Raw genomic sequence first — 54,448 nt, 5'->3', positions numbered from 1 at the left:
GGGCACGGGTGACGGACCAGCCATGGACCTCGGCGCCCGCGGCCGCCGCCCCGAGGGCCAGCGGGCTGCCGGGCGGGCAGGCCACCACGGGGCGCAGCCCGGACCCGGCCTGGGCCCTGACGAGATCGGTGACGACCCGGGCCACTCCGCCGTCCACGGGCTGAACCAAATGAAGGACCGTCAATTGGCTTTCTTCAGTACGACGCATGTGCAGCACGACGGCTCTCTTCGCTCAATCCGGTGAGTAAGCCCACCGGCGATTGGGGGGTCTAAGCCGAAGTGCACTTTGGCAGAGTTGTGGCGAAATCGTGCGCGTGACTCGCTCATACGATCACAGGGGGATGACGCGGGAAGGAGAGCCGTTCGGGTGGTCGCGCAGCAGATCGACGCCTGACCGTCGGCCCTTCACGGGCAGCAGGTGAAAGGGCTTACCGAGAGTCCTCGTACGGAACGGCGGAGGTGATCCGTACGTATCCCGACCTATCCGGCCGCTTATATCTTCAGCCGTTTTCCGGCATGCCGTACTGCGCCGATCGCCGCACCGGATGGCGGCACCATCTATCGGCCGGCCAGGCCGTTCTCGTGGTGGCGGACGCGGTGGCGAAAGAGACGGTCACGGCGCGCGCCACAATTTCCACCTCGTCGCCCAGAGCCCATTCGGCCACCCGTGACGCCATGGCCGCCGGCACCACGTCACTGATGTCCGGCGCGGCCGGGATGTCGTACGTGGCGTGGGCGTCATGGGGCAGGACGACCCGGTAGCCCAGCTCCAGGGCCCGGCGGGCGGTGGCGAGCACGCACATCTCCGACATCACCCCGCAGACGGCGAGCGCCCGGACGCCCGCCGCTCGCAGCTCGGCCTCCAGCGACGTCTCGTCGAAGCCGTCGTCCTCGCTCTTGCGGACCACGGTCTCGGCCGGCCCGGTGCGCACGGGCAGGTGCAGCTCCCACCCGGGCGTCCCCGGTTCGTCGGGCTGTCCGGCCGGGCCGTCGTTCTGGAGGTGGACGACGAGCGCCCCGGCCTCCCGGGCCCGCCCGATCAGATCCGTCACCCGGTCCAGCAGCCGGGGCGCGTCGGGCACGGCCGCGTCCCCCGCGACGAACGCCGACTGGACGTCGACGACGAGCAGCGCGGTGACGGGAGCGGGAAGAGTAGTCACGCCGTGGAGTCCTCACGTCGTCGTGGCGGGTGCGGGTGCGGGTGCGGGTGCGGGTGCGTGGGCGAAGGCATGCCCGGGCCCATCGTGCCGTACGCGGGACCGTGGCCGCCCGCCGATTTCCGGCGGGCGGCCACGGGTCAGCCGGTGCGGTCCACGAGGTACGGGATCAGCGTGAGCAGATCGCCGCGCGCGCCCTCCGCCAGCGGAACCCGGTCCAGACAGGCGCGGGCCGCCGCCAGGTGCTCGTGCGCCTCGGCGACCGCGGCCCGCCGCCCCCCTGCCTCGTCGATCAGCTCGGCCGCACGGCGCGCGGTCGGGTCGTCGAGCGGCCCGGCGGAGGTGAGCAGCGCGTCGAGACGCCGGGCCGCCGGGTGATCGGCGGAGAGAGCCGCGAGCACCGGGTACGTCTTCTTGAGCCGCCGCAGGTCGCTGTGCACCGGCTTGCCGGTCACCTGCGGATCGCCCCAGATCCCGAGCAGGTCGTCCACCGCCTGGAACGCCACCCCCACATGCCGCCCCGCCTGGTCCAGCGCCTGGACGGTGCTCGCCGGGGCGCCGGCCAGCACCGCGCCCAGGGCAGCGGCGCATCCGAGCAGGGAACCCGTCTTCTGGGTCGCCATCGACCGGTACTCGTGCGGCAGGACCGCCCCCGGCCCGGTCCACGGCCGGGACTCGAACAGCAGGTCCTGCGCCTGACCGCTCACCAGATCGCCCAGCGCGCCCGCCAGTTGCCGGACCGCCGCCGCGCCGCCCGGCCCGGGAGCCTCCGCCAGCGTGGAGACGGCCAGCGCGAACAGCGCGTCCCCCGCGAGGACCGCCGGGCCCGTGCCGTACGCCTTCCACAGCGTCGGCCGACGACGACGGGTCTCGTCCCCGTCCATGATGTCGTCGTGGATCAGCGAGAAGGTGTGGATCAGCTCGACGGCCACCGCGCCGAGCACCGCGTCCGCCCCGCTCCCGCCCGCGGCCTCCGCGCCGAGCACCGCGAGCGCCTGGCGGACCCCCTTGCCCTGCGATCCGGGCGCCGGCTCGCCGCCGGTCCCGCTCCAGCCCAGCGAGAAGGCCGCTGTCTCCGCGTGCCAGGGGTGCAGCCGCCCCACCGACTCCACGAGGGCCGGGCGCACCAGTTCGCGGCAGCGGTCCAGTATCTGCGGTGCGCTCGCCCGGCTGGTCGTGGAGAGCGTCATCGGCGGCCGTCCCTCTCGCTCGCGGAGGCCGGTTCCACGCCGAGTTCGGCGTACGCCTTCTCGACCATCTCCTGGGCGTTCAGCAGCCCGATCCGGCTCAGCCTGCCGCGCAGTTCGTCCAGCTCGGCGGCGGTGGCCCCGCGGTCCCGGCCGAGCCTGGCCCGCGCCTTGACCAGGCCGAGGGAGGCCAGCGCCTCGCCCCGCGGCTCGTCCATCGCGCGGAACTCGCCGAGCGCCTGCTCGTAGACCTCGCGCGCCTCCTCGTACCGCCCGGCGCGGAAGAGCACGTTGGCCCGCATCTTGTGGTTGTACGCCAGGGCGCTGGAGAGGTTCATCTCGCGGCAGGTCGTCTCGGCCTCGGAGAGCAGGTCGAGTGCGCGCCCGGTCGCCCCGTCCCGGAGGGAGACGATGTCGGCGATGCCGCGCAGGGCCCAGGCCCGGCCGCGCCGGTCGTCCGCGTCGCCCGACAGGACGGCCGCCTCCTCGAACATCTCCAACGCGGTCTCCAGCGAACCGGTGTTGCGGTGGATCTGCGCGATGCCCTCCAGCGCCCAGACGGTGTGCCGGGCCTCGCCCCGGGCGCGGGCCTCGGCCAGCAGCTGTTCGTGCAGCGTCGCGACGGTCGCGTAGTCGCCCTGGATCCGTCCGGTCTCGGCGAGGCCGGCCAGCGAATAGCCCCGGGCGACCACGTCCCCGCCGCGCTTCCCCAGCTCCGCGGCGAGACCGAGCAGCCTGAACGCGAGGCGCAGCGAACCGCGTTGGCGTGCCAGCGTGCCCCCGCTCCACAGCGCCCACGCCATCGCCCCGGTGTTCCCGGCCGTCCGCGCGGCCCGATAGCTGGCCTTCCAGGCCCGGTCGGCCTCCGCGACCTGCCCCAGCCTGCGGTGCGCCTCGGCCACGGCGAGGCCCGAGCGCGCCACCTCCTCCTGCGATCCGGAGAGCTCGGCCTGCCTCAAGTGGCGTACGCCTTCGGCCAGTACGTCGGTGAGGGAGGCGTTCACCGACATCTTGGTGAGTGCTCCCTGGTACTCGGGCGCCAGTGCCTTGGTCTGCATGGGGGCCTTCCGCGCGGTGCCGGGCCCGCAGCGCGCCGGACTATACCTTCCGTGTATACGCGGGAGGTATAGTCCGGCGGTCGTGCAGGCCCGGATCTTGTGGGGGTTGGGCGCCACGCGTCACACGCGGCGCACCGTCCTGTCATGGATCAAGACGACCGCCCGGCGAGGAGGGTTGCTCGGGAAGCCCAGGTCGTTCCGCATTCCCGCCGCGCGTCACCGTCTACGTTCTCCCCGTGCGCCGCAACCGGTGGCGCACCGCCCGCCGCGCCACCGGGCCGAGCTCGTCCAGCACCCCGGCCAGTTCGGCGAGCTGCTCCAACGCGTCGAAGGCGCGCCCGGCCCCCGCGGGGTCGACGCCCTCGTACAGCTCCAGGCCCACGAACGACCCCGTCACAGCGCGTGCCAGGCCCGCCGGGTCGGTGAACTCGCCCAGCGGCGAGTCCGCCAGGATCCGGGTGAGGACCTCCTCGATCTCGGCGGTCCACAGGTCGAGCCCGGCAGCGGTCGCGGGCGCCAGCCGGGGGTGGGTCTGCGCTCCCGCGAGCACCTGCCCGAGAAAGGCGACATGGCCGCCGGCCCGCTCCTCCTCGTGCAGCTCGCGCCCGCACTTCAGCAGCTCGGCGAGGGTGGTGACGGCGGCGAGCCGGTCGCGGTGACGGGCCACCCGCTGCTCCGCGCCGTACCGGCAGGCCGCCGCCAGCAGCTCGTCGACCGAGCCGAAGTGGTAGAAGACCAGCGCCTGGTTGACCCCGGCGGAGGCCGCCACCGAGCGGGCCGACGTCCTGGCGATCCCCTGTTCGGCGAGGGTGCGCAGCGCGCCCTGAAGAAGCTTCGTCCGGGTGTCCGTCCTGTCCGTCCCCGCCGCGCTCCCCGTCACGCCCGCGCCTCCTCGCGGACCGGGCGCAGGCCCGCCCGTACGCCGTGGCGCAGGGCGTCGACATAGCGGGCGCGGAACGTTCCCTCGTACCCGAACAGCGGGCCGAAGCGGCGGTTGGTCACCGCGACCCGGATGCGGAAGCGGCCCGTGGCGTCGTCGAAGGACTCGCGGACCTCGGCGTCACCCCCGATCAGCCGGGGGACCCGCACGTCGACGGGCCCCTCGCGGAAGCGGTGCTCCCCGGAGCGGATGAGCAGGGAACCGTCGGGCTCCGCGGTGAGCCGCAGGTCGGTGGCGAGGTGCTGGTGGGTGCCGAGGTAGTCCAGCACGCAGGACCGCTCGGGGCTGTGCACCATCGTGGCGTCGAAGCGGCGCGGACCGCCCGGCAGGGCGAACGTCCGGACGAAGGTCACGGTCTCCCGGCCGTGGGCGTCGGTGTACGGCACGTTCTCGATGGTGAACGGGACGTCGCGGCCGGTCCTCGGCACCAGGATGTTGCGTGTGGCGCCGAGCGCGAGGAACGGCTTCACGAAGGCCCGGCCGTGCCAGATCCGGTCCATGGAACCGCGCCCGACGCATGCCTCCCCGCTCTCCAGGCCGACCGAGAAGCGCCGTCGCAGCTGGGGGTGGAGCCGCTCGAAGTCGTCTCCCATCGCACGGGCGAAGATCGAGGTCACGGGCGCTCCAGGCGGGCGAGGAGGGACGGGGCGACGGCGGGACGGCCGGGCGGTCTGCGCAGGCAGCGGCGGGCGGCGGGCGTACGGGGCGACGGGGGTACCAACAGCGAGGCCAGGGCGGCCGGCAGCACGGCCGCCGGGCCGAAGGGGAGGGCGGCCGCCACGGCGAGGGCCCGTACCAGGACCTCCGCCAGGGCGTACGCCAGCGACCGGGCCGGGCTGACGTCGCGCTCGCACCACAGCCGCAGCCGGTCGAAGGACGAGGCGGTCGCCCAGCCCATCAGCGGCCGGAACACCAACCGGTCCGCGACCGCGCCGAAGCGGCCCCAGCGGGTCCGGTAGTCGTAGCCGGTCAGAAAACGGATGCCGTCGGCGGTGGGAACGTAACGCCAGTACCCGCTGCCCTCGGCCAGCGGCGACCACCACTCCGAGGAGGCGAAGCGCAGGGCCGAGAACCGCTCGCCGTCCGCCCGCCGCCGCTCGCCCGCGCTCGTCCCGGTCCCCGCGACGGTCAGGAAGGGCAGTACCCGGGTCGCGTACCGGAACCGCTGGGCCGGACCCGCCGGACCGGGCAGGTGGCTGATCTCGGTGAAGCGCAGATCCCACCGCTGATGCTGGGCGGGCTCCTGCGTCCGCTGCCACAGGCGCTCCGGATCCGTGCGGATCAACGCCTCTACGTACAGGCCCATGTGTGCCCCCGGGGCGGTCACGAGGGGTTTGAGCGAGTGCTCAACCCTCTCCGTTGGCCAGGACGCTACCAGAGAGGGTTGAGCACTCGCTCAAACCCCTCGAACGGCGGCCCCCGACGCGCGACGGAACGGCTGCCGCGCTCGAATGGACGGGTGATGGCGCCCCCGGACGACTGCCTCGCCCGCAACGAGTGGATCTGCGGGGCCTACCTCTCCAGTCGCCGCGAGATCCTCATGGACGCGGTGCTGCAACACCTCCAGCTGACGGCCGCCTCGGTGGCCATCGCGCTCCTGCTCGCCGTCCCCCTGGCGGTGGCCGCCCGCCGGTGGCGCTGGGCGGCCGGCCCGGTGCTGGGCCTCACGACGGTCCTGTACACGATCCCGTCGCTCGCGATGTTCTCCCTGCTGCTGCCGCTGTACGGACTCTCGGCCGCGCTGGTGATCGCGGGGCTCGTCCTCTACTCCCTGACGCTGCTCGTCCGCAACATCCTGGCCGGGCTCCGAGCCGTCCCCGAGGAGACCCGGCAGGCCGCACGCGGCATGGGCTACGGGCCGCTGCGTCTGCTCATCGCCGTGGAGCTCCCGCTCGCCCTGCCCGCCGCGATGGCCGGGCTGCGCATCGCCACCGTATCCGCGGTCTCCCTGGTCACCATCGGGGCGATCGTCGGCCACGGGGGACTCGGCAACCTCATCTACTCCGGCATGAACACCTACTTCAAGGCCCAGGTGCTCACCGCCTCCGTCCTGTGCGTCGTCATCGCCGTCGCCGCGGACCTGCTGCTCCTGGGAGCGGGACGGCTGCTGACACCCTGGACCCGGAGGCGGGCGTGAACACACCCGGCAGGGGGGCGCGGACGTGAACACCCTCTCCGACACCTGGTCCTGGCTCACCACCGCCGCCCACTGGTCCGGCCCCGACGGCGTCGGGAACCGGCTCGGCGAACACCTCTACCTCACCGTCGTCTGTCTGCTCATCAGCTGCCTGATCGCGCTGCCCGTCGCCCTCGTCCTGGGCCACCTCGGCAAGGGCGGCGCGCTCGCCGTCAACCTTTCCAACGTCGGCCGGGCCGTGCCCACCTTCGCCGTACTGGTCCTGCTGCTGCTCACCCCCATCGGGACACACGGGCAGTGGTCGACGGTCATCGCGCTCGTGCTCTTCGCCGTGCCACCGCTCCTCACCAACGCCTACGTCGGGATGCGCGAGGTCGACCGGGACGTCGTCCGGGCCGCCCGGGGCATGGGCATGACCGGCCGCCAGCTGCTCCTGGGTGTGGAGCTGCCGCTCGCCCTCCCGCTGATCCTCACCGGCGTGCGGATCGCCGCCGTCCAGCTGGTGGCCACCGCGACGATCGCGGCGCTGGCCGGCGGCGGGGGACTGGGCCGGATCATCACCGCGGGCTTCAACCTCGCCTCCACCCCGCAGGTGGTGGCGGGGGCGATCCTCGTGGCTGCCTTCGCGCTCCTCGTCGAAAGCCTCTTCGAGGCGGGGCAGCGTCTCGCCCCCCGGCGCGACCGGGAGGCCGCATGAGCCGCGCCCGCCGGGCCCTGGCGGCGCTGGTCCTCCTCGCCGCCACGGCCTGCACCGCCGGCCCGGCGCTGGAGAACCAGGGCGAGGTCACCGCACCGCCCGGCGACAGCGAGCACCTCACCGTCGGATCGGCCGGCTTCACCGAGAGCGACCTGCTGGCCCAGCTGTACGCGCTGCTCCTGGAGCACGCCGGGTACTCCGCCGACATCATCTCCGTGACCAATCGCGAGATCTACGAACCGGCCCTGGAGAACGGCCAGATCGACGTGGTGGCGGAGTACGCGGCGACCTTCGCCGACTGGCTGAACGCCAAGGCCAACGGGGCCGACGCGCCCCCGGTCGGATCGCCCGACCTCGCCACCACCATGAAGGAGCTGCGCTCGCTCGCCGCCCCGCGCGGACTCACCGTGCTCGCCCCCGGCCGGGCCGTCGACCAGAACGCCTTCGCCGTCACCGCCGCGTACGCGAAGGAACACGGACTGAGGACCCTCAGCGACGTCGGCGCCGCGAAGCTGCCCGTACGGCTGGCGGCGGGCGACGAGTGTGTCCAGCGGCCGTACTGCGCCCCCGGCCTGCGCAGGACGTACGGCATCGACGTCGTCGCCGTCGACCCGAAGGGCGTCGGCACCACCCAGGCCAAGCAGGCGGTGCAGACCGGTCAGGACCAGATGGTCCTGACCACCACGACCGACGCCACCCTGGACCAGTTCGGCCTCGTCCTGCTGGAGGACGACAAGAACCTCCAGAACGCCGACTACGTCGTCCCCGTCGTCAACCGCGCACGCGCCGGGAGCACCGGGGTGCGCGACGCCCTCGACCGGCTCAACACCGTGCTGACCACCGCCGACCTGGCCTCGATGAACGAGCAGGTCGACAGCTGGCGCAGGCTGCCCGAGGACGTCGCGCGCACCTACCTGGAGTCGAGGAAGCTCCTCCCGGAGGACTGAGCCACCCGACGGCTCAGGAGGCGGGCGGTGCCGGGGGCCAGGGCACACCCGCCAGCAGGGGCAGGATGTGCTCCTCCTCGTAGTCGAGGTGGGCGGTCAGCTCCTCGGTCATCCGGGCCAGTTCGGCGCGGAAGCGGTCCGGCTCCGCGACGGCGACGTCGGCCAGCAGGGCCGCGAGCGCCGACTGGACGGCCCCGATGCTCCGGTGCTCCTCCCGCAGCCGGTCGAAGACGTGCCCCAGCTCGGGGTGGTAGCCCTCCATCGTCGGGAACATGTGGCCGCCCTCGGCCGTGTGGTGGAACTCCAGGGCCTGGCAGAACGCCAGGCAGCGCTGCCGGATCTGGAGCCCGAGACCGGGGGCGGGCGCCTCGCCCCCGCCCGGGTGTGCGGCCCGCGCGGCGAAGTGCGCCTCCGTCTCGTTGTGCACGTGGCGCAGTTGGCCGCGCAGCCAGGTGTGCACCTCCACCAGCTTGTCGGCGAGCGAGGTGATCGCGGGGGCCGTCACGTCGGGCCCGGGCCGTTCCAGGACCACGACCGGCAGCAGCCGGTCCGTCGCGTCCTGGTAGTCGGCGTACCCGGGCGCTTCGGCGACGACCCGGGCGAAGAGTTCGTCGCGCCGCGCCCCTTCGGCCGGTACGGCGAGGGAGTCGAACTCCTCGTCCCCCACCTCGACCCGCACGGTGGGACGGGCGAGGAGATTGCGGTACCAGTCGGGGTGGAGCGGTGCGCCGAGGTTGGAGCCGACGACGAGCAGCGAACGGCCGTCGCGTACGTATCCCAGTGGTGTGGTGTGCGGCTTTCCGGAGCGGGCTCCGGTGGTGGTGAGCAGCAGGAGATCGGCGCCCTCGAAGGGGGCGCCGACCTTCCCCGCGTTGGCGCGGAACTCGGTGATGACGGACTGCTGGAAGGCATGGGACATGGAGGTTCTGGGTCTCCCGGAAGGAAAGCGGGTGGCGAAGGCCCGCCGTCGCGAGTGTGTGCCCGCGGCGAGGCGTTCGGAGGCTGAGGTGCTCAGAGTCAGGGGGCGATGAGTGGACTCACGGCGTCATCCCTGGGAAGAAGGTGCTGGCTTGACCGTCGGCCGGCCCAGATCTCTTTGGCCGACGTCACGCTGCACGTACCCATCAGAACCCGGGGGTTGCGGGTCTGTCAACGCGAGGAGGGGCAGCGCCGAAAAGGCGTTGCCCCTCCTCCGGACGGCTGCGACGCTTCCGCCCATGCCCGCTGAACAAGAGACCCTCACGCCGCCGTCGCAGGCCCCTCGGACCCACCGGGTCGAAGCGCTCTTCTCGCACGGCCGCCTGGTCGCGATCCCGCGCAGGGAGGCCCGGCGGGAGCAGCTGCTCGTGCACCTCGCCGACACGCTGTTCGAGCGGGAGCGCTCGTACACGGAGCGCGAGGTGAACGAGGCGCTCCTCACCGTCCACGAGGACTGCTCCGCCCTGCGCCGCTATCTCGTCGTGGCGGGGCTGTTGGTCCGGCCCAGGGACGGCAGCACCTATCGCCGCGGACGCTGACCGGTGAACCGGGTCAGTTGAGGGTGTCGGGGTCGGGGCCGGTGCGCATGCCCCGGTCCAGGGCGGCGATGGCGTCCATGTCCTCGGCTTCTGGTCGACCGCCGGGACGAGCGTGCCCGTGTCCAGCAGCCGGCGCAGGTGGGCGGGCTGGAAGTTGGAGACCCCGGCCGCGCGGGTCCGGCCGTCGGCGGCCGGCTTCTCCAGGGCGCGCCGGCTCTCCGGGTACAGGTCGTGCGCGGGCGTCGGCCCGTGGATCAGGTACAGGTCGACGTGGTCGAGGCCGAGCTACGGCCTTCCGGTAGAGCGCTGCAGTGGTGTGCCTCGTACCCGCCGTCCGCCGGAATCCCTGGCGTACGACGTTTACTGGCGTCGTCAATAAGTGCGCACGCGAGCTACATGCAAACGCGGGCAACGGGTGCCGGGGGCACCCCTTGAGGGTGGGGATGCGCGGGCGCCCCTACGCGTCCGCCACGGAATCGAACTCCACCTCCTCACGGCCCACCCCCTGCGCGTCGGCGTCCACCGACCGGCGCAGCGCCTCGTGCAGCTTGGCGGGGGTCAGCACCCCGAGGAACCGGGCCCCGTCCAGCACCGCCACCCATCCCGCGTCGTGCTGGAGCATCTCGCTGAACGCCTGCTTCAGCGGGGCGCCCACCGGCACCCACGCGTCCATCCGGCGGGCCAGGCCGCCCACCGTTCCCTCCTCCCCGGCCGACCGCAGCGCGTCCGCCGACACCCAGCCGTGCAGCTCGCCCGCGCCGTTCAGGACCACCGCCCAGCGGGCCCCCGCAGCAGCCAGCCGGGCCGCCGCGGCCTCCGCGCGCTCCTCCAGCCGGGCCACCGGCGGCTCCTCCAGATCCTCCGGCTCGATCGCCGTGACCGACAGCCGCTTCAGCCCCCGGTCGGAACCCACGAACCGGGCCACGTACGGGGTCGCCGGGGTGCCGAGCACGGCGGCCGGGGTGTCGAACTGCTCGATGCGTCCCTCCCCGTACACCGCGATCCGGTCGCCCATCCGCACCGCCTCCTCCATGTCGTGCGTCACCAGGAGCACCGTCTTGCGCACCCGCTGCTGGAGCGCCAGGAACTCGTTCTGCAGGCGCTCGCGCACCACCGGGTCCACCGCGCCGAAGGGCTCGTCCATGAGCAGCACCGGCGGATCCGCCGCGAGCGCCCGTGCCACGCCCACCCGCTGGCGCTGCCCGCCGGAGAGCTGCGCCGGATAGCGCGATCCGTACGTCTTCGGGTCCAGGCCCACCAGGTCCAGCAGCTCCGCCGCCCGCTCCCGGGCCCGTGCGCGCTTCCAGCCGACCAGCGCCGGCACGGTCGCGGTGTTGTCCAGGACGGTCCGGTGCGGGAAGAGGCCCACCTGCTGGATCACATAGCCGATCCGGCGGCGCAGCTTCACCGGGTCGATCCCGGCGATGTCCTCGCCGGCCACCAGGATCCGGCCCGAGGTCGGCTCGATCAGCCGGTTCACCATCATCATCGTGGTCGTCTTGCCGCAGCCGGACGGTCCCACCAGGGTCACCAGCTCGCCCTCCGCCACCTCGAAGGACAGCCCGTCGACCGCCGTCGTCCCGTCCGGATAGACCTTGCCGACCTGCTCGAACCGGATCATGCCTGAACGCTAGGGGGTGTCTGGCACTTCCGCGCGGGCGGGCGACGTCCGGCACGGCACCTCGCGGCGTTACCGAAAAGCCCTAGTAGCTCCGCTACGAGGACTTTCCGGCGCCTTGCGATGCACCGCACCGGACGCCGTCCGCTCATCCACGCGGAAGTGCCAGACACCCCCTGGAAGCCCCCCGGCCGCCGCGCACACGGGCCGGGACCGTCCGGGGCATCCCCCGAGGGCCCCTCCCCGGACCGGTGCGGGCATGTGCTGAACTGGCCCTTTCGCCCGGATCAGTCCGCACCCCGGATTCAGGAGTTCCCGTGATCAGTTACCGGCAGCCCGGCGTCGTCCTCACCGACCGGCGTTTCACCGTGCCCCTGGACCACAGCGACCCCGGAGGCGAGCAGATCGAGGTCTACGGCCGGGAAGCGGTCGCCACCTCCCGGGCCGGCGAGGAGCTGCCCTGGCTGGTCTACCTGGAGGGCGGCCCCGGCTTCGGCGCGCGCCGGTTCGTCGGCACGGAGGCCTGGCTCGGCCGCGCCGTGCGCGAGTTCCGGGTACTCCTCCTCGACCAGCGCGGCACCGGACGGTCCACCCCGGCCAACCGGCAGACCCTCCCGCTGCGCGGCGGCCCGCGCGAACAGGCCGACTACCTCTCCCACTTCCGCTCCGACTCCATCGTCCGCGACTGCGAGCTGATCCGGCCGCAGCTCACCGGCGGAGCCCCCTGGACGGTCCTCGGCCAGTCCTTCGGCGGCTTCTGCGCCGTCCGCTACCTCTCCTCGGCCCCCGAGGGCCTCGCGGCGGTCCTGATCACCGGCGGGCTGCCCTCGCTGGACGCCCACGCGGACGACGTCTACCGGGCCGCCTACCCCCGCGTCGAACGCAAGGTCGCCGCCCACTACGCCCGCTACCCCCAGGACGTCGAGCGCGCCCGCGCGATCACCGCGTACCTCGCCGAGCACCGGCCCGAGAGCGCCGGACACCGGCTGACGCCCGAGGGCTTCCAGTCGCTCGGCATCATGCTCGGCTCGGGCAGCGGCAGCCACCAGCTCCACTACCTGCTGGAGAACGCGTTCGTCCGCACCCCGGGCGGCACCGAACTCTCCGACGCCTTCCAGGAGGCCCTGCGTACGGCCGCCTCCTTTGCCGGGCACCCGCTGTACGCCCTGCTCCACGAGGCCATCTACGGGCAGGGCGAGCGCCCCACCGCCTGGGCCGCCGAGCGTGTCCGCGCCGAGTTCCCGCAGTTCGACGCGGCGGCGGCACTGGCGGGCGACGGCCCGGTCCTCTTCACCGGCGAGACCATCCACCCCTGGCACTTCGACGTCGACCCGGCCCTGCGCCCGCTGCGCGAGACCGCCGAACTCCTCGCGCAGCGCACCGACTGGCCCGTGCTGTACGACCCCGAGCGGCTCGCCGCCAACGAGGTCCCGGTCGCCGCGGCCGTCTACCACGACGACATGTACGTCGACACCGCGGACGCGCTGCGCACGGCGGCGGCGATCCGGGGGCTGCGGACCTGGGTGACGGACGAGTACGAGCACGACGGCGTGCGCGCGGGCGGACCCCGCGTCCTGGACCGGCTGCTGGCACTGGTCCGCGACGAGGCCTGACCGGCCCCGGGCCCCGCGCACCCGTCCCGGGGCCGGTCGTGGACCGGCCGGCCCCGTCGGATCAGCGCTGGAGCTCCTCCAGCGTGGCGTCCAGGTCGCCGGCGGCACGCGGGGCCCGGTTGTGCGGCAGCTTCGAGAGGACCGCGGCCATCCCGCACGTGTTGCTGAGCGCCGAGTACACCAGGCCCGTGCCGACGCCCGCGGACAGCCAGCGCGCCGCCGGGAAGCGGATGCCCGCCACCAGCCCCGCCACCACCAGCGAGCCCGCCGCGAGCCGCACCTGACGCTCCATGGGCCAGGTGGTGCGCGCGCCCTCGGGGCGGTCGAGGCCCCGGCCGTCACCCTCCCAGGCCGACGTGCCGCCGGTCAGCGTCACGGCCTCGATGTCCGCTCCCGCGAGGATCTCGCAGGCCCGCGTGGAGCGCACCCCGGAAGCGCATACCACCAGCAGCGAACCGCGCGCGGAGGCGGACTTGAGCGCGGGCAGGGCCTCCGGCAGCTTGTCGAGCGGGATGTTCAGGGCGCCGGGAACGTGTCCGGCGGCGTACTCGCCGGGAGCCCGCACGTCGACGACGGTGAACTCCTCCAGACGGGCTGCTGCCTGGGCGGGGGAGAGGGATGCGGGGCTGGGCACGAGCGGGTTCCTTTCGTTCGCCGGAGCGGCCGGGTGCGGGGGCGCCCCGCACCCGGCCCGGACGGGCCGGGCGGCCGTGTTCGCGGTGACCGTCACCGGACTCCAGCCTCGCACGCCCGGCGCGGGAGCCGGGAAGCCGACCGTGCCGACGGTACGTGGATGGCCTGCGTGCCGACGGTACGTGGGTAGCCTGTTCGTATGACGTCGCAGCGACTCGAACCCATGCCCGTCGACTGGCAGCGCGCCCTGGCCGTAGTCGCCCACCCCGACGACCTGGAGTACGGAGCGGCCGCCGCCGTGGCGGAGTGGACCGACGGCGGCCGTGAGGTCGTCTACCTCCTCGCCAGCCGCGGCGAGGCCGGGATCGACACGCTGTCGCCCGAGGAGTGCGCGCCGGTGCGCGAGCGGGAGCAGCGGGCGAGCGCCGCCGTCGTCGGCGTGCGGACCGTGGAGTTCCTGGACCACCGCGACGGTGTGATCGAGTACGGCATCGGGCTGCGTCGCGACATCGCCGCGGCCATCCGCCGGCACCGCCCCGAACTGGTGGTCACCCTCAACCACCGGGAAACCTGGGGCGGGGTCGTCTGGAACACCCCCGACCACCGCGCGGTCGGGCGCGCCGCCCTGGACGCCGTCGCCGACGCGGGCAACCGCTGGATCTTCCCGGAACTGGGCGAACGGGGACTCGATCCGTGGGGCGGGGTGCGCTGGACCGCCTTGGCGGGCAGCGACCGGCCCACCCACGCGGTCGACGCGACCGCGGGTCTCGAACGCTCGGTCCGGTCGCTGCTGGAGCACCGCACGTATATCGAGGCGCTGACCCAGGAGGACCCGGAACGCTACTGCCGGACCTTCCTGGAGGGCATGGTCAACGACGCGGCCGAGCGGTTCGGCGGCCGGCCCGCGGTCACCTTCGAGGTCTTCGCCCTCTGACCGTATTGACAAACCGGCTTGCCGATCCTGCAATGGCCGGATGAAGGAACACGACCGGGACGACCCGGAACTGGAGTCCGTCCTCTCCGGCGTCGGCCCCCGCCTGCGCCGGCTGCGCAAGGACCGCGGGGTCACCCTCGCCGCGCTCTCGGCGGCCACCGGAATATCCGTCTCCACGCTCTCCCGGCTGGAGTCCGGCGGCCGCCGCCCCAGCCTTGAGCTGATGCTGCCGATCGCCCGCGCCCACGAGGTGCCCCTCGACGACCTGGTGGGCGCCGCACCCGTCGGCGATCCGCGCGTGCGGGCCAAGCCGATCGTGCAGCACGGCCGGACCATGCTGCCGCTGACCGCCCGGCCGGGCGGCCTCCAGGCGTACAAGCTGATCCAGGAGCCCGGCAGCGGCGGCCCGCCGGAACAGCGCACGCACGAGGGGTACGAGTGGCTGTTCGTGCTCTCCGGGAAGTTGCGGCTGCTGCTCGCCGAACACGATCTGGTGCTGGAGCCCGGCGAGGCCGCCGAGTTCGACACCCGGCTGCCGCACTGGTTCGGCCCGGCCGAGGACGCGACGGTGGAGTTCCTCAGCCTCTTCGGTCCGCAGGGCGAGCGCATGCACGTGCGGGCGAAGCCGAAGCGCGCCTGAAGCCCGGGGCGGGCCCGAGGTGTTCCCAGATTGGCAAGCGACCGCTTAGTATGCGGCGCAGCAGTGATAATGCCGACCGCTCCAGCGGTTGATGCCGACAGTGTCGTGGAGGCCCCTCATGCAGGCATGGCGAGTGCACCGGAACGGCGAGCCGGGCGAGGTGATGCGGCTGGAGGAGGCGGACCGGCCCACGCCCGGCGACGGGCAGGTGCTCGTCGAGGTCCGCGCGGCGAACGTCAACTTCCCCGACGCCCTGCTCTGCCGGGGCCAGTACCAGGTGCGGCCGCCGCTGCCGTTCACCCCGGGCGTCGAGGTGTGCGGCACCACCGAGGACGGGCGGCGGGTCCTCGCCACCCCCGCCCTGCCCCACGGCGGGTTCGCCGACTACGTGGTCGCGGACGGGGCGGCCCTGCTGCCCGCCCCCGACGCGCTGGACGACGCCGAGGCGGCCGCCCTGCACATCGGCTACCAGACCGGCTGGTTCGGCCTGCACCGCCGCGCCCGCCTCCAGCCCGGTGAGACCCTCCTCGTCCACGCGGCGGCCGGGGGCGTCGGCAGCGCCGCCGTCCAGCTCGGCAGGGCGGCCGGCGCGAAGGTCATCGGCGTCGTCGGCGGCCCGGAGAAGGCGGCCGTCGCCCGTGAGCTCGGCTGCGACCTGGTCATCGACCGGCGCGGCGAGGACATCGCCGCCGCCGTGAAGGACGCCACCGGCGGGCGCGGCGCGGACGTCGTCTACGACCCGGTCGGCGGCGACGCGTACGCCAAGTCCGCCAAGTGCGTCGCCTTCGAGGGCCGCATCCTCGTCGTCGGCTTCGCCAGCGGCGTCATCCCCACCCCGGGCCTCAACCACGCCCTGGTGAAGAACTACTCCGTCGTCGGGCTGCACTGGGGCCTGTACAACACCAAGGACCCGGCCGCCGTCCGCGCCTGCCACGACGAACTGACCAAGCTCGCCGAGCAGGGCATCGTCAAACCCCTCGTCAGCGAGCGCGTGGCGATGGCCCGAGCGGCCGACGCCGTCCAGCGCGTCGCCGACGGCACCAGCACCGGCCGCATCGTGGTCCTGCCAGGAGGCGCCCGATGAGCCACGCCGTCGATGCCGCCGAGGTCCGCCGCCGCACCCGCGAACTGCTCGCCGCGCACCCGCCCGCCACCACCGACCGCACCGACTTCCTGAAGGCACGCTTCGACGCCGGCCTGGCCTGGGTCCACTACCCGGTGGGCCTCGGCGGACTCGACGCGCCCCGCTCCCTCCAGCAGGCCGTCGACACCGAACTCGCCGCCGCCGACGCGCCCGACAACGACCCGCGCCGCATCGGCATCGGCCTCGGCATGGCCGCGCCCACCATCCTCGGCTTCGGCACCGACGAGCAGAAGCGCCGCTTCCTGCGCCCGCTGTGGGTGGGGGAGGAGGTCTGGTGCCAGCTGTTCAGCGAACCCGGCGCCGGATCCGACCTCGCGGCCCTCGCCACCCGCGCCGTCAGGGACGAGGGCGGCGACTGGATCGTCGATGGCCAGAAGGTCTGGACGTCCAGCGCCCACCTGGCCCGCTGGGCGATCCTCATCGCCCGCACCGACCCGGACCTGCCCAAGCACCGGGGCATCAGCTACTTCATCTGCGACATGACCGACCCCGGCGTCGAGGTCCGGCCGCTGCGCCAGATCACCGGCGAGGCCGAGTTCAACGAGGTCTTCCTCACCGGCGTACGCATCCCCGACAGCCACCGCCTCGGCCCCGTCGGCGAGGGCTGGAAGGTCGCCCAGACCACCCTGATGAACGAGCGCGTCTCCATCGGCGGCTCCCGCATCCCCCGTGAGGGCGGCATGATCGGCCCGGTCGCCAGGACCTGGCGCGACCGCCCCGAACTGCGCACCCCCGACACCCACCAGCGGCTGCTGACCCTCTGGGTGGAGGCCGAGGTCGCCCGGCTCACCGGCGAGCGGCTCCGTCAGCAGCTCGTCGCCGGACAGCCGGGCCCCGAGGGCTCGGGCATGAAGCTCGCCTTCGCCCGGCTCAACCAGGAGATCAGCGGCCTGGAAGTCGAACTGCTCGGCGACGAAGGCCTGATGTACGGCGACTGGACCATGAGCCGCCCGGAGCTCGTCGACTTCACCGGACGGGACGCCGGCTACCGCTATCTGCGCTCCAAGGGCAACTCCATCGAAGGCGGCACCAGCGAGGTCCTGCTGAACATCGTGGCCGAGCGCGTCCTCGGCCTGCCCTCCGAACCGCGCAACGACAAGGACGTCGCCTGGAAGGACCTGAGCCGATGACCGCGCCCGCCCAGCCCCCCGCCACCCCCGACCTGCTCTACTCCAGGGACGAGGAGGACCTGCGCGCCGCCGTGCGCGCCCTCCTCACCGACCGGGCCGCCGCGCCGGCGGTGATCGCGGCGACCGAGTCCGACACGCCGTACGACCAGCGGCTGTGGACCTCGCTCGCCACCGGCATCGGCGCGGCCGGACTCCTCGTCCCGGAGGAGCTCGGCGGCCAGGGCGCGTCCCACCGCGAGGCCGCCGTGGTCCTGGAGGAGCTCGGCCGGTCCGTGGCCCCCGCCCCGTATCTGACCAGCTCCGTCGTGGCCACCGAGACGCTGCTCGCCCTGGGCGCCGAGAACCGTCCGGGCGCCGCGCTCCTGGGCGAGCTGGCCTCCGGCACCCGTACGGCCGTCCTCGCCGTGCCCTTCGCGACCCCGCCCGCCGGGGCGGACGCGGTGCTCGCCTCACTGGACGGGACGGTACGCGGCGTCGCCGACGCGGCGGTGGCCGATGTGCTGCTGGTGCCGACCGCCGAGGGGCTGTACGCCGTCGGGACGGCCGACCCCGGCGTCGCCGTACAGCCGCTCGTCCCGCTCGACCTGACCCGGCCGCTGGCCGCCGTCACCCTGGCCGGGGCCGCCGGGACCCTGCTGGCGAACGCGGACGCGAGCGCCACCGCCGTACGGCGCGGACTGCTCGCCGGGGCCGGACTGCTCGCCTCCGAACAGCTCGGCCTCGCGGAGTGGTGTCTGACCGAGACCGTCCGGTACACCCGGGAACGCCACCAGTTCAACCGGCCCGTGGGCTCGTTCCAGTCGCTCAAGCACCGGATGGCGCAACTCTGGCTGGAGGTCGTCTCGGCCCGCGCCGCCGCCCGCAACGCCGCCGACGCCCTCGCCACCGGCAGCCCCGACGCCCCGCTCGCGGTCGCCGTGGCCCAGGCGTACTGCTCCGGCGTCGCGGTCCACGCCGCCGAGGAATGCGTACAGCTGCACGGTGGGATCGGCATGACCTGGGAACACCCCGCGCACCTCTACCTGAAGCGCGCCAAGGCCGACTCGATCGCGTACGGCACGGCGGGCCGTCACCGTCAGGCCGTCGCGGAGCTGGCGGAACTTCCGGCTCCGTAGGGGCGCCCTCGGACGCATCGGCCCTGGTGCACCCGTCTCGTCTGTCGAGGCGGGCTGTACCAGGGTCTTTTACGTGATGTTTAATTGCACACTGTTCGCAATAACAGCCGATCTTGAACAGGGATGTGCAGACTATGACGGCCCGATCGATACGGGTGGCGCTCGCCGCAACGATGGCGACCGCACTGTCCCTGACAGCAGCCGCCTGCTCGAACCCGGACACCGCCAAGAGCGGTTCCGGATCGGGGTCGACCTCGGCCGTCGTCGGCATCGCCTACGAGCCCGACAGCCTCAGCCCGCTGCTCGGCTACGGCAAGGACGGCAACTCCAAGATCTTCGACGGACTGCTCGCCCTGGACGGCGACATGAAGCTCCGCCCCGCCCTGGCCGCCGGACTCCCCGAGGTCAGCGCGGACGGTCTGACGTACACGTACAAGCTGCGCCAGGGCGTGAAGTTCAGCGACGGGAAGCCGTTCGGGGCCAAGGACGTCGTCTTCACCTACCGCACCATCCTCGACGAGAAGACCAACAACGCCTCCCGCACCGAGCTGGACGCCGTCAAGGACGTCACGGCGAAGGGCGAGGACACCGTCGTCTTCACGCTGAAGTACCCCTACGCGCCGTTCGCCCAGCGCACCGTCCTGCCCATCGCCCCCCAGCACATCGCGGGCGAGCAGGACGTCAACACCGGGGACTTCACCACCCGCCCCATTGGCACCGGGCCCTACGTCCTCACCAAGTGGTCCAAGGGCGAGAAGATCAGCTTCACCGCCAACCCCCACTACTGGGGCGGCGAACCCGAGGTGAAGAAGTTCACCATGGCGATCATCAAGGACGACGACGTGCGCGCCACCCGGCTGCGCTCCGGCGACCTCGACGGCGCGATCCTGCCGCCCAACCTCGCCAAGGGCTTCGCGGACGACAAGAGCAAGAAGACGTACGCCGCCACCACCTACGACTACCGCACGGTGACCCTCCCGACCCACAACAAGGTCGCCGGCGACACCGCCGTGCGCCGCGCCCTCGACGTCGCCGTCGACCGCGAGACCATGGTCGACGCCATCCTCAACGGCGAGGGCAAGCCCGCCTACGGGCCCGTCCCCACCGACAGCGAGTGGTTCACCCGGGGCACCGAGCGCCCCCACGACCTCGCCGCCGCGAAGAAGATCCTGGACGAGGCCGGATGGAAGCCCGGCAAGGACGGCGTCCGGGTCAAGGACGGCGTCCGCGCCGCCTTCCCGCTCTGGTACCTCACCGGCGACAAGCTCCGCCAGGAGCACGCCCTCGCCTACGCCTCCGACGCCAAGAAGGCCGGCATCGCCATCACCGCCGAGGCTGGCACCTGGGAGGTCATCGAGCCCCGGATGAAGCACGACGCCGTGCTCGCGGGCGGCGGCTCGCCCGCCGACCCCGACTTCGACCAGTACACCCTGCTGAAGTCCTCCCTCGCGGGCGACGGCTTCAACAACATGGCCTGGTACGACAACGAGGCCGTCGACGCCGCGATCGAGGCCGGCCGCAGGAGCGGCGACAAGGCCGAGCGCAAGAAGGCCTACGACACCGTCCAGCGCGAGCTGGTGAAGAACCCGGGCTACACCTTCCTCACCCACATCGACCACCTCTACGTCGTCGACGACCGCTTCGGCCCCCTGACCACCCAGGTCGAGCCGCACGACCACGGGCTGGCCTCCGGCCCCTGGTGGAACGTGGAGAAGTGGTCCACCGAGGGTTCCGGGGGCTCGAAGAAGTGAGCCGACGCCTCCCCTGGGGGCCGATGGCGCGGATGGCGGGACGGCGAGTCCTGTTCGCCGTCCCCGTCCTCGGCGTCGTCACCTTCGGCGTCTTCGCCGTCGCCGCCGCGTCCCCCTTCGACCCGGTCAAGGCCTACGCGGGCACCGCCGGCCTCACTGCATCGCAGGAGAACCTCGACCAGCTGCGGGCCAACCTCGGCGTCGACCAGCCGCTCGTGGCCCGCTGGTGGGACTGGCTGACCTCGGCGCTCCAGGGCGACTTCGGGGACTCCAGCGTGATGCGCCAGCCGGTCGCCGACGTCATCGCCGAGCGCATGGGCTGGTCCGTCCTGCTCGCCGCCACCGCCTTCCTCGTCGCGATCCTGCTCGGCACCGGCCTCGGCGTCCTCGCCGCCCGGGCACCCGGCGGCTGGCTCGACCGGTGCGTCAGCTCCGCCGCGTACACCCTGGAGGCCGCCCCCGCCTTCTGGCTCGGACTGCTCGCCATCTGGTTCTTCGCCCTGAAGCTGGACGTCCTCCCGGCCGGCGGACTGACCGACGCCGGCAGCGACGTCGTCACCTTCGGCCAGGTCGCCTCCCACCTGGTGCTGCCCGCCGCCGTCCTCGGCGTCTCCCAGCTGCCGTGGTTCTTCCTGTACGTACGCCAGGGCGTCGCCGACGCGCTGGCCGAGGACCCGGTGCGCGGCGCCCGCGCCCGGGGGCTGAGCGAGCGCACCGTGCTCCTCGGCCACGCCCTGCGCTCCGGGATGCTGCCGATGCTCACCCTGATCGGCTCCCGTGTCCCCGAACTCATCACCGGCGCGCTGCTCGTGGAGACGGTGTTCAGCTGGCCCGGCATCGCCGCCGCCACGGTGGAGGCCGCCACCTCGGTGGACTTCTCCCTGCTCGCCGCGCTCACGGTGCTCGCCACCGCCGCCGTACTGCTCGGCAACCTCCTCTCCGACCTCCTCTACGGACTCGCCGACCCCCGGGTGGCCTTCGATGGCTGAGACCGCGCTCGCCCTCCCCGGCCGCACCACCCGCCGCGTCCGGATCGTCACCTCGGCCACGATCGTCGTCGCCGTCCTGCTCGCCGTCCTCGTCGTCCCGCCGCTGGCCCAGCTCGACCAGCAGGCCGTCGACCTGGCCAACAAGCTCGACCCCCCGTCCCTCGCCCACCCGTTCGGCACCGACGACGTCGGCCGCGACCTCCTGCTGCGCTGCGTCTACGGCCTGCGCGTATCGCTCCTCGTCGGCCTGGTCGCGGCCCTCACCGCCACCGTCATCGGCACCGCGATCGGCGCCCTCGCCGGGGCGTTCGGCGGCTGGACGGACCGGGTCGTCATGCGGGTCGTCGACGCCCTGTCCTCCGTGCCGCACCTGCTCCTCGGCATCTTCATCGTCGCGATGTTCCGGCCCGGCGTCTGGCCGGTGATCATCTCGGTCGCCCTGACGCACTGGCTGTCCACCGCCCGGATCGTCCGCTCGGAGGTGCTCTCGCTGCGCTCGCGCCCCTTCATCGACGCGGCCGTCTCCGGCGGCGCCTCCCGCACCCGGGTCATCGTGCGGCACCTGCTCCCCGGCGTGCTCCCGCAGGCCGGTCTGGCGGCGGTGCTGATGGTGCCGCACGCGATGTGGCACGAGTCGGCGCTGTCCTTCCTCGGGCTGGGGCTCCCGGCCCATCAGGCGAGCCTCGGCAACCTCGTCCAGTCCGCGCGCGGTTCGCTGCTCGCGGGGGACTGGTGGCCGACCCTCTTCCCCGGCCTCTTCCTGATCATCCCGACCCTCGCGCTCGCGGGGCTCGCCGGAGCCTGGCGCGACCGGATCAACCCGCGCCGGAAATCGGAGCTGATGCTGTGACCCGCGCCCTTGAATCCGCCGAGCCCCCCGTCCTGGCGGTCGAGAACCTCTCCGTCCGCTTCCGGATGCGCGGCGGCCGGGACATCGCGGCCGTCACCGACGCCCGGTTCTCCGTCGCGCCGGGGGAGTGCCTGGCCCTGGTCGGCGAGAGCGGCTGCGGCAAGTCGGTCCTGGCCTCGGCCCTGCTCGGGCTGCTGCCCGCCAACGCGGCGACCACCGGCAGCGCGGTGCTCGGCGGGGACACGGACCTGCTGACCGCCGACGAGCGCACCCTCGCCCGCACCGTACGGGGACGGCGCATCGGCCTCGTACCGCAGAGCCCCGCGGCCCACCTCACCCCCGTGCGCACGGTCCGGGCCCAGCTGGAGGAGAGCCTGCGCGAGCTGACCGGGGTGCGGGGGAGCGAGCTGCCGAAGGCCGCCGTGGCGGCCGCCGACCGGGCCTCGTTCCCCGCGGACCACCTCGACCGCTACCCGCACGAGCTCTCCGGCGGCCTCGCCCAGCGCGCCGCGACCGCCCTCGCCCTGGTCGGCGACGCCCCGCTGCTGCTCGCCGACGAACCGACCACCGGGCTCGACCGGGACCTCGTCGAGCGGACCGTCGACGAACTGCGCCGCCACACCGACGAGGGCCGGGCGCTGCTGATCATCACCCACGACCTGGCCGCCGCCGAACGGATCGCGGACCGGGTCGCCGTGATGTACGCGGGCCGGATCGTCGAGATCGCCGCAGCGGGCTCCTTCTTCGGCGCGCCCGGCCCCCGCCACCCGTACGCCAAGGGCCTGCTGGACGCCTTGCCCGAGCGGGACTTCGCCCCGATCCCCGGGATGCCGCCGGAGCTGGGGTCGCTGCCCGACGGGTGCGCCTTCGCCGCCCGCTGCGCGCACGCGGACGCCCGCTGCGCCGGCGAACGCCCGGCCTTCGTGTCGGACCTGGCCTGCCACCACGCACTGCCCGGCCGGACGCACCCCCTCAAGGAGGCCGCCGATGCTTGAGCTGACCCGGATCACCGCCGGATACGACCGCCGCGACCCCGTCGTCCGCGATGTCTCCCTGCACGTCGCGGCGGGCGAGGCGGTCGGGCTGCTGGGCCCCAGCGGCTGCGGCAAGTCCACCCTGGCCAAGGTCGCCGCCCTCCTGCACCGCCCGGACGCCGGAACCGTGACCCTCGACGGCACGGTGGTACGCGGCTGGCGGCACCGGGCCCCGCGCGAGCAGCGCACGGCCGTCGGGGTCGTCTTCCAGCAGCCCCGGCTCTCCGCCGACCCCCGGCTCAGCCTGCGCGAACTGATCGCCCAGCCGCTGCGGTCGACCGGGCGCCGCCGGGACGTCCCCGAGCGGGTGGCGGAACTGGCCCCCCTGGTCGGTCTCTCCGAGGAGCTGCTGGAGCGCCGCCCGCACGCGGTCAGCGACGGCCAGCTCCAGCGGGCCTGCCTGGCACGGGCCCTGGTGCTGGAGCCCCGGCTGCTGATCTGCGACGAGATGACCGCGATGCTCGACGCGTCCACGACGGCCGCCCTGGTCGCCGTGGTCGAGCGCTACCGCTCCGCGTCCGGGGCAGCCCTGCTCGCGGTCGGCCACGACCGGGTGCTGCTGGAGCGCTGGTGCGACCGTACGGTCCGCTGGGGCGAGCGGACCGCCGGAAGCGAGCGCGTGGCGGTCGGCTGACCGGCGGCTGTCGCCCGAGCGCCCTACGGGAACGACGCACAGCGAGCAGCGAACGGCGCGCGGGGGACGACACACAGCGAGCAGCGAACGGCGCATGAGGAACGGCGCATGAGGAACGGCGCACGCCACGGCTTACGGACCGTGTCGGCGCCTGGAGAACAGCCGATGCGGCCCGGCCGACCGGCGGGCGACGGTCCGGCCAACTCTTGGCAGGTACCTGCTCAACGGTAGGGGTGCGGCTCCATACTCGACGCGACCGTCCACCCCGCCCGTACGCCGCTCAGGGAGTCCCCATGGCCCACCCCACCCGCCGCCGCGCGCTCACGGTCGCCCTCGCCACCGCCGCAGCGTCCGTCGCCGCCCCCGCCGCGACGGCGCTCGCCGCACCGGCCCGCCCCCGCGGTCCGCGCCCGTTACGCCACGCCCACGCGCACAACGACTACCTGCACCCCAGGCCGCTGCACGACGCGCTCGCCCACGGGTTCACCAGCGTCGAAGCGGACGTCTTCCTCGTCGGGGGCGATCTGCTCGTGGCCCATGAGCCCGCCACGCTCGACCCCACCCGCACCCTCGCCTCGCTCTACCTGGAACCGCTCGCCGCCCTCGTCCGCGCGGGGCACGGCCGCGTCCACCCGCACCACCGCGCCCCGTTGCAGCTCCTCATCGACATCAAGGCCGACGGCGTCGCCGCCTACCGCGAACTGGACCGGCAACTGCGCCGCCACCACCGGATCCTCACCCGCTACAGCCACGGCCGCGTCCACCCCGGCGCGGTCACCCCGGTCGTCTCCGGCGACCGCGCCGCCCGCGTCCCCATAGAGGCGCAACGCACCCGGTACGCGTTCTACGACGGCCGCCTCGACGACCTCGGCACCGGGGTCCCCGCCTCGTTCGCCCCGCTCGTCAGCGCCAACTGGACCCAGAGCTTCGGCTGGCTCGGCGCCGGCCCCTTCCCCCGGGCCGAGCGCGACCGGCTCCGCACCCTCGTCGCCACCGCCCACCGGGAAGGCCGCCGCATCCGCTTCTGGGCCACACCCGACCTGCCCGGAGCCGCACGCGAGGCCGTCTGGTCCGAACTGCTCGCCGCCGGGGTCGACCACCTCAACACCGACGACCTGGCCGGACTCGAACGATTCCTCCGCGCTCGCGGGAACCGCGCCCCGACCCCGTAACGCCTCCCGGCCCGGAAGTACCCGTTCGGCCGACACGCCAGTGCGCCGAACAGCCCCTCCGCTGCGCCACACTGGCGGCCGAAAGCCGCAAATCCGGCGCGGCGGAGGAGGTTGGCCATGGCCGTTTCGATCTCGGTGGTCCTGCTCATGCTGATCCTGGCAGTGATCTTCCTGCGCAACGGCGGACTGAAGGTCTCCCACGCACTGGTCTGTGTCCTGCTGGGCTTCTTCCTGGCCGGTACGAGCATGGCGCCGACCATCCACGACGGCGTCGGGGCCACCGCCGACCTGGTCAGCGGCCTCCACCCCTGACCCCGGCCCACTCCCGCCCCCGGACTCGACGCGGAACCCGCCGTCGGCCCGGCCGGTGCCGACGGCCCGTCCACGCCGCGCCCGGACATCCCGCACAATGGGCAGATGTCTTTTCCGCCCTCCGGCCGGCACTCGGGCGCCGCCCACCACGAGTACTGCAACACCGGCCTGTGCTGCCGGTGCCAGATGCGGATCTGGACGACGAAGGCGGGCAACGAGCGGCTCTGCGGGCCGTGCGCGGCCTGCTGCCAGTCCTGCGGCCGGGCGCCCGCGCCCCACCTCGACGGGCTCGACGGCGGGCTGTGCGCCGAGTGCCGCGGCCTGTGCGGCCGCTGCCACGCCCCGAAACGGCCCGACGGGACCTGCTTCTGCGACCGCTGGCGGGAGAACGCCAAGAGCAACCCGCGCGGCTACGTCCTCCAGGCGTTGCCCCAGCAGCTCCTTCAGGCGCTCGGCGGCCGGGTCCCGAGCACCGTCCACGACCTGATCCACCAGGAGCTGGCGAACCGCAGCGCGGGTCTCCTGCGGGAACGCGTCGAACGCCGCTGGAACCTGCGCTGGGCCCACGCCCTCAACGAGAAGGACGAGGACGGCCGCCGCCGCTGGAGCGCCCAGGACATCGCCGAACAGCTGCTGATGCCCGGCTCGTGCTCCGACCCGCAGTGCGAGGACGGTCACCGCGTCACCACCGACACCCCGTGCCCCCGCTGCCGGCAGCCGCTGCACCGCTTCGTCACCTCGGTCGCCGACCACACCGCGACGCCGGAGCACGCCCGGGCCGCGGCGGCCCGCATCCGCCGGGCGATGCTGGAGAACCGCTCGCACAGGAAGCCTCCGCCGCGCGGATAGGGCGCGGCGCGGTGTGTCGCGGGCGCTGCCGCACGTGGTGCCTCAGCCGTCCACCAGACGGGAACGGATGAGGAACCGCACCCCCTCCGGAGCCTCCAGCGAGAACCCGCTGCCGCGGCCCTCCACCACGTCCACGATCAGCCGGGTGTGGGACCACACCTCGTACTGGCTCCGCGACATCCAGAAGGGCACGCTCCCGGGCATTCCGTCGACGGCGAGGTCCGCCAGCAGCACATCGGCGTTCCCGGTACGGAACTCACCGGCCGGATAGCACATCGGCGCGCTGCCGTCGCAGCAGCCGCCCGACTGATGGAACATCAACGGGCCGTGGTCCGCCCGCAGCCGTCGCAGCAGATCGGCCGCGGCCGGTGTCAGTTCGACGGCGGGAGATTTCGGGTCACACTCCATGGACCTGCCCCTTCTCGGCTATGGCGACGCCGCGACAACCGGACGCGAGTCAACTCGACCGGACGTTGCGACCGGGTTGCACGCCCTATGCTCGCGGCCATGGAGCAACGGGAAGTCGTGAAGCGCGTGATCGGCATCCTCACAGAGGCGCGCGAAATGCAGCGTCTGCTGGAGGCGGACCTCGAACGGGAAGATCTGGACACGGGAGCGGGCGCCGTCACCGCCCTGTTGAACGAGACGATGCCCCACATCGCCATCCCCGACGACTTCTCCGTGGAGGAGGTGGTCACCGTCGTCGGGCGCGAGGTCGGCGGTGCGGTCGAGCAGCTCGTGAGCGCCTTCACCCTCGCGTTCACGATGCTGGCCCAGGTCCACGACTCCGGGCAGACCGACGTGTCGTCGGCGGACGTCCTCCAGGACCTCGCGCTGCGGGTCGAGGGCGGCGGGCCGGACGACGACGAGGATCCACTGCTGTAGCGGCCTGCGTTCCGCCGCGCGGGTATGCATAGTGGAGGGAGAAGCGCGTATCTCCCTCGCGGCATGGAGGCAGCTGTGGGAAAGAGCACCGACATCGCCCGCGCCAAGGCGCGGAGGCTCAAAGGCATGATCAAGGAATCGGACGGCATCGCCCTCGAGAACGAGCGGCTGAAGGCCCAGGGCAGGAAGGAACAGGCCGAGGCCCGCCGCGAGGAGGCCCTGGCACGCGCGGCGCGGGCGGCCTCCGACCGCTGAGAGAAGCGCGGGTTGCCCGTGCCGTCACGCACGGCAGCGGGCACCCGCGCGAGTCCGCTGCCGCACCTCCCATCGCCGGAGGAAGCCCCGCACGGCAGCGTCCCCGGGAACCGGAGCAAGCCCCGTCGCCCGGGGACACCCCCGTGGGGACGCTGCCGTGCGGGGCCGTGCGGGGGCCTGGCGGGGCCGGTTACTTCCGGGCCTGTGCGTTCTCCCGGACGGTCTCGACGACCTCCGGGTCGAGGGCCGCCCTGACCAGCGCCGCGGCGAGCGCCGCCCCACTCCGGCCGTGCGCAAGCTTCGCCAGCGTGCCGGGGGAGGTGGGCAGACCGAGCCTCTCGGCTCCCTGGAGGCCCTTCGCACCGCCCCGGAACCCGGTCTCCGGCCAGAGGTCCTGCACCTCGCGCACGAAGATGTCGGCCCCGGCCGGCCCGATCCCCTGGACCCGCTGGAGCCCCGCACGCACCACCTCCCCATCGCCGTCCGCCTCAGCGCGGAGGCGGCGGAGGTCGCCCTTCCAGACGTCGAGGACGAGGTGGGCGCCCTCCCCGAGCTGGGTGGAGGTCCGCTCGTCGTAGCGGCGGTAGCCGCCCACGCCCAACGCGTCCACGCGCTGCTGCCAGGTCGCGTCGGCCATCCGGCGCGGGGTGCGCATGCCGTCCGCGAACAACGCCCGCGCGGCGGCCACGGCGACCGACGCCCGGATCCGCGCGCTCAGCAGATGACTCAGCACCAGGAGCTGATAGAGCGGCTGCGGAGTGTCACGCAGCCGGATCCCCGCCTCCTCCGCATACGTCCGCCCATACCCCTCCAACAGCGCGTCGGTGATCCGGCGCGCCGATGCGGACACCTCGCGGCTCGTCATCCGTAACCGAAGATCCGCGCGAGGAAGAATCCGGCGACCACCAGCGCGCCGATCACGATCAGGGCGGTCCAGACGCCGGGGTGCTCCCAGGGCCCTCCGTCCGGGCGCTCCTGGTGGGCCTCCCCGATGGAACCCTCGGCCGGCGGTGTCTCTCCTGGGGGATTCAGTAGAACAGCCATGAATCCAGGGTCTCTCCGTTCGGGCCCCCGCGCACGCCGTCCGGCCCCTGGGCGGAGCAGAGTCTCACCCTCGACTCCAGGGTGAGACGGGGGTTGTCCCACCGGGTCGTCCTGCGCGCGCCGCCGACGCGGAGACGGCTCAGGACACCCCGGTTCCGGCGCGGGAACCCGGGCCGCGCGGGATGCGGAGGCGGCCGGTCGCTGGTTCGCTGGGGCGTGTCCGGCCCTGATCCGCCGGGCATGCCCCAGAGGTCCCCAGCGTCCAAGGAGTGGTGATGAGCGGTCCGGACGAACCAGCCGACCTGGCTCGGCAGATGCGTGAGAAGGCCCAGCAGCTCGCGGAGGCCGCGGAGCGCGCGAGCGACCCGCACGAGCGCGAGCGGTTGGAGAAGAAGTCCCGGACGATCCGGGACCGGAGCGAGCAGCAGAGCGCCATGGAGGCCGGGGACGTCTACCCCGAGAAGTAGCCCGGCCGACGCGCGCCCGCCCGCTCCGGAGAGACCTGCCGAAACTCCGGGCGGGCGGCCGCGCGGGTGGGCCCGGGAGGCCACGCGCCCCCGCGCGGCGACCGCGCGCACCCGGATGCGGTCAGCGGGCCCATTCCAGGAGCCGGTCCGCGCTCCAGGTCGTCACCACCCGGTCGGCCCGCACCCCGCACTCCTCGGCGCGGGCGCATCCCGACCGCTGCCAGGCGAGCTGCCCCGGGGCGTGCGCATCGGTGTCGATCGCGAACAGCACCCCCGCCGCGACGGCCGCGCGCAGCAGCCGCAGGGGCGGATCCCGCCGCTCCGGACGGCAGTTGATCTCCACCGCCGTACCCGCCTCGGCGCAGGCCGCGAAGACCCGGTCCGCGTCGAACCGCGACTCCGGCCGGCCGCGCCCGGTCAGCAGGCGTCCCGTGCAGTGGCCGAGCACATGCGCCCGCGGGTGGCGTACCGCCGCCTCCAGGCGACGGGTCATCGGCTCCGGGTCCATCCGCAGCTTGGAGTGGACCGAGACCACGACCACATCGAGCCGCTCCAGCATCGCGGGCTCCTGGTCGAGCGAGCCGTCCGGGAGGATGTCGCACTCGATGCCCGTCAGCAGCCGGAACGGGGCCCACACCTCGTTGAGCCGCGCCACCACCGCGAGCTGCTCCCGCAGCCGCTCCGGCGACAGGCCGCGGGCCACCGTCAGCCGGGGCGAGTGGTCGGTGAGGACGGCCCACGCGTGCCCCAGCTCCGCGGCGGTCCGCCCCATCTCCTCGATCGGGCTGCCCCCGTCCGACCAGTCCGAGTGCAGATGGCAGTCGCCCGTCAGCCGGGCGAAGAGATCCTCGCCCCCCTCGACGGGCGGCTCGGCGGCGGCCTCCGCCTCCAGCCGGTCCAGATACCCGGGCGTCTGCCCGGCCAGGGCCTCGCGGATCACCTCGGCGGTGCGAGGGCCGATCCCGGCGACCCGCTCCAGGGAGTTCGCGGCCACCCGCTCGGCCGCCTCCCCGGCCGCCATCGCGTCCACGGCGGCCGCGGCCGTGCGGAAGGCCTTCACCCGATAGGTGGCGGCCTGGGAGCGTTCCAGCAGGAAGGCGATCCGCCGCAGGGCGTCGACCGGGTCCATCGGCACCTCCACCAGAAGCGTCCGCGGCCGACACGGGTCCGCGCCGGGCAGTCCGCCCGCCCCACCAGGATGGGCGCATCCGCCCCCGGGCGCCTCCGCGCGGAGGCCGCCGCTTCAGGACGCGGCCTCCCCGGCGTCCGGCACGGACACCCAGCGGCCGGTGCCCGTGTCGTAGTCGAGCACGGGCCGCCCCCGCACCCCGCTCGTACGGAACGGCCGCCCGCCGTCGTCGATGCGCACCGTGCCGGACCGGCCGCCGGCGCTCCAGGTCAGCTCCGCGAACCAGGCGCAGTCGCAGCCGACCGTGCGACCCGTGATCAGGAGGACCTCGGGATCGGTGACGGAGACGCTGTACGGGAAGGCGACCGCCTCGATGGGCTCGCCCGAGTCGTTGCCCGCGACCGGGCGGGCGACGGGGCGGGGCGCGTCGAGATCCACGTCGAACGTCCTCGGGGTGAGGGCACCGCCGCAGCCGGAGCTCATTCGGTAGACCCGGCCCTCCGCCGGCGAACGACGCTCGACCACGCGGATCCGCAGGGCTTCCAGCACCACGGCCCGCTCGTCCTCGCCCTGCAACGTGATCCGGACACCGGCCTCGCCCGCGTGCACCGCGCCGAGCGCTCCGGCCCAGGACGCCGCGTCCGCCTCGACCGGAGGCGGCGGGACGGCGGCAGGCGCCCGGTCGACGAGGTAGGAGTGGTCGCAGCCGTTCTTCCAGACGTGGTCGTCGGCGGTCCAGGTGAACGGCACACGTCCGGTCGTCGGGCCCGGCGAACCCGCAGACGCCCGGGGGAGGGCCTCCCTCCGCTGTTCGACGCCGGGCGGCACGGTCGCCGGCCGGGTGCCGTCGGACGGCGATCGGCGCGGGGAGGCGCTCGGCGTGCCCTGCGGCTTCCCGGGCGTGAGGGAGCCGGAAGGCGAGGGCTGCGGGCCGGCCGCCGGGGGCCCGTCCGGCCGCTGGGCCACCGACGGGCGCCGGTCCGTGCCCGGGAGCGACGTCCCTCCCAAGGCCGCGACCAGGGTGAGAGTGAGCACCGCGGCGGCGAGGACACCGAGCCCCTGCCCGTACCGGCGTGCTCGACGCGACCGGGACCCCGGCCCCCGGGGAGTCCCGCCGATCGTGGCCACCTCACCGGCGACGGAAGCCGGCCCCGGGCGAGGACCGGTGTGGCCGGACGGCTCGTGGGCCGCGGACGGCGGCGGCCCGGACACAGCCCCGGCGGACGGCCCGGCGGCCCCGACGGCGTGGGGCAGCGCCGGCCACCGCCCGGGTGACGCGGTCTCCCCGGCTGATCCGTCCACCGGCACGACTTCCGCCGGATCCGCCTCCGCCCCGGCTCCAGTCCCAGTCCCCGCGTCAGTCCCAGCCCCAGCCCCAGCGTCAGTCTCAGCCCCGGCGTCAGCCTTCCCCGCCGGCTTCTCCTCCGCCGCCCCCTGGCGATCGAGGCGTTCGCGGTCCGCCAGGATCCACAGACGGTGCAGTGCCTCCCGCTCCCCGGCCGGTGCGCCGCACAGGCGGGCCAGCCGCTCCACGGGGGCGAACTCCGCAGGCACCGTCCGCCCCGTGCAGTACCGGTGCAGCGTCGAGCCGCTGACCCCGATCCGGCGGGCCAGCGACGCGTACGTCCGGCCCGACCGCTCCCGCAGCGCGCTCAGCCGTTCCGCCAGCACCGCCCGCGCGGCCCCCTCGGCGTCACCCGACACGCTCGCCCCCCCCCCGCTGCCGTTCCAGGGCGTTCCAGCCCCCCGAGAACACCCACGTCACCAGGGGTGGGACGGTTCCAGCCCGGCGGGAACCCGTGTCGCGCTTGTCGGCGTCCTGTGCGGCGGCCCAGGCTGGTGCTCGTTCCCGTACCGCCGCCGCAGGGCCCCTCAGCGGGCTCCGCACGCCTCGGCGGACGCCGTACGACCACCTGACCGCACCATCCGAAACGGGGAAACCTCACCATGCGCACCCTTCGCACCACAGCCCTGACCGCCGCTGCCGCGGGCCTGGCCGTCACCGCACTGGCCCAGGTGCCCGCCGCCGCGGCGCCGGCCCCCGCTCCCGTCCAGCCGAAGTTCCTGAGCGCGGGCCAGCTGCCCGCCTCCACCACACCCTGGACGGCCGGTCCCGTACGCCAGGGAGTGCCCGCGGAAGGGTCGGTGTGCACCGCCGGCATCGCCCCGGCGGCCGGCACCCGCCACCGGGACTTCCGCACCGAACTGGACACCGGCGCCCGCCAGACCATCACGGTCGCCACCACCACCGCTCGGGCCAAGGCGCTCGCCGCCGAGCTGCGCAGCGCTCTGGAGACCTGCCTCGACCGGCTGAAGGCGCAGGACCCCGGCCTGGAGGGGGAGGCCTTCTACCACGGCCGTGTCGACATCGAGGAGGGCGCGCACGTCTACAGCATCGACACGTCCTACCCGGAGGTCGGCTCCACCGACATCGGGCTCTACTCCGTGGGCCGCGACGGCAGGGCCGTGACCGTCGTGGAGTGGGGACAGCTGGGTGAACTCGACGGCGCACCGCTGGAGGGCTTCAGGAAAGCGACGCGTACCGCCGTCGCCAAGCTGTACTGAGGCCGCGTCCGACGACCGGCCGTCGGGGGGCGGCCTGTCGCCGGAGGTGCGGGGTACCCGGCACCGGGAGCATGCTGGCTGTGTGACCCGGCACGGAACGCCCCGGCATCCCCCGCCCGCCGGAAACGGGGCCGCGGCCGGGGGACACGAGGGTGGCCGAGCGCCCGACGAACTGTCCCTCGTACTCGCGCAGGCCCTCGTCAGCGCCGTCGAGTCGAGCGACGGCCACGCGGGCGGTGTCTACCTCCGCAGCCGGACGCCGGGGCTCCTGCGGCTCGCGGTGCTCGCCGGACTGCCCGGACCGCTGTTCCGGCCCTGGTGGCGGATGCAGGTGAACCGGCCCTTCCCGCTGTCCGAGGCCTACCGCTCGGGCCGCCCCGTGCTGCTCTCCGACGCGGAGGAGGCGATGCGCCGGTTCCCGCAGCTGATGGCCGGACTTCCGTTCCCGTTCGGTTCGCTGTGGGTGCCGATCACGGGACCCCGGGGGAGCCTGGGCGTGCTGGTGATCCTGCGGGCCTCCACGCCGGGGCAGCCGGTGGCCCCCGCCGACGGCGACCGGCTGCACCGCCTGGGCCACCGCCTCGGTGACGCGCTCACCGATCTGGACCAACGGGGCGTCGACTGCGTATGGGAGACCGAGCCGGTCCCCGTGCAACTGCCCGCCGCCACCACGCCCCCGGTCCGCGTCGGCCGCTTCGACTGGGACCTGCACTCCGGGCGGGTCGCCGCCGACGACGAACTCTGCGCGATCCTCGGCTTCGAGCCCGCCGCCTTCCCGGGCACCGTGGACGCGCTCGCCGAACGGCTGGTCCCGGAGGACGTGTACGGGCTGTGGGCGCTGGCCCGTCAGACGGTGGAGTCGGCCGAACCGGTCGTCCGGCGGATGCGGCTGCGCGGCCCCGACGGCCGGTCCCATCTGCTGGAGCTGTCCGGCCGCTGGACGCACCCGGTCGGCGATGCGTCCGCCAGCCGTCTGAGCGGCTTCCTGGTCGACCTCGGCGCGGGGCCCGTCGTGGCGGAGGCCGCCGACCGGCTGCCGCGCGGCGTCCTCTCCCTCGACCGGCTGGGCCGGATCACCTACGCGAACGGCCTCGCCGAGGAGCTGCTCGGCCACTCCAGGGAGGAGCTCGTGGGTCACGTCGTGTGGCAGGCCCTGCCGTGGTTCGGGCACGAGGCCTACGAGGACCACTACCGGGCCGCCCTGATGGCTGACGAGCCCGTCCACTTCCTCGCCCGCCGCCCGCCCTCGCGCTGGTTGTCGGTCTCCCTGTACCCGGGCCACGACGGGGTGAGCGTCGTCCTCCAGGAGACGGACCGGCCGGACTACGCCCCGGGCTCGGTCACCGCGCCCGGCCTCGGCATCGGCTCGACCGCCGACCGCTCCTCGGCGCTGTACCGGCCGGTGGCCCTCGCCATCGCGCTGACCGAGGCGGTCACGGCACGTCAGGTCTCCGAGGTGGTCACGGAGGAGTTGCTGCCCGCGTTCGGCGGCCGCCGGCTCGCCATCTATCTCCTGGACGAGGGCCATCTCCATCTGGCCTTCGAGACGGGGTTCCCGAAGGGCTTCCTCGACCGTTTCGAAGGGGTCGAGCTCGACGTCAGCATTCCCGGGGTGGAGACCCTGACCACGGGCCGCCCGATGTTCTTCGAGTCCATGCAGCGCCTGGCCGAGGCCTATCCGGGCATTCCGATCGACGCGGACGTCGGGGCCCGCGCGTTCCTGCCGCTGATCGCCTCGGGGCGGCCCGTCGGCTCCTGCATCCTCGGGTTCGACCGCCCCCGCGGCTTCAGCCCGGAGGAACGCACGGTCCTGACGGCACTGGCCGGACTCATCGCCCAGGCACTGAAGCGCGCCCGGCGCTACGACAGCGAGTCGGCCCTCGCCCGCGGACTCCAGAACGCCCTGCTGCCGCACCGGCTGCCCGAGGTGGACGGGGTGGACACCCTGGGGCGCTACCTCTCCGGCACCCAGGGCATGGACGTGGGCGGCGACTGGTACGACGTCATCGAGACCGGCCACGAACTCGCCCTGATCATCGGCGACGTACAGGGACACGGTGTCTCCGCCGCCGCGACCATGGGGCAACTGCGCAGTGCGGTACGGGCGTTCGCACTGAGCAAACACGATCCCCAGGAGGTGATGAGCGGGACGAACCGGCTGCTCATCGACCTCGACCCGGGACAGTTCGCGAGCTGCTGCTACATCGCGCTGGACCCGGTGACCGGAGTGGCCCGCGCCGTACGGGCGGGGCATCCGCAGCCCGTGCTGCGGCGGGCGGACGGCCGGACGGAAGTGCTGGACCTGCCCGGCGGCATCGTGCTCGGGATCGACGGGCAGGCGGCCTATCCGGTCACCGAGATGCACCTCGAACCGGGCGCGATGCTCGCCCTGTTCACGGACGGGCTGATCGAGCGCCCCGGGACGGACATCGACGAGGGGATCGAGCGGTTGCGTGCCACCGTCGAGCGCATCGGCGCGGTCCCCCTGGCCGAGACGGCCGACCAGGTCATCGGAGAGGCCAGGGCGGCCACCGACCGCCCCGACGACATCGCGATCCTGCTCGCCGCCCGGTGGGCCAAGACCCCGGAGATCCGCCGGCCCCGGGAGGGCGGGGCGCCCGGCCCCGACCTGTGGCGCACGTTCAGGAGGCCGGACCCGGGGCCCACGGCGGGCGCACCGGATCCGGCCTCCTGAGAGTCGTCCTGCCGGTCAGGCGCCTGTGCCGGTCAGGCGCCGCTGAGGCGTTGATCAGGCGTCGGCCGGCTGCTCTGCCGGCGCGAAGGCGCCGGAGGCCTCCAGCATCCCCTCGCGCTCCACGACCTTGATCCGCTCACGGCCCTGGGCCGTGCCCAGCGCCTGCTCGTGGGCGTCCAGCTTGTGCCAGCCCTCCCAGGTCGTGTAGCGGACGCCGCGGTCCGCCAGGAAGGCCTCGACGGCCTCCGGCGCGGGCGTGGCCGGCTCCGGCAGCCGGCCGGCCGCCCGGTCCTCCAGGACGCAGGCGACTGTCTCGTTCGCGTCGCCCTTGGTGTGTCCGATCAGGCCGATCGGGCCGCGCTTGATCCAGCCCGTGACGTAGACCGAGGCCATGTGCTCGTCGCCGGCGATGACGCGCCCCGCCTCGTGCGGCACGGTGCCGGAGGCCACGTCGAAGGGGAGCTTGGGCAGCTCCTCCGAGTAGTAGCCGACGGCACGGTAGACGCTCTGCATGTCCCAGTCCGTGAACCGACCGGTGCCCCGGACGTTGCCGGTGCCGTCCAGCTCGGTGCGCTCGGTGCGCAGCGCCACGACCTTGCCGTCCTCGCCGAGGATCTCGACCGGGGACTCGAAGAAGTGCAGGAACAGCTTGTGCGGGCGGTCGCCGACATCGCGGATCGCCCAGTTCTCCAGGGTCTGCGCGACCATGTTGGCCTGCTTGTTCTCCCGGCGGGTCGCGATGGAGCCCTCGTCGTACTCGATGTCCTCGGGGTTGACGATGACCTCGATGTTGGGGGAGTGGTCCAGCTCCCGCAGTTCCATCGGGCTGAACTTGGCCTGTGCGGGGCCACGCCGCCCGAACACGTGCACCTCCAGCGCCTTGTTCTCCTTGAGGCCCTGGTACACGTTGTCCGGGATCTCGGTGGGCAGCAGCTCGTCCGCCGTCTTGGCCAGGACGCGGGCCACGTCCAGGGCCACGTTCCCGACGCCGAGCACGGCGACCTTCTCCGCGGTGAGCGGCCAGGTGCGCGGGACCTCGGGGTGCCCGTCGTACCAGGAGACGAACTCGGCCGCGCCGTAGGAGCCGTCCAGCTGGATGCCGGGGACGTCGAGCGCCCGGTCGGCCTCGGCGCCGGTGGAGAAGATCACCGCGTCGTAGAACGACCGCAGGTCGTCCAGGCCGATGTCGTGCGGGTAGCTGACGTTTCCGAAGAGCCGGATCTGGGGCTTGTCCAGCACCTGGTGCAGGGCCTTGACGATGCCCTTGATCCGCGGGTGGTCGGGGGCCACGCCGTAACGGATGAGACCGAAGGGCGCGGGCATGCGCTCGAAGAGGTCGATGGAGACCCCCGGGTCCTGGCAGACCTCGGATTTGAGCAGCGCGTCCGCAGCGTAGATACCGGCGGGGCCGGCTCCGACAATGGCGACGCGGACGGGGCGTGTCATGGCGTGGTGATCCTTCGGGGCGGGCGAACGCGGGCAGGTACAGCGTACGTCGGAGGTAAGGGTTGGCTTACTAGTCTCCACCGCACACCGTAAGCGATCGCCCCGCGGGCCCTTCGACCGGCCCTGCCTAGAGTGTCCGATTAGCCCGTTTTGTCGTGTCGATATGGGCGATTTGTTTCTTTTGAGCATTCTGCTTGATAAGGGTTCTATTGGGGCTGCTGGGGCATTTGCTTGACCTTGTTTTCGCCATCACCGCGAGGGAGTGGTGAGCGTCACGTCCGAGCGGGCGGACGCAGAAGTGGAAGCGTCGGTTCCCTTCTGTGCGAAGAAAGTTGACGACGTGACGGAGTGACCCGATCCGGCGATTCCGCCTTTCGATCTTGCGTGGAAAAGGGAATCCGGAATGCGGGGCTTGTTCTGTTCGACGTTTCTCGCCTACGGTCACCGTCAATCCGGATGGAACGCCGAATCCTGCCGCCGTCCGGGAATCCGAAACCCACTCACGTACGGCAGGAGCGGGGGACCCAGGTAAGTCGTCGATCCGTAACCGGAACGGCTTGGGGTGAAGTCGCACGACCGTGCGGCCAGACATCTCCCGTCTGAACCCGACAGCTCACCTCGCAGGCGCCGGAGAGGAAATCCCCCATGCCCGCACAGGGTAAGCACCGTCGTTCCCAGTCCGCCTCGCTGCGCCGCGGCCTCGCCGCCGTGACCGCCGGTGGAGCCGTCCTCGCCCTCCCCGTGATAGGCGCCACCAGTGCCTTCGCGGCCCCCGCGCCGCAGCAGGCCGTGGCGCCCGCCCAGCATTCCGTGGCGGCCGGTGAGACGCTTTCCAAGATCGCCCGCGAATATTCCGTCAGCGGCGGCTGGGAGAAGCTGTACGAAGACAACCGGAAGATCATCGGAGAGAATCCCGATCTTATTCAGCCCGGTATCAAGCTGACCCTCGGAGCCAAGGCCGCGGCCGCTTCGGGCGGTAAGGCGGACGAGGCCGCCAAGGCTGCCCCGTCCGCCGTGCGTGGTGCCGAGACGGACCGTGCCGACCGTTCGGAGCGCGTCGACGCCGCTCCCGTGGCAAAGGCCGCTCCGGCCGCGGAGAAGGAGAAGGCCGTCACGTACACGAACGACCTCGACGGCTGGATCAAGGAGTCGCTGGCGGTCATGGCCGAGCAGGGCATCCCCGGCACGTACGAGGGCATCCACCGCAACATCCTGCGCGAGTCCTCGGGCAATCCGGCCGCGATCAACAACTGGGACTCCAACGCGGTCAAGGGCACCCCGTCCAAGGGGCTTCTCCAGGTCATCGACCCGACCTTCCAGGCCTACCACGTGCCCGGCACCTCGACCGACAGCTACGACCCGGTCGCCAACATCACGGCCGCGTGCAACTACGCGGCGGACCGGTACGGCTCGATCGACAACGTCTTCGGCGCCTACTGATCCCTGCGCGCCGAGCCCGAGGGGCCCCGGACCTCATGGATGCTGCTGGCCAACAGCATCCTCATGGTCCGGGGCCCCTCGGGCGTACCGGGAAGTTACCCCCAAGTTTCTAGTGACTTACCACGCCATCGACAGTAGAACCTGTTTCACTCTGTCGAGAGTGAGGTAGGTCACATGAGCGACACCACCATGCGGGACGGCGAGACCAAGGGTGTCTCGCGTCGAAGATTCATCGCTGGAACGGGTTCTCTTCTGGGTGCTGCGGCGATCGCCGGGCACTCCGCACCGGCGTGGGCGGGAGTCCGGGCGGCAGCGGCGCCGATCGGCTCCGGGGCCCGAGTGCCGGTGCTGGTCGTCGGCACCGGATACGGCGGCTCCGTGGCCGCCCTCCGGCTCGCCCAGGCCGGCGTCGACGTCCATATGGTCGAGATGGGCATGGCCTGGGACACGCCGGGCGCGGACGGCAAGATCTTCGCCAACACCACCAGACCCGACGACCGCTCCTTCTGGCTGCGGACCCGGACCAAGCAGCCGCTGAGCAACTTCCTCGGCTTCCCCATCGACAAGGGCGTCAACCGCTACACCGGTATCCTGGACGCCGAGGAGTTCGCCGGCATCACCGTCTACCAGGGCCGCGGCGTAGGCGGCGGGTCCCTGGTCAACGGCGGTATGGCCGTCACCCCACGCCGGGAGAACTTCGGCGCGATCCTCCCCACGGTGAACGCCGAGGAGATGTACCGCACCTACTACCCGCGCGCCAACAGCGGACTGGGCGTCACCACCATCGATCCCGCCTGGTTCGACAGCGCCGACTGCTACCAGTACGCCCGGGTCGGCCGGAAGCACGCCCAGCGCTCCGGCTTCCCGTTCCTCTTCGTTCCCGCCGTCTACGACTGGGACTACATGAAGCAGGAGGCGGCCGGGACCGTCCCCAAGTCGGCCCTGGACGCCGAGATCCTCTACGGCAACAACTACGGCAAGAAATCGCTCCAGAAGACCTATCTCGACCGGATCAGGGCCACCGGCCGGGTCACCATCTCCGCGCTCCACCAGGTCACCAGGGTCACCCCGGCCCCGGGCGGCGGCTACACGGTGCTCATCGACCAGCTGGACACCGTCGGCCGGACGACCGCCACCAAGACCGTCACGGCGGACAAGGTGTTCTTCGCCGCGGGCAGTGTCGGCACCAGCAAGCTGCTCGTCGGCCTCAAGGCCACGGGCGCGCTGCCCCTCCTCAACAGCGAGGTCGGCAAGGGGTGGGGCGACAACGGCAACGTCATGTGCGGCCGGGCCAACCACCTCTGGGACCCGACCGGGAAGGTGCAGTCGTCGATCCCCACCGGCGGCATCGACAACTGGGAGGCCGGCGGAGCGTTCGCCGAAGTCGCGCCGCTGCCCACCGGGATCGAGACGTGGGCCTCGTTCTACCTCTCCATCACCAAGAACCCGAACCGGGCGCAGTTCACCTGGAACGCCGCGGCGGGGAAAGCCGAGCTGAACTGGCAGACGGCGTGGAAGCAGCCCTCCATCGACGCCGCGAAGACCATCTTCGACAAGGTCAACCAGAAGGAGGGGACGATCTACCGCACGGACCTCTTCGGCGTCCACAAGATCTGGGGCGACCACCTCACCTACCACCCGCTGGGCGGCGCGGTCCTGGACAAGGCCACCGACAACTACGGCCGGCTGCACGGCTACCCGGGCCTGTACGTCATCGACGGCGCACTGATCCCCGGCAACACCAGCGTGAACCCGTTCGTCACCATCACCGCGCTCGCCGAGCGCAACATCGAACGGATCATCGCCACCGATCTGTAGGCGATCCGGAGGATGCGGGGAATCGCGGAGAGTCCGGGGCCGGGAGTGCCAACCCGGCGGCCCCGGACCCCGTCAGGAGGCGTCCGCCCCTCACCCGTGACCGGGCAGGACGCACACCGCGTCGATCCCCAGCACATGGTTGAGCCGCCCGAACGCCAGCCACGAGCCGATGCTCATCGTCAGCTCCACGATCTCCGCCTGGCTGTAGTGCGCGGTCATCCGCTTCCAGAAGGCGTCGTCCAGACCGTGGTGGTCGAGCGTGTACCGCTCGGCGTACTCCGCCGCCAGCCGGGTGCGCTCGTCGAAGGCGCCGGTCGTACGCCACTCGGTCACCGCGCCGGCGAATTCCTCCTCGACCTTCGCCCCGTCCCGCTCGGTCCGCCAGTCCAGGCAGAACAGGCACCCGTTGATCTGCGCGACCCGCAGTCTGGCCGCCTCGAACTCCCGCAGCCCCAGCGTCGTGTGCTCGTACACGGACATCGAGAAGGCGGCGGCGGCCATGCCGATGCCGGGGACCATCTCCCCCCACACGTAGCCGATGGGCTCCTGGCCCTCCGGGATGTCGATGATCATGCCGGTCTCCTTCCCAGCCTGCCGACGGCAGGCCGCAGCGGAACGTCCAGTGCGTCGTACAGGCCCGGCTCCGCGTCCACCAGCCAGTCGATGGCGGAGACGAGCCGCCCGACCGCGGTGGCGTTCCCGCCCGCCGACCGGTTCTCGTCCTCGTCGGAGGCCTCGACCGTCACCTCGATACGGGGGCGGCCCTCGATCACCACCCGGTGCGCGCCCACCCCGTCGGGCGGGGACGGCCAGTCCGGGGCGCACGAGGGATGGATCCGGGTGATGTGCTCGATGACGATGCGCGGCACGCCGGCCACGACGCCCTGCACCTCGAAGCGCACCGCCCCCTGCGTGCCCGCCGCGAACTTGCCCATCGTGCGTGTGCGTACCGTCGACTCCAGGGCCCGGCGGTCCATGGTCTCGCGGATCCCGTCCAGCTCGATGTCCAGCGCCCGCGCCATGAGCCGTACCTGACCGCCCCACACCATCGTCGGAACGCTCTCCGCCAGCATCAGCGGCTCGTAGTCCATCGGGTGCCCCATGCCGATCAGATGGCGCACCGACTCCTCCTGCTCGTACGTGGAGTAGTCGAAGATCTCCTGGCAGCGGATGACGTCCACCTCGGTACCGAGCCCGCTGACCAGCAGGGGCAGGACGTCATTGCCCCAGCCGGGGTCGACCCCGGAGACGAAGAGCGAACCGCCCCCCTCGGCGATGGCGGCCAGGACCGGGTCCCGCAGCTCCGGTGGGGCGTTGCGCTGATCGTAGAGCGGATAGAGGGAGGGTGTGACGACCACCGCGCCGGCCCGGAGCGCCCGGCCGATGTCGGCGAGAGCGTCGTCGGGACGGATGTCGCCGGACGCCGCGTAGACCACTGCCCGGGGGCGGGCGGCCAGGACGGCGGCGATGTCGTCGGTGGCCGCGACCCCGAGCGGGCGCCCCACCCCGCCGAGCTCGCCCGCGTCGCGGCCGACCTTGGCGGAATGGTGCACGAGGACGGCGGTGAGTGTCAGTGCCGGATGGGCCTCGACGGCGCGGATCGCCGCGCGGCCGACGTTGCCGGTACCCCAGACAACCGTGGGAATCATGCGCGGAGGGTAGCCCCGGGCCCCTGCACTTCCCAGAGCCGTGCGGGACCCAGTTCCTCGGGTGGAAAGGCGTGTTCCCGGGCCGGGGGCGATCCTCCGGCCCGGGAACACGACAGCGGCTACCGCTTGGCCCGTGCGCCGTTCGGGGCGCCGGTGACCGTGAACTGCGAACCGGGCTCGATGAGTACGTGGCCGTCGCGCGAGTCGGTGATCGTCACGTTCGTGAGCGTCGCGTTGCCGCGCGCGCCGCCCATCGCCAGGATGCCGGATCCGTTGTTGGACTTGTCGATCCGGACGTTCTCGATCCTGACGTCCTGCATCAGGCCGCCGCCCGTCTTGAACTGGATGCCGTCATAGGTGGAGTCGATGATGTCCGTGTCACGGATCGTGACTCCGGGGATCGGCAGGTTCTGCGGGAAGAGGGTGATCGCGCCGAACTCCTGGTCCTCGTTCCAGAAGGCTCCGCCGGTGCGGTACAGGCCGTTGTTGGCTATCAGTGTCTGCCCGGAGAAGGGCAGCGGGTCATGGTCGGTCGCCAGCATGATGGCCGGGTAGTTCATCGTGTCGGAGATCAGGTTGTTCTCGATCTTGTTTCCGTAACCCCCGTAGATCGCGATGCCGTTGGCCCGCCACGGGAGCTGGATGGTGTTGTTGCGGAAGCTGTTGTCGTGGCCGATGTCGACGGACTGGTCCTTGACGTACTTGCTGGACCAGACCGCCAGCGCGTCGTCGCCGGTGTTGCGGAACGACGAGTTGTAGACCGTGGAGTTGCGGGTGCCGTTGGCGAAGTTGATGCCGTCCGCGTACGTGTTGCGGATCCGCATCCCGGTGAACTCGACGCCGTCGCCCGGGTTCCACAGCTCCGGGAGGTTGGTGTAGTCGCGACCTGCCCAGACGCCCACGTTGGCGTGCTCGATCCAGACGTTGCTGATCTTCGTGTCCTTGCCGAACCGGCCGTTCAGTGCGACGCCGCCCTCGTGGTTGCCGTCGCCGCCGCGGATGGTGCCGGAGCCGAAGATGGCGATGTCGGAGATTTGCGTGTTCTCGTCGATGTCGAAACCGAAGTTGCCCTCGTGCGGGTGGTTGATGCCGCCCGCCTCGTGCGGCGGGGTGAGGGTGTAGAGCTGGGAGTGCCACATGCCCGCGCCCCGGATCGTCACATCGCGGATGCCGACCTGGTTGAACTGACCCCGGTCGAGCGGGTCGTCGGTGAGGATCTTCTGCTCCTGGCGCCACTGGCCGGCCGGGATCCACACGCAGTCGATCCGACCGGTCTGGTTCGCCGTCACCGCGCGCTGGATCGCCGCCGTGTCGTCGATCCCGTCGTTCGCCGCCGCGCCGTACGTCGTGATAGACACACAGCCCGAGGGCTGGGACGAGGGCGCCGCCACCTGCTCCAGGTCGATCAGGTCGATGATGTAGAAGGAGGCGTTGTCGCTCGCGTCGCGCTGGAGCCGGAACTTCGTGCCCGCCGGATAGGTCTGCGTGAGCAGGGCGTGCGACTCGTCGAACAGCCGCCGTGCGTCGCCGCCGGGGGTGTTGGTGAGTCCTTCGGGGCTGTCGGTGTTCCCGTACAGCCAGCTGTGCTTCGAGGAGAGGTCGATCTTGCGGACGAACTGACCGTCGGCGTACAGGCTGATGGTCGCCTCGCGGCCGCCACCGCCCGGCGCGTCCGGGATGGAGTTGCGCACGACGACCGAGTTCGACGGGGCGGTCGAGGTGAACTCAACGAACTGGCCGGTGGAGTTGAGCCGCACCGACTCGCGTCCTGAGGACTCGGTGGCGAAGTTGGTGTGCCCGAAGGTGCGCTCGGCGTCCGACTTCAGCAGCGTGCCCTGGTAGGTGGCGTTCTCGGCCTCCAGCTCGGTGTACGGTACGGCGGCGCCGCGCCCGACGACGATGGAGCGGGCGAAGGTGTTGTTGGTCTCGCTGGTCTCCGTGACCTGGTTCGCGGCGTCCGCGGTGGCGGTCAGCGTCGCGCCGCCGCTCGCCGCCGTCCAGCTGCCGCCCACCGTGACGTTGGTGGTCGCGCCCGCCGCGATGGCCGGTGTGGTGCCGTTGAGCGTCGTGGAGCCGACGGTCAGACGGGTGACCGTGCCCGCGCTCACCGCGCTGGTGCCGCGGTTGTGCACCGCCACGGTGAAGGTGACCGCCGCGCCGACGGCTGGATTGGCCGGGCTGGAGGAGATGGAGCGGACCTCCAGGTCGGGGCCGGGGCTCTGCCCGACCATCAGCGGGGAGGCCGTGGTACGGCTGTTGTTGGCGTTGTCCGACTCGACGACCGTGTCGGTCGGGTCCACCAGTGCCGAGACGGTGTACGAGCCCTGCGGCCGCTTGCCGACCTCGACCGAGACCGGGGCCGAGGCTCCTGCGGCGAGCGGGCCGACCGGCGCGCTGCCCACGACCACGCCGCCCAGGCTCACATTGACGGTCGTCGCGGGGGAGGAGGCCGAACCGGCGTTGCGGACGGTCCCCTCGACGGTGATGTCGTCCGTCTCGGACGGGGACGAGGGGCTCCAGGACAGAGCGCTCACCGTCAGGTCCGGGTTGGGCGCGGCCGTCCCCAGGACCTGGACCTCGGCGATCTGCCCGCCGGGTGCCCCGGTGTTGGCGAAGAACTTGAGCTGGAGGTCGGCGACCCGGCCGTCCACCGGGATCGTCACCGTGTTCTGGTTGCCCGACGGGTTGAACGCGTAGCCGGCGCGGGCCCGGAGCGAGGTGAACGCGGTGCCGTCCTGGGCCCGGCCGAGCACTTGGATGTCCTGGGTCCGGCTGCCCCAGATCGGGTCCGGGTTCAGCTTGACCACCACGGACTCCAGGTCCGCGTCGGCGCCGAGCTTCACCGTGAGGTCTGCCGGCAGCCCGTTCGACTCCCAGTAGCTGTCGACCTTGCCGTCGTTGGCGTTGGCGGCCGGGAACCCGCCGTGCGATCCGCTGGCGACGACGGGCTTGCCCCGGGCCAGATCGGTGGCCTCAGCCGCGCTCGCGGCGACGGGCAGGAGCCCGACCGAGACCATTCCGGCTATCAGCAGCCCGGTGATCGACTGCCCGGTGAGTCGTTTCCATCTCATGACGTCCTCTGCTTCCACGATAATTGAGTGCACAAGTCAATCTTTTGCGGTGAGAGGTTCATAGATTTCTGCTCTGTTTCTGATTTGTCAACGGTCTTCGCATGGTCATGTCATTCGAGTGTCACGACTGACATGGTGTCAGATCGCAGATCGGGCGGGCTCGTTCAGGCCCCGGAGGCACCCCGGGCCAGCAGCAGCGCCATATCCACCGCGGCCACGGCCACCGCTCCGGCCAGGGCGGCCTTGCGCCACCGGCGGCCGAGAGCCGGGCCCGCGAGCGACGCCGCACCGGCCAGGACGAGCGCCGCGGCACCCGCGGAGTCCACCGGTCCCGGCGGGCCGAACGCCAGCACGGCCGTGGCGCCGAGGAGCGGCACCGGCAGCAGCAGCCGGGTGCCCCGGTCGCCCAGCCGGTGCGGGAGGCCCCGGATCCCGGCCGCCCGGTCCGCCGCGATGTCCGGGAGGGTGTCGGCCAGATGCGCCGCGAACCCGAGCAGCGCGCCGGCCGCCACCGTCCACCACCGGGGCCACGGTCCGCCGGGCAGGGAGAGGGCGACGACGGCGGGCAGGGCGCCGAATCCGGCCACGTACGGCAGCCAGGACAGGGCGGTCGCCTTGAGCCGCAGGTTGTAGAGCCAGGCGGCGGTGACCGCGGCGAGGTGCACCGTGCCGGCGAGGGCCCCGCAGGCCAGTGAGAGCGGTACGCACAGGGCGAGCGCGACCGCTGCCGCGGCCCACACCGCACGCGCCCCGACCGTGCCGTCGGCCGCGGGCTTCCCCCGGCGGCCGGCATCGGCGTCACGCCGCGCGTCGTACGCGTCGTTGCACCAGCCCACCGAGAGCTGGCCGGTCAGCACCGCGGCCGTGACCAGCGCGGAGCGGGGGCCGCCGAGCCCGGAGCCGAGGGCGAGGGCGCACGCGAGCGCGGTCACCGCGAGCGCCGGCCCCGGGTGGCACGCGAGCGTGACCCCCACGACCCGTCCGCGTCGCCCCGCGCCGGCGGGCCGCGCGCCGACCGGCTCGGCTCCGGCCGACTTGGCGTCGGCCGGGTCCGCTCCGGCCCGGCTCACCCTGTCCGTGGCGTCCATCGGGCGATCGTAGGGGCCTGGCGCCCCGTCAATGCGGCGACCGGGCGGGTCCTTTACGCCGTTCTCTCGCACCTTGTGGGCAGGATGGGGCCATGACGCCACCGAACCAGGAGGCAGAATGACCCGCATCGCCGCGGTTCACGGGGCTCTGCCGCCCCACCGCCACACCCAGCGCGAGGTCACCGACATGGTGGCCCGCACCTGCCTGCCGCCCGGCGCCGACCGCCGTGTCCTGGACCGGCTCCACGAGAACGCCCGGGTCCGTACCCGGCACACCGTGCTGCCCCTGGACGGCTACCGGGACCTCGACGGCTTCGGTGCGTCCAACGATGTGTTCATCCGGTCCGCCGTGGACCTCGGCGCCCAGGCCGTACGCGGTGCGCTGCGGGCGGCGGGGCTGCGGCCCACCGATGTGGACCTGCTGATGTTCACCTCGGTCACCGGCATCGCCGCCCCCTCCGTCGACGCCCGGCTCGTGACCCGCCTCGGCATGCGGTCGGACGTCAAACGGCTGCCCCTCTTCGGCCTCGGCTGCGTCGCCGGAGCCGCCGGTACGGCCCGGCTGCACGACTACCTCCTCGGCCGCCCCGACGACGTGGCCGTGCTCCTTTCGGTCGAGCTCTGCTCCCTCACCTTCCAGCGCCACGACACGTCGCCCGCCAATCTGGTGGCGACCGCGCTGTTCGGCGACGGAGCGGCCGCCGTGGTCGCCCTCGGCGCCCGCCGGGCCGTCGCCGGCCCCGAGATCGTGGCCACCCGCAGCCGGATGTACCCGGACACCGAGCACGTCATGGGCTGGGACATCGGCAGCACCGGCTTCACCGTGGTCCTCGACCCGGCGGTGCCCGACGTCGTCCGCCGCTATCTCGCGGACGACGTACGGGAGTTCCTCGAAGAGCACGGCCTCAAGCCGAAGGACGTCGCCCACTGGGTGTGCCACCCGGGCGGCCCCAAGGTGCTGGAGACCGTCACCGAGGTCCTCGATCTGCCCGACGGTGCGCTCGACGTCACCTGGCGCTCGCTGGCCGACGTCGGCAACCTTTCGTCGGCCTCGGTCCTGCACGTCCTGCGGGACACCATCGAACAGCGCCGCCCCGAGCCGGGCACCCCCGGACTGATGCTGGCCATGGGCCCGGGATTCTGCTGCGAACTGGTGCTGCTGCGCTGGTAGGAAGGAGAGACCCCCATGACCTCGACCACCTGGTACACCCTCCTCGTGCTGGCCGTCGCGGCCGAGCGCCTCGCCGAACTCGTCGTGGCCCGCCGCAACACCCGCTGGAGCCTCGCCCGGGGCGGCGTCGAATCGGGCCGCGGACACTACCCGGCGATGGTCGTGCTGCACACCGCGCTCCTGGCCGGCTGCCTGGCGGAGGTCCGGTTCGCCGAACGCCCCTTCCCGGCCGTACTCGGCTGGACGATGGCCGCCGTCGTCATGGCCTCGCAGGTGCTGCGCTGGTGGTGCATCCGCACCCTCGGCCCCCGCTGGAACACCCGGGTCATCGTGGTCCCCGGCCTGCCCCGGGTGACCGGCGGCCCCTACCGGTGGCTGAGTCACCCCAACTACGTCGCCGTCGTGGCCGAAGGCCTCGCGCTGCCCCTGGTCCACGGGGCCTGGGTGACCGCCCTCGTGTTCACCGCCCTCAACGCCGTGCTCATGGTGGTGCGGATCCGGTGCGAGGACGGGGCGCTCGCCCGCCTCCCGGCCGCGGACGCACCCGCGTGATCGACGTCCTGGTCGTCGGCGGCGGCCCGGCCGGACTGGCCGCCGCGATCCGGGCCGCTTCGGCGGGCCTGGAGGCGGTGGTGGTCGAGCCGCGCACCACCCCCGTCGACAAGGCGTGCGGCGAGGGCATCATGCCCGGCGGCGTCGCGGCCCTGCGCGACCTCGGCGTACGGGTGGCCGGCCACGAACTGCGGGGCATCCGCTACACCGACGGGCGGCGCAGCGCGGAGGCGGCCTTCCGGGGCGGCCCGGGCGCGGGCGTCCGCCGCACCGAACTCCACACCGCCCTGCACGAGCGGGCCGCAGCCCTCGGCGTACGCGTCGTCGCCGCGAAGGCGGGGGAGATCCGGCAGGACGAGGACAGCGTCACCGCCGCCGGACTCACCGCGCGCTGGCTCGTCGCCGCCGACGGGCTCCATTCGCCGCTGCGCCGCGCCCTGGGCCTCGACCGGCCCGTCACCGGGCCCGGACGCTACGGTCTGCGCCGCCACTACTCGATCGCCCCGTGGACGGACCACGTCGAGGTGCACTGGTCCCGGCACGGCGAGGCGTACGTGACCCCGGTCGGCGACCGCCTGGTGGGGGTGGCCGTCCTGAGCCGCGACCGCCGCCCCTACGACCGGCATCTGGCCGCCTTCCCCGCTCTCGCGGCCCGGCTCGCGGGCAGCGCGGGGGCCACCCCCGTACGCGGGGCCGGACCGCTGCGCCAACGGGCACATGGCCCGAGGGCCGGGCGTGTCCTGCTGGTCGGCGACGCCGCGGGCTACGTGGACGCCCTGACCGGGGAGGGCATCGCCCTCGCCGTGATCACCGCGACGGCCGCGGTCGACTGCCTGACCGCCGGGCGGCCCGAGGACTACCCCCGACGGTGGGCGCGGGTCACGCGACGCTACCGCCTGCTCACCGCGGCACTGCTGGGCGCCGCCGGCATGCCGTCCTCGGGGCGGTTGATCGTCGCCGCCGCCCACCGGGCGCCCGTCCTCTTCCGCACCGCGGTCCACGCACTCCAGTGAATCCGGCCGCCCGCGCGGGCGGCGGTCGCTCGAATGGCGGGGCTCCGGGTTCCGGCATAACGTCGGTCGGGTGAACGCCCGCGTTCATCCGACCGACGCAGAGACCGGCCGCCCCCATCGGGCGCACTGCCCTCGGCACGAGAGACGAACCTGACCATGACGGGCTCCCACGCGACACCCGCCGATACGGCCACCTCCGATCGGCACCGCGGCGGACTGGCACTGCTGGTCATCGCCTCGTGCCAACTGATGGTGGTGCTCGACGTCACCATCGTCAACATCGCGCTTCCGCACATGCAGCAGGACCTGGGATTCTCCACCGAGAACCTCTCCTGGGTCGTCAACGCCTACACGTTGACGTTCGGTGGCCTGCTGCTGCTCGGCGGACGCCTCGGCGACATCCTCGGCCGCCGCCGGGTCTTCGTCTTCGGCGTGCTCCTCTTCGTCTTCGCCTCGCTGCTCGGCGGGCTGTCCCAGGAGGGCTGGCAGTTGCTGGCCGCCCGCTCGCTCCAGGGCGTCGGCGGCGCGATCGCCTCCCCCACCGCCCTGTCGCTGATCACCACCACCTTTCGCGAGGGCCCCGAACGCAACCGCGCGTTCGGGGTGTTCGCGGCCGTCTCGGCGGGCGGCAGCGCGATCGGGCTGCTCGCCGGCGGGCTGCTGGTGGAGTGGCTGGACTGGCGCTGGGTCCTGTTCGTCAACGTTCCGATCGGCCTGCTGATCGCCTTCGCGACCCCTCGCTACATCCCCGAGTCCGAACGCCGTCCGGGCCACTTCGACATCGCCGGCGCGCTCACCTCGACGGTCGGCATGGTGCTGCTCGTCTACGGCTTCATCCGCGCCTCCGAGGACGGCTGGACCGACGCGCTGACCCTCGGCTCGTTCGCGGTGGCCGTGGTGCTCCTCGCGGTGTTCATCACCGTCGAACGTGGCTCGAAACAGCCCATCACGCCGCTGTGGATGTTCCGCGACCGCAACCGCGCCGGCTCCTACGCGATGATGCTCAGCCTCGCCGCCGCGATGTTCGGGATGTTCTTCTTCCTGACCCTCTTCGTGCAGAACGTCCTCGACTTCAGCCCGCTGCGGGCCGGCCTCGCCTTCCTGCCGGTGAGCGCCGTCATCGCGGTCAGCGCCGGCCTGGCCTCCCAACTGCTGCCCAGGTGGGGACCGAAACCCTTCATGGTGGTGGGCGCGCTGCTGGCCGCAGCCGGTCTCGGCTGGCTGACGCTGACCGACGTCCACAGCTCCTACCTCGGCTCGATCCTCGGCCCGATGCTCGTGTTCGGCTTCGGCATGGGCATGCAGTTCGTGTCGTTGACCCTGATGGCGGTCTCGGGCGTCGCCCCGAAGGAGGCGGGCGCCGCCTCCGGCATCCTCAACGCCACCCAGCAGGTCGGCGGGTCCCTGGGCCTGTCGATCCTGGTCACGACGTTCGGCACGGCCAGCCGCAACGAAGCCACCGACCAGGTGCCGAGATTCCTCCAGGAGGGCACGCCCGCCCAGCTGCTGGAGTTCCGCAAAACCGGTGAGCTGCCACCGCCCTGGGGCGACCAGGTGCTCACCTCGGGCGTCTCCAGCGCCTTCGTCGTCGCGGCCTGTTTCGCCGTGGTCGCCGCTCTGGTAGCCCTGTTCGTCATCCAGGTCAGGCCCGCGGACCTGGCCCGTCTCCAGGGCGGCGCGGCACCGCTCGCGGGTGAGACGAGGGACGACGCCGAAACGGGCGGGACACGGCCCGGCGGCACGAACGCGCTACGGCAGCCGGGCATCGACGAACCACGGCCCGGCCCGGAGGCCGAGCGACCCGCGAAAGAGAGCTGACCCATGGACTGGACCCTCGAAGTGATCGTGCTGCCCGTGACCGACGTCGACCGGGCCCGGGACTTCTACCGGGACAGAATCGGCTTCCACGTCGACATCGACGCCGAGGTGATGCCCGGAGCCCGCGTCGTCCAGCTGACGCCACCCGGTTCCGGCTGCTCGATCGCGCTCACCGACGGACTGCCCAACCCGACCGGAACCCCGCGGCCGGGCACGTACCACGGCCTCCAGCTCTGCGTCACCGACATCGACGCCGCGCACGCCGAGCTCGTCGGCCGGGGCGTCGAGGTCTCCGAGCCGCAGCGGTACGCCCCGGACGACGGGGCGACCTTCATGTATTTCACCGACCCCGACGGCAACGGCTGGGCCGTGCAGGAGTATCGCCGCCGGAAGACCGAACCCCTGCACAAGGTCCTTGCCGACCTGGCAGCGAGCAACGAGGGGGACACGGTGGGGTGAACCGGATGCGGAGGTGGATCGCGCCGCGTCCGGTCCACCAGAATGCTCCCCGTATCGAGTGCAGAGATCCATCAGCGCAAGGGAGCGGCATCCAATGGGCGCCAACGCAGACATGGTGGCCTTCGTCCGGGCGCGGCTCGCCGACGAGGAACACGTCGCACTGGCCGCCGGTGGGGACCGATGGCGGTGCCCGGCCGATGTGCCGGGCGAGGTCCACGACCGCACCGGCGGGGTGGCGTTCACGGTGCGGGGGCGGGGCTTCGACGAGCACATCGCGCTCCAGGACCCCGCGCGGACGCTGGAGCGCATCGAGACGCACCGGGTCATGCTCGGCGAGTACGTCGAGGTCGCCGACCTGGACACCGACCGCCCGGCCGAGGACTTCCGCTCCGGCCGTGCGGTGGGCCTGGGCTTCGCCGTACGGCAACTGGCCGCCGAGTACGCAGGCCACGCCGACTACCAGGCCCGCTGGCTGCCCCGGTTCATCCAGTAGCACCCGGGACCCCGGGCCGCCCGATCCCGTATGTTCCGGTGCGTCCCCTCCAGTTGCCCCGCAGGGCCGCCCTTCGGGCGACGACCGGCCTCTTCATCGGTGTGTTTCCGGCCAATGTGCGGATGGCCGTCGACCGGCGTCACCGGCCCCGTCCGCAGCGGGTGGCGGCCTGGGCCCGGCTGCCCTCCAGATGCCGCTGGTCCTGTGGGCGCGCGGTGTCGCCCGGGGTGCCGACGGCCCCTGAACGGACCGTAGTCGGTGTGGTATGAGCCGGCGACCGTGAAGGTGATCCACAGCAAAATGGCGTTGCTCTCTGGTGAGGAGTGATCCCGGCGTGTAGCGTCGCCGGAAGATGTCGTGGTTCGCAGTACCTGCCCGCGCCTGGCGCGGGCGTTTTGCTGTGCAGTGCCTGAGAACCAGGGCGATCACCTCCGGGTCCGCGCGGTGCGGATCCGTTTACTGCTGAGAGGTACGGGCATGGCCAGCGGAACCGTCAAGTGGTTCAACTCGGAAAAGGGCTTCGGCTTCATCGCGCAGGACGGCGGCGGTCCCGACGTCTTCGCGCACTACTCCAACATCAACTCCACCGGCTTCCGTGAGCTCCAGGAAGGCCAGGCGGTGACCTTCGACATCACCCAGGGCCAGAAGGGCCCGCAGGCGGAGAACATCACCACCGCCTGATCCGGGTTGACCGATCCTGGAGCCCCGGAGCGCGCTGCGCTCCGGGGCTCCAGGGCGTACCGGGTGTGTTCCTGCCGGGCGGCTCCCCGGTTGGGACGGCGTGTGCCGGGTACGCGGTGGATCTCGCACCGGTCGTTCCGGAGCTTCCGGAAGGTCGGTGGGGGGAATGGAGGGCGACCCATGTTCAAGGCCATCGCAGATGTACTCCGCTCCATCGGAGGAGCCATCGCCACCGTGGTCACGCTGCCCTTCCGGGCCCTGGCCAGGCTGTTCGGCGGCGCGTCGAGCAGCGCGCGCGGCCACCACTGAGCGCACATGCCCGTGCCCCGGCCCCTTTCGGGCCGGGGCACGGGCATGCCGTGCGCGATGAGCCGTCCGGACTCCTCCGGGGCCGGGGCCCAGGTGCGAGCGTCCCGGACTCCTCCAGGGACTCCGGCCCGGGGGGCGAGCGCCCACCCGGCCGGAGTCCCTGACCGCGCACGTGCTCCTCAGCCCGTCGACTCGTCCGGGGTCGGATGCCTGTCGGGGTGCGCGCCCGCGTTGCGCGGCGTGTTCCGGCCGGCGCCGGCCTCGTCCAGGTCAGGTTGTCCGCCCTGGCGGGCCACCCGGTCCGGCACCGGTATGTCGAGAGCGTCCTCGCCCTCCTGCGTCTGCTGGTCCTGCATGTCCGCCGGAACGGGGGGCGGGCTGCCGGAAGCCCCGGTGTAGGCGGTGCCTTCCGGCCTGCGGTCGGTCATGAGAGCTTCCTTCCGTACTGCCCCCGGTGCGACCGGGGGACGAGTGATGCGCCCTGCTGGGTACCCGCTGCCGGGCGGAGCAGTCCTGGGGTCCGATGAGGGCCGGGACACAGGGCCCCTCTCCCGGGAGGCGGCCAGGGAGGGGCGGAGAAGATGCGGAGGCCCTGCCGCCCGGCCATATTGGAGCTCCGGCCACCGGCCGGGAGCGCGCCGCGCGGCCCCGGAGCGGCGGACGCGGTGCCCTGATGTGTGGCTTGCCCGTGGGCGGGTACCCGGGGCGGTGCCCACCCGGGCGAGCAGGACACCACGCGATGATTCCGGCGAGAGGACGCTCCGCATGCTGATGGCCCACCCCACGGTACTGCGCAATCTGATCGAGCAGTACGAGGCACTGCGTGTGCTGCACGCGGAGAGCGGCGGCGAGGAGGCCCGGCAGCGCATGGACGACGTGGCGTACACGCTGTGCGTGTCGACCGGCACGGGTGACGTCGACAGCGCGCTGGTCGCCGCCCGCCACCAGCTGCCCGGCGCCCGGCCCGAGGACGACTCCGTCCTCTCCGCCTGACCGCCGTCGACCGTGGAAGGGAGGGTGCCGTGGCCCGCACGGTGGGTGTCGAGGAAGAGCTGCTGCTGGTCGACCCGGCGAGCGGAGAGGCACGCGCCCTGTCCTCGGCGGTGCTGGCCATCGCCGAGAAGGAAGCGGTCGGCGAGTCGGCCTTTGAGCCGGAACTGCATCGCCAGCAGCTGGAGTTCTCCACGCATCCCTGCGCGGACATGAGTGAGCTCGCCGCCTCGGTCCACCAGTGGCGCACCGAGGCGGTACGGCACGCCGCGGACGTCGGCGCGTCGGTCGTGGCCCTGGCGACCTCGCCGCTCCCGGTCAGCCCGACGATCGGCACGGGGGAGCGGTACCGGTGGATGGCGGAACGCTACGGGCTGACCGCTCAGGAGCAGCTGACCTGCGGCTGCCACGTCCACGTCTCGGTGGAATCGGACGAGGAGGGCGTAGCCGTGCTCGACCGGGTGCGCTGCTGGCTGCCCGTCCTGCTCGCCCTGAGCGCCAATTCCCCGTTCTGGCAGGGGCGGGACAGCGAGTACAGCAGCTACCGCAGTCGGGTGTGGGGGCGCTGGCCGTCGGCCGGCCCGGTGGAGGTCCACGGCACCGCCGAGGCGTACCACGGCCAGGTGCGGTCCCTGATCGGCACCGGGGTGCTCCGGGACGAGGGGATGGTCTACTTCGACGTGCGCCTCTCGCACCGCTACCCCACCGTGGAGGTAAGGATCGCGGACGTCTGCCTGGACCCGGCCGATACCGTACTGCTGGCCACGCTGGTACGGGGGCTGGTGGACACGGCCGCACGCCAGTGGCGGGCCGGTGAGCCGCCCCCGGACGTCAGCACGTCCCTGCTGCGCGTGGCCTCCTGGCAGGCGGGCCGTTCGGGTCTGGAGGACCGGTTGGTCCACCCCCGCACCCTGCGCCCGGAGCCCGCCCCCGACGTCCTGCGCGCCCTGCTGGACCATGTGCGGGACGCCCTGGAGGACAGCGGGGACCTGAAGGCCGCGGAGCGGGCCCTGGCCGACGTGGTCCGGCGCGGGAACGGCGCACGGATCCAGCGCGAGATCCTGGCGCGGACCGGGAGCCTGCGCGACGCCGTCGCCGCATGCGTCCGGATCACGGCCGGATGAGCCCCCCCGGGCACCTGCCGGCCGATAGGGCGAAACGGGAGCCGCCGCGACGACACGACACTCATTTCAGCGTACGAACGGCGACGGAAGAACCACACCACAGGAACGGAGCAGCCCATGCCCACCACCGCTCTCGACGACCGCCGGATCCTGGCCATCGTCACCAACTACGGAGTCGAGCAGGACGAACTCGTCGTCCCCGTGAAACACCTGCGCGGACACGGGGCG

At 72.8% G+C, this 54,448-nt stretch carries 57 protein-coding genes, 2 pseudogenes and 1 riboswitch (2 of these 60 cut by a window edge); of the genes and pseudogenes, 37 read left to right on the top strand and 22 right to left on the bottom strand.

The window, feature by feature from the left end; genetic code table 11:
• The 7 genes from AB0F29_RS16040 to AB0F29_RS16010 all read right to left on the bottom strand — a co-directional run.
• Positions 1-208, bottom strand: the 5' end (the start) of a protein-coding gene (locus AB0F29_RS16040; protein WP_361872251.1) for a glycosyltransferase. It extends 956 nt beyond the left edge of the window; 208 of the gene's 1,164 nt are visible here — the first part of the coding sequence; its start codon is at positions 206-208; the stop codon falls past the left edge of the window.
• 292 nt (positions 209-500) lie between these two features.
• The gene (locus AB0F29_RS16035) at positions 501-1,160 is read right to left on the bottom strand and encodes a cysteine hydrolase family protein (protein ID WP_361872248.1); all 660 of its coding nucleotides are present in this window, start codon (positions 1,158-1,160) and stop codon (positions 501-503) included.
• A gap of 137 nt (positions 1,161-1,297) precedes the next feature.
• The gene (locus AB0F29_RS16030) at positions 1,298-2,347 is read right to left on the bottom strand and encodes a polyprenyl synthetase family protein (protein WP_361872245.1); all 1,050 of its coding nucleotides are present in this window, start codon (positions 2,345-2,347) and stop codon (positions 1,298-1,300) included.
• Positions 2,344-3,402: a tetratricopeptide repeat protein gene (locus tag AB0F29_RS16025; protein ID WP_361872242.1), complete on the bottom strand. Its 1,059-nt coding sequence runs from the start codon at positions 3,400-3,402 to the stop codon at positions 2,344-2,346. Before AB0F29_RS16025 ends, AB0F29_RS16030 begins: the two co-directional genes overlap by 4 nt.
• 223 nt (positions 3,403-3,625) lie before the next feature.
• Entirely contained in the window at positions 3,626-4,282 is a 657-nt protein-coding gene (locus AB0F29_RS16020; protein ID WP_361872239.1) for a TetR/AcrR family transcriptional regulator, read from the bottom strand.
• Positions 4,279-4,959 carry a DUF4166 domain-containing protein gene (locus tag AB0F29_RS16015; RefSeq protein ID WP_361872237.1) on the bottom strand — a complete coding sequence of 227 codons (681 nt, stop codon included), beginning with the start codon at positions 4,957-4,959 and terminating at the stop codon, positions 4,279-4,281. The genes AB0F29_RS16020 and AB0F29_RS16015 overlap by 4 nt, the downstream gene beginning before the upstream one ends.
• Complete coding sequence (locus AB0F29_RS16010) at positions 4,956-5,648, bottom strand: hypothetical protein (protein WP_361872234.1); 693 nt, start codon at positions 5,646-5,648, stop codon at positions 4,956-4,958. Before AB0F29_RS16010 ends, AB0F29_RS16015 begins: the two co-directional genes overlap by 4 nt.
• A gap of 153 nt (positions 5,649-5,801) precedes the next feature.
• Between AB0F29_RS16010 and AB0F29_RS16005 the strand changes: the two genes are divergently transcribed.
• Genes AB0F29_RS16005 through AB0F29_RS15995 form a run of 3 tightly spaced genes read left to right on the top strand, consistent with a single transcriptional unit; the run spans position 5,802 to position 8,123 of the window.
• Positions 5,802-6,479, top strand: coding sequence for an ABC transporter permease (locus AB0F29_RS16005; protein WP_361872232.1), 678 nt, complete (start codon positions 5,802-5,804; stop codon positions 6,477-6,479).
• Positions 6,480-6,504: 25 nt separating this feature from the next.
• A complete protein-coding gene (locus AB0F29_RS16000) occupies positions 6,505-7,176 on the top strand; it encodes an ABC transporter permease (protein ID WP_361872229.1) in 672 nt (223 codons plus the stop codon).
• On the top strand, positions 7,173-8,123 hold the full coding sequence (locus tag AB0F29_RS15995; RefSeq protein WP_361872226.1) for an ABC transporter substrate-binding protein: 951 nt from the start codon (positions 7,173-7,175) through the stop codon (positions 8,121-8,123). Before AB0F29_RS16000 ends, AB0F29_RS15995 begins: the two co-directional genes overlap by 4 nt.
• A gap of 13 nt (positions 8,124-8,136) precedes the next feature.
• Here AB0F29_RS15995 and AB0F29_RS15990 read toward each other — a convergent pair whose 3' ends face one another.
• Positions 8,137-9,042: a nitroreductase/quinone reductase family protein gene (locus AB0F29_RS15990; RefSeq protein WP_361872223.1), complete on the bottom strand. Its 906-nt coding sequence runs from the start codon at positions 9,040-9,042 to the stop codon at positions 8,137-8,139.
• Positions 9,043-9,340: 298 nt separating this feature from the next.
• Here AB0F29_RS15990 and AB0F29_RS15985 point away from each other — a divergent pair, with 298 nt between their 5' ends.
• Positions 9,341-9,640, top strand: coding sequence for a DUF2087 domain-containing protein (locus AB0F29_RS15985; protein WP_361872220.1), 300 nt, complete (start codon positions 9,341-9,343; stop codon positions 9,638-9,640).
• Between the two features lie 13 nt (positions 9,641-9,653).
• On the opposite strand, the pseudogene AB0F29_RS15980 reads toward AB0F29_RS15985, so the two are convergent.
• Positions 9,654-9,925: pseudogene (locus tag AB0F29_RS15980) on the bottom strand (aldo/keto reductase); the annotation flags it as partial.
• Between the two features lie 172 nt (positions 9,926-10,097).
• Positions 10,098-11,261 (bottom strand): betaine/proline/choline family ABC transporter ATP-binding protein, encoded by a 1,164-nt coding sequence (locus AB0F29_RS15975; RefSeq protein ID WP_361872217.1) that lies wholly within the window; start codon positions 11,259-11,261, stop codon positions 10,098-10,100.
• Between the two features lie 314 nt (positions 11,262-11,575).
• On the opposite strand from AB0F29_RS15975, the gene AB0F29_RS15970 reads away from it, so the two are divergent.
• On the top strand, positions 11,576-12,871 hold the full coding sequence (locus AB0F29_RS15970) for an alpha/beta fold hydrolase (RefSeq protein ID WP_361872215.1): 1,296 nt from the start codon (positions 11,576-11,578) through the stop codon (positions 12,869-12,871).
• A gap of 61 nt (positions 12,872-12,932) precedes the next feature.
• Here the strand turns inward: AB0F29_RS15970 and AB0F29_RS15965 are convergent, their stop codons facing one another.
• The gene (locus AB0F29_RS15965) at positions 12,933-13,505 is read right to left on the bottom strand and encodes a rhodanese-like domain-containing protein (RefSeq protein ID WP_361872212.1); all 573 of its coding nucleotides are present in this window, start codon (positions 13,503-13,505) and stop codon (positions 12,933-12,935) included.
• A 198-nt stretch (positions 13,506-13,703) separates the two neighbouring features.
• On the opposite strand from AB0F29_RS15965, the gene AB0F29_RS15960 reads away from it, so the two are divergent.
• The 13 genes from AB0F29_RS15960 to AB0F29_RS15900 all read left to right on the top strand — a co-directional run bounded on the left by AB0F29_RS15960 (position 13,704) and on the right by AB0F29_RS15900 (position 26,058).
• Positions 13,704-14,438, top strand: a complete 735-nt coding sequence (locus AB0F29_RS15960; RefSeq protein WP_361872209.1) for a PIG-L deacetylase family protein — start codon at positions 13,704-13,706, stop codon at positions 14,436-14,438.
• A 40-nt stretch (positions 14,439-14,478) separates the two neighbouring features.
• The gene (locus tag AB0F29_RS15955; RefSeq protein ID WP_018955829.1) at positions 14,479-15,078 is read left to right on the top strand and encodes an XRE family transcriptional regulator; all 600 of its coding nucleotides are present in this window, start codon (positions 14,479-14,481) and stop codon (positions 15,076-15,078) included.
• A 118-nt stretch (positions 15,079-15,196) separates the two neighbouring features.
• A complete protein-coding gene (locus tag AB0F29_RS15950) occupies positions 15,197-16,162 on the top strand; it encodes an NADPH:quinone oxidoreductase family protein (RefSeq protein WP_361872206.1) in 966 nt (321 codons plus the stop codon).
• Positions 16,159-17,352: an acyl-CoA dehydrogenase family protein gene (locus AB0F29_RS15945; protein ID WP_361872203.1), complete on the top strand. Its 1,194-nt coding sequence runs from the start codon at positions 16,159-16,161 to the stop codon at positions 17,350-17,352. Before AB0F29_RS15950 ends, AB0F29_RS15945 begins: the two co-directional genes overlap by 4 nt.
• Positions 17,349-18,467 (top strand): acyl-CoA dehydrogenase family protein, encoded by a 1,119-nt coding sequence (locus tag AB0F29_RS15940; protein WP_361872200.1) that lies wholly within the window; start codon positions 17,349-17,351, stop codon positions 18,465-18,467. The genes AB0F29_RS15945 and AB0F29_RS15940 overlap by 4 nt, the downstream gene beginning before the upstream one ends.
• A gap of 134 nt (positions 18,468-18,601) precedes the next feature.
• Positions 18,602-20,218: an ABC transporter substrate-binding protein gene (locus AB0F29_RS15935; RefSeq protein ID WP_361872197.1), complete on the top strand. Its 1,617-nt coding sequence runs from the start codon at positions 18,602-18,604 to the stop codon at positions 20,216-20,218.
• 23 nt (positions 20,219-20,241) lie between these two features.
• Positions 20,242-21,207 carry an ABC transporter permease gene (locus AB0F29_RS15930; RefSeq protein ID WP_361872698.1) on the top strand — a complete coding sequence of 322 codons (966 nt, stop codon included), beginning with the start codon at positions 20,242-20,244 and terminating at the stop codon, positions 21,205-21,207.
• On the top strand, positions 21,200-22,057 hold the full coding sequence (locus AB0F29_RS15925; RefSeq protein WP_361872194.1) for an ABC transporter permease: 858 nt from the start codon (positions 21,200-21,202) through the stop codon (positions 22,055-22,057). The genes AB0F29_RS15930 and AB0F29_RS15925 overlap by 8 nt, the downstream gene beginning before the upstream one ends.
• A gap of 65 nt (positions 22,058-22,122) precedes the next feature.
• Positions 22,123-23,052 (top strand): ABC transporter ATP-binding protein, encoded by a 930-nt coding sequence (locus tag AB0F29_RS15920; RefSeq protein WP_361872696.1) that lies wholly within the window; start codon positions 22,123-22,125, stop codon positions 23,050-23,052.
• Positions 23,045-23,725 carry an ATP-binding cassette domain-containing protein gene (locus AB0F29_RS15915; protein ID WP_361872191.1) on the top strand — a complete coding sequence of 227 codons (681 nt, stop codon included), beginning with the start codon at positions 23,045-23,047 and terminating at the stop codon, positions 23,723-23,725. The genes AB0F29_RS15920 and AB0F29_RS15915 overlap by 8 nt, the downstream gene beginning before the upstream one ends.
• 293 nt (positions 23,726-24,018) lie before the next feature.
• Positions 24,019-24,897, top strand: a complete 879-nt coding sequence (locus AB0F29_RS15910; protein WP_361872188.1) for a phosphatidylinositol-specific phospholipase C/glycerophosphodiester phosphodiesterase family protein — start codon at positions 24,019-24,021, stop codon at positions 24,895-24,897.
• Positions 24,898-25,014: 117 nt separating this feature from the next.
• Positions 25,015-25,209 carry a hypothetical protein gene (locus AB0F29_RS15905; protein ID WP_018955839.1) on the top strand — a complete coding sequence of 65 codons (195 nt, stop codon included), beginning with the start codon at positions 25,015-25,017 and terminating at the stop codon, positions 25,207-25,209.
• Between the two features lie 105 nt (positions 25,210-25,314).
• Entirely contained in the window at positions 25,315-26,058 is a 744-nt protein-coding gene (locus tag AB0F29_RS15900) for a hypothetical protein (protein WP_361872185.1), read from the top strand.
• Positions 26,059-26,100: 42 nt separating this feature from the next.
• Here the strand turns inward: AB0F29_RS15900 and AB0F29_RS15895 are convergent, their stop codons facing one another.
• Positions 26,101-26,466, bottom strand: a complete 366-nt coding sequence (locus tag AB0F29_RS15895; protein ID WP_018955841.1) for a DUF779 domain-containing protein — start codon at positions 26,464-26,466, stop codon at positions 26,101-26,103.
• An 87-nt stretch (positions 26,467-26,553) separates the two neighbouring features.
• On the opposite strand from AB0F29_RS15895, the gene AB0F29_RS15890 reads away from it, so the two are divergent.
• Positions 26,554-26,943 (top strand): hypothetical protein, encoded by a 390-nt coding sequence (locus AB0F29_RS15890; RefSeq protein ID WP_018955842.1) that lies wholly within the window; start codon positions 26,554-26,556, stop codon positions 26,941-26,943.
• A gap of 75 nt (positions 26,944-27,018) precedes the next feature.
• Positions 27,019-27,198, top strand: coding sequence for a hypothetical protein (locus AB0F29_RS15885; protein WP_361872181.1), 180 nt, complete (start codon positions 27,019-27,021; stop codon positions 27,196-27,198).
• 190 nt (positions 27,199-27,388) lie between these two features.
• Here AB0F29_RS15885 and AB0F29_RS15880 read toward each other — a convergent pair whose 3' ends face one another.
• Positions 27,389-28,063 (bottom strand): endonuclease, encoded by a 675-nt coding sequence (locus AB0F29_RS15880; protein ID WP_361872178.1) that lies wholly within the window; start codon positions 28,061-28,063, stop codon positions 27,389-27,391.
• Positions 28,060-28,242, bottom strand: a complete 183-nt coding sequence (locus AB0F29_RS15875; RefSeq protein WP_018955845.1) for a DUF6480 family protein — start codon at positions 28,240-28,242, stop codon at positions 28,060-28,062. The genes AB0F29_RS15880 and AB0F29_RS15875 overlap by 4 nt, the downstream gene beginning before the upstream one ends.
• Positions 28,243-28,517: 275 nt before the next feature.
• Here AB0F29_RS15875 and AB0F29_RS15870 point away from each other — a divergent pair, with 275 nt between their 5' ends.
• The gene (locus tag AB0F29_RS15870) at positions 28,518-28,709 is read left to right on the top strand and encodes a DUF6381 family protein (protein ID WP_018955846.1); all 192 of its coding nucleotides are present in this window, start codon (positions 28,518-28,520) and stop codon (positions 28,707-28,709) included.
• Positions 28,710-28,830: 121 nt separating this feature from the next.
• Here AB0F29_RS15870 and AB0F29_RS15865 read toward each other — a convergent pair whose 3' ends face one another.
• Entirely contained in the window at positions 28,831-29,838 is a 1,008-nt protein-coding gene (locus tag AB0F29_RS15865; RefSeq protein WP_361872174.1) for a PHP domain-containing protein, read from the bottom strand.
• Between the two features lie 114 nt (positions 29,839-29,952).
• The gene (locus AB0F29_RS15860) at positions 29,953-31,542 is read right to left on the bottom strand and encodes a helix-turn-helix domain-containing protein (protein ID WP_361872171.1); all 1,590 of its coding nucleotides are present in this window, start codon (positions 31,540-31,542) and stop codon (positions 29,953-29,955) included.
• 243 nt (positions 31,543-31,785) lie between these two features.
• On the opposite strand from AB0F29_RS15860, the gene AB0F29_RS15855 reads away from it, so the two are divergent.
• Entirely contained in the window at positions 31,786-32,403 is a 618-nt protein-coding gene (locus AB0F29_RS15855; protein ID WP_361872168.1) for a hypothetical protein, read from the top strand.
• Positions 32,404-32,485: 82 nt separating this feature from the next.
• Positions 32,486-35,098, top strand: a complete 2,613-nt coding sequence (locus AB0F29_RS15850) for a SpoIIE family protein phosphatase (RefSeq protein WP_361872165.1) — start codon at positions 32,486-32,488, stop codon at positions 35,096-35,098.
• 54 nt (positions 35,099-35,152) lie between these two features.
• On the opposite strand, the gene AB0F29_RS15845 is transcribed toward AB0F29_RS15850, so the two are convergent.
• On the bottom strand, positions 35,153-36,544 hold the full coding sequence (locus tag AB0F29_RS15845) for an FAD-dependent oxidoreductase (RefSeq protein ID WP_361872163.1): 1,392 nt from the start codon (positions 36,542-36,544) through the stop codon (positions 35,153-35,155).
• A gap of 452 nt (positions 36,545-36,996) precedes the next feature.
• Positions 36,997-37,184: riboswitch (cyclic di-AMP (ydaO/yuaA leader) on the top strand.
• Between the two features lie 5 nt (positions 37,185-37,189).
• Here AB0F29_RS15845 and AB0F29_RS15840 point away from each other — a divergent pair.
• Both AB0F29_RS15840 and AB0F29_RS15835 read left to right on the top strand, forming a co-directional pair.
• A complete protein-coding gene (locus AB0F29_RS15840) occupies positions 37,190-37,984 on the top strand; it encodes a LysM peptidoglycan-binding domain-containing protein (RefSeq protein WP_361872160.1) in 795 nt (264 codons plus the stop codon).
• 174 nt (positions 37,985-38,158) lie between these two features.
• The gene (locus AB0F29_RS15835; protein ID WP_361872157.1) at positions 38,159-39,802 is read left to right on the top strand and encodes a GMC oxidoreductase; all 1,644 of its coding nucleotides are present in this window, start codon (positions 38,159-38,161) and stop codon (positions 39,800-39,802) included.
• A 90-nt stretch (positions 39,803-39,892) separates the two neighbouring features.
• On the opposite strand, the gene AB0F29_RS15830 is transcribed toward AB0F29_RS15835, so the two are convergent.
• The 4 genes from AB0F29_RS15830 to AB0F29_RS15815 form a co-directional block, all read right to left on the bottom strand.
• A complete protein-coding gene (locus AB0F29_RS15830) occupies positions 39,893-40,375 on the bottom strand; it encodes a carboxymuconolactone decarboxylase family protein (RefSeq protein WP_361872155.1) in 483 nt (160 codons plus the stop codon).
• Entirely contained in the window at positions 40,372-41,451 is a 1,080-nt protein-coding gene (locus tag AB0F29_RS15825; RefSeq protein WP_361872152.1) for a dihydrodipicolinate reductase, read from the bottom strand. Before AB0F29_RS15825 ends, AB0F29_RS15830 begins: the two co-directional genes overlap by 4 nt.
• Before the next feature lie 119 nt (positions 41,452-41,570).
• On the bottom strand, positions 41,571-44,522 hold the full coding sequence (locus AB0F29_RS15820; RefSeq protein ID WP_361872149.1) for a CARDB domain-containing protein: 2,952 nt from the start codon (positions 44,520-44,522) through the stop codon (positions 41,571-41,573).
• A 164-nt stretch (positions 44,523-44,686) separates the two neighbouring features.
• Complete coding sequence (locus AB0F29_RS15815) at positions 44,687-45,610, bottom strand: UbiA family prenyltransferase (protein ID WP_361872146.1); 924 nt, start codon at positions 45,608-45,610, stop codon at positions 44,687-44,689.
• 118 nt (positions 45,611-45,728) lie between these two features.
• Between AB0F29_RS15815 and AB0F29_RS15810 the strand changes: the two genes are divergently transcribed.
• From AB0F29_RS15810 to AB0F29_RS15770, 9 genes and pseudogenes are all read left to right on the top strand, one after another.
• The gene (locus tag AB0F29_RS15810) at positions 45,729-46,781 is read left to right on the top strand and encodes a 3-oxoacyl-[acyl-carrier-protein] synthase III C-terminal domain-containing protein (RefSeq protein ID WP_361872143.1); all 1,053 of its coding nucleotides are present in this window, start codon (positions 45,729-45,731) and stop codon (positions 46,779-46,781) included.
• 15 nt (positions 46,782-46,796) lie between these two features.
• Complete coding sequence (locus tag AB0F29_RS15805) at positions 46,797-47,333, top strand: isoprenylcysteine carboxyl methyltransferase family protein (RefSeq protein WP_361872140.1); 537 nt, start codon at positions 46,797-46,799, stop codon at positions 47,331-47,333.
• On the top strand, positions 47,330-48,346 hold the full coding sequence (locus tag AB0F29_RS15800; RefSeq protein ID WP_361872137.1) for an NAD(P)/FAD-dependent oxidoreductase: 1,017 nt from the start codon (positions 47,330-47,332) through the stop codon (positions 48,344-48,346). The genes AB0F29_RS15805 and AB0F29_RS15800 overlap by 4 nt, the downstream gene beginning before the upstream one ends.
• A gap of 156 nt (positions 48,347-48,502) precedes the next feature.
• A complete protein-coding gene (locus AB0F29_RS15795; protein WP_361872134.1) occupies positions 48,503-50,164 on the top strand; it encodes an MFS transporter in 1,662 nt (553 codons plus the stop codon).
• 3 nt (positions 50,165-50,167) lie between these two features.
• The gene (locus AB0F29_RS15790; protein ID WP_361872131.1) at positions 50,168-50,623 is read left to right on the top strand and encodes a VOC family protein; all 456 of its coding nucleotides are present in this window, start codon (positions 50,168-50,170) and stop codon (positions 50,621-50,623) included.
• 94 nt (positions 50,624-50,717) lie between these two features.
• Positions 50,718-51,116, top strand: coding sequence for a DUF6221 family protein (locus tag AB0F29_RS15785; protein WP_361872128.1), 399 nt, complete (start codon positions 50,718-50,720; stop codon positions 51,114-51,116).
• Between the two features lie 59 nt (positions 51,117-51,175).
• A pseudogene (locus AB0F29_RS15780) lies at positions 51,176-51,360 on the top strand (hypothetical protein); the annotation flags it as partial.
• Positions 51,361-51,593: 233 nt separating this feature from the next.
• Complete coding sequence (locus AB0F29_RS15775) at positions 51,594-51,797, top strand: cold-shock protein (RefSeq protein WP_003964323.1); 204 nt, start codon at positions 51,594-51,596, stop codon at positions 51,795-51,797.
• Positions 51,798-51,977: 180 nt separating this feature from the next.
• On the top strand, positions 51,978-52,106 hold the full coding sequence (locus tag AB0F29_RS15770) for an LPFR motif small protein (RefSeq protein WP_251144925.1): 129 nt from the start codon (positions 51,978-51,980) through the stop codon (positions 52,104-52,106).
• A 179-nt stretch (positions 52,107-52,285) separates the two neighbouring features.
• Here AB0F29_RS15770 and AB0F29_RS15765 read toward each other — a convergent pair whose 3' ends face one another.
• Positions 52,286-52,534 carry a hypothetical protein gene (locus tag AB0F29_RS15765; protein WP_361872123.1) on the bottom strand — a complete coding sequence of 83 codons (249 nt, stop codon included), beginning with the start codon at positions 52,532-52,534 and terminating at the stop codon, positions 52,286-52,288.
• Positions 52,535-52,871: 337 nt separating this feature from the next.
• On the opposite strand from AB0F29_RS15765, the gene AB0F29_RS15760 reads away from it, so the two are divergent.
• The 3 genes from AB0F29_RS15760 to AB0F29_RS15750 form a co-directional block, all read left to right on the top strand.
• Positions 52,872-53,099, top strand: a complete 228-nt coding sequence (locus AB0F29_RS15760; RefSeq protein WP_018955866.1) for a DUF5133 domain-containing protein — start codon at positions 52,872-52,874, stop codon at positions 53,097-53,099.
• 29 nt (positions 53,100-53,128) lie between these two features.
• The gene (locus AB0F29_RS15755; protein ID WP_361872120.1) at positions 53,129-54,220 is read left to right on the top strand and encodes a glutamate--cysteine ligase; all 1,092 of its coding nucleotides are present in this window, start codon (positions 53,129-53,131) and stop codon (positions 54,218-54,220) included.
• A gap of 117 nt (positions 54,221-54,337) precedes the next feature.
• Positions 54,338-54,448: the beginning of a type 1 glutamine amidotransferase domain-containing protein gene (locus AB0F29_RS15750; RefSeq protein ID WP_018955868.1), read on the top strand. It continues 453 nt past the right edge of the window; the window shows 111 of its 564 coding nt (coding positions 1-111); it begins with the start codon at positions 54,338-54,340; its stop codon lies off the right edge, out of view.

The sequence above is a fragment of the Streptomyces sp. NPDC026589 genome, assembly GCF_040638385.1.
Lineage (GTDB): Bacteria > Actinomycetota > Actinomycetes > Streptomycetales > Streptomycetaceae > Streptomyces.
Note: the sequence above shows the minus strand (reverse complement) of the source record. Positions and strands in the feature narration are given on the sequence as shown.

What these genes read in the sequence shown, in the direction of transcription:
- AB0F29_RS16030 (WP_361872245.1), bottom strand. Translation starts at nt 2,347, where the DNA reads ATGACGCTCTCCACGACCAGCCGGGCGAGCGCACCGCAGATACTGGAC.
- AB0F29_RS16025 (WP_361872242.1), bottom strand. Translation starts at nt 3,402, where the DNA reads ATGCAGACCAAGGCACTGGCGCCCGAGTACCAGGGAGCACTCACCAAG.
- AB0F29_RS16010 (WP_361872234.1), bottom strand. Translation starts at nt 5,648, where the DNA reads ATGGGCCTGTACGTAGAGGCGTTGATCCGCACGGATCCGGAGCGCCTG.
- AB0F29_RS15995 (WP_361872226.1), top strand. Translation starts at nt 7,173, where the DNA reads ATGAGCCGCGCCCGCCGGGCCCTGGCGGCGCTGGTCCTCCTCGCCGCC.
- AB0F29_RS15990 (WP_361872223.1), bottom strand. Translation starts at nt 9,042, where the DNA reads ATGTCCCATGCCTTCCAGCAGTCCGTCATCACCGAGTTCCGCGCCAAC.
- AB0F29_RS15985 (WP_361872220.1), top strand. Translation starts at nt 9,341, where the DNA reads ATGCCCGCTGAACAAGAGACCCTCACGCCGCCGTCGCAGGCCCCTCGG.
- AB0F29_RS15975 (WP_361872217.1), bottom strand. Translation starts at nt 11,261, where the DNA reads ATGATCCGGTTCGAGCAGGTCGGCAAGGTCTATCCGGACGGGACGACG.
- AB0F29_RS15960 (WP_361872209.1), top strand. Translation starts at nt 13,704, where the DNA reads ATGACGTCGCAGCGACTCGAACCCATGCCCGTCGACTGGCAGCGCGCC.
- AB0F29_RS15955 (WP_018955829.1), top strand. Translation starts at nt 14,479, where the DNA reads ATGAAGGAACACGACCGGGACGACCCGGAACTGGAGTCCGTCCTCTCC.
- AB0F29_RS15950 (WP_361872206.1), top strand. Translation starts at nt 15,197, where the DNA reads ATGCAGGCATGGCGAGTGCACCGGAACGGCGAGCCGGGCGAGGTGATG.
- AB0F29_RS15945 (WP_361872203.1), top strand. Translation starts at nt 16,159, where the DNA reads ATGAGCCACGCCGTCGATGCCGCCGAGGTCCGCCGCCGCACCCGCGAA.
- AB0F29_RS15940 (WP_361872200.1), top strand. Translation starts at nt 17,349, where the DNA reads ATGACCGCGCCCGCCCAGCCCCCCGCCACCCCCGACCTGCTCTACTCC.
- AB0F29_RS15935 (WP_361872197.1), top strand. Translation starts at nt 18,602, where the DNA reads ATGACGGCCCGATCGATACGGGTGGCGCTCGCCGCAACGATGGCGACC.
- AB0F29_RS15930 (WP_361872698.1), top strand. Translation starts at nt 20,242, where the DNA reads ATGGCGCGGATGGCGGGACGGCGAGTCCTGTTCGCCGTCCCCGTCCTC.
- AB0F29_RS15925 (WP_361872194.1), top strand. Translation starts at nt 21,200, where the DNA reads ATGGCTGAGACCGCGCTCGCCCTCCCCGGCCGCACCACCCGCCGCGTC.
- AB0F29_RS15920 (WP_361872696.1), top strand. Translation starts at nt 22,123, where the DNA reads ATGCGCGGCGGCCGGGACATCGCGGCCGTCACCGACGCCCGGTTCTCC.
- AB0F29_RS15915 (WP_361872191.1), top strand. Translation starts at nt 23,045, where the DNA reads ATGCTTGAGCTGACCCGGATCACCGCCGGATACGACCGCCGCGACCCC.
- AB0F29_RS15910 (WP_361872188.1), top strand. Translation starts at nt 24,019, where the DNA reads ATGGCCCACCCCACCCGCCGCCGCGCGCTCACGGTCGCCCTCGCCACC.
- AB0F29_RS15905 (WP_018955839.1), top strand. Translation starts at nt 25,015, where the DNA reads ATGGCCGTTTCGATCTCGGTGGTCCTGCTCATGCTGATCCTGGCAGTG.
- AB0F29_RS15900 (WP_361872185.1), top strand. Translation starts at nt 25,315, where the DNA reads ATGTCTTTTCCGCCCTCCGGCCGGCACTCGGGCGCCGCCCACCACGAG.
- AB0F29_RS15895 (WP_018955841.1), bottom strand. Translation starts at nt 26,466, where the DNA reads ATGGAGTGTGACCCGAAATCTCCCGCCGTCGAACTGACACCGGCCGCG.
- AB0F29_RS15890 (WP_018955842.1), top strand. Translation starts at nt 26,554, where the DNA reads ATGCTCGCGGCCATGGAGCAACGGGAAGTCGTGAAGCGCGTGATCGGC.
- AB0F29_RS15880 (WP_361872178.1), bottom strand. Translation starts at nt 28,063, where the DNA reads ATGACGAGCCGCGAGGTGTCCGCATCGGCGCGCCGGATCACCGACGCG.
- AB0F29_RS15875 (WP_018955845.1), bottom strand. Translation starts at nt 28,242, where the DNA reads ATGGCTGTTCTACTGAATCCCCCAGGAGAGACACCGCCGGCCGAGGGT.
- AB0F29_RS15870 (WP_018955846.1), top strand. Translation starts at nt 28,518, where the DNA reads ATGAGCGGTCCGGACGAACCAGCCGACCTGGCTCGGCAGATGCGTGAG.
- AB0F29_RS15865 (WP_361872174.1), bottom strand. Translation starts at nt 29,838, where the DNA reads ATGGACCCGGTCGACGCCCTGCGGCGGATCGCCTTCCTGCTGGAACGC.
- AB0F29_RS15855 (WP_361872168.1), top strand. Translation starts at nt 31,786, where the DNA reads ATGCGCACCCTTCGCACCACAGCCCTGACCGCCGCTGCCGCGGGCCTG.
- AB0F29_RS15845 (WP_361872163.1), bottom strand. Translation starts at nt 36,544, where the DNA reads ATGACACGCCCCGTCCGCGTCGCCATTGTCGGAGCCGGCCCCGCCGGT.
- AB0F29_RS15840 (WP_361872160.1), top strand. Translation starts at nt 37,190, where the DNA reads ATGCCCGCACAGGGTAAGCACCGTCGTTCCCAGTCCGCCTCGCTGCGC.
- AB0F29_RS15835 (WP_361872157.1), top strand. Translation starts at nt 38,159, where the DNA reads ATGAGCGACACCACCATGCGGGACGGCGAGACCAAGGGTGTCTCGCGT.
- AB0F29_RS15830 (WP_361872155.1), bottom strand. Translation starts at nt 40,375, where the DNA reads ATGATCATCGACATCCCGGAGGGCCAGGAGCCCATCGGCTACGTGTGG.
- AB0F29_RS15825 (WP_361872152.1), bottom strand. Translation starts at nt 41,451, where the DNA reads ATGATTCCCACGGTTGTCTGGGGTACCGGCAACGTCGGCCGCGCGGCG.
- AB0F29_RS15820 (WP_361872149.1), bottom strand. Translation starts at nt 44,522, where the DNA reads ATGAGATGGAAACGACTCACCGGGCAGTCGATCACCGGGCTGCTGATA.
- AB0F29_RS15815 (WP_361872146.1), bottom strand. Translation starts at nt 45,610, where the DNA reads ATGGACGCCACGGACAGGGTGAGCCGGGCCGGAGCGGACCCGGCCGAC.
- AB0F29_RS15810 (WP_361872143.1), top strand. Translation starts at nt 45,729, where the DNA reads ATGACCCGCATCGCCGCGGTTCACGGGGCTCTGCCGCCCCACCGCCAC.
- AB0F29_RS15805 (WP_361872140.1), top strand. Translation starts at nt 46,797, where the DNA reads ATGACCTCGACCACCTGGTACACCCTCCTCGTGCTGGCCGTCGCGGCC.
- AB0F29_RS15795 (WP_361872134.1), top strand. Translation starts at nt 48,503, where the DNA reads ATGACGGGCTCCCACGCGACACCCGCCGATACGGCCACCTCCGATCGG.
- AB0F29_RS15790 (WP_361872131.1), top strand. Translation starts at nt 50,168, where the DNA reads ATGGACTGGACCCTCGAAGTGATCGTGCTGCCCGTGACCGACGTCGAC.
- AB0F29_RS15785 (WP_361872128.1), top strand. Translation starts at nt 50,718, where the DNA reads ATGGGCGCCAACGCAGACATGGTGGCCTTCGTCCGGGCGCGGCTCGCC.
- AB0F29_RS15775 (WP_003964323.1), top strand. Translation starts at nt 51,594, where the DNA reads ATGGCCAGCGGAACCGTCAAGTGGTTCAACTCGGAAAAGGGCTTCGGC.
- AB0F29_RS15770 (WP_251144925.1), top strand. Translation starts at nt 51,978, where the DNA reads ATGTTCAAGGCCATCGCAGATGTACTCCGCTCCATCGGAGGAGCCATC.
- AB0F29_RS15765 (WP_361872123.1), bottom strand. Translation starts at nt 52,534, where the DNA reads ATGACCGACCGCAGGCCGGAAGGCACCGCCTACACCGGGGCTTCCGGC.
- AB0F29_RS15760 (WP_018955866.1), top strand. Translation starts at nt 52,872, where the DNA reads ATGCTGATGGCCCACCCCACGGTACTGCGCAATCTGATCGAGCAGTAC.